General features: G+C 68.6%; 56 protein-coding genes (2 of these 56 cut by a window edge). 34 read left to right on the forward strand and 22 right to left on the reverse strand.

Translation table 11 applies throughout. From position 1 onward, the window contains the following. Positions 1-1273, forward strand: the 3' portion of a protein-coding gene (locus NBT82_RS12420) for a CRTAC1 family protein (RefSeq protein ID WP_251328432.1). Its footprint begins 80 nt before the window's first position; only the last 1273 of its 1353 coding nucleotides appear in the window; its start codon lies beyond the left edge, outside the window; the stop codon is at positions 1271-1273. Between the two features lie 58 nt (positions 1274-1331). Then, positions 1332-1529, forward strand: a complete 198-nt coding sequence (locus tag NBT82_RS12425) for a DUF7576 family protein (protein ID WP_251328433.1) — start codon at positions 1332-1334, stop codon at positions 1527-1529. 104 nt (positions 1530-1633) lie between these two features. Here NBT82_RS12425 and NBT82_RS12430 read toward each other — a convergent pair whose 3' ends face one another. The 5 genes from NBT82_RS12430 to NBT82_RS12450 all read right to left on the reverse strand — a co-directional run bounded on the left by NBT82_RS12430 (position 1634) and on the right by NBT82_RS12450 (position 7936). Next, positions 1634-3976: an ATP-dependent DNA helicase gene (locus NBT82_RS12430; protein WP_251328434.1), complete on the reverse strand. Its 2343-nt coding sequence runs from the start codon at positions 3974-3976 to the stop codon at positions 1634-1636. A 49-nt stretch (positions 3977-4025) separates the two neighbouring features. Next, entirely contained in the window at positions 4026-4406 is a 381-nt protein-coding gene (locus NBT82_RS12435) for a DUF5658 family protein (RefSeq protein WP_251328435.1), read from the reverse strand. A 42-nt stretch (positions 4407-4448) separates the two neighbouring features. Then, on the reverse strand, positions 4449-6086 hold the full coding sequence (locus tag NBT82_RS12440) for a S8 family serine peptidase (RefSeq protein ID WP_251328436.1): 1638 nt from the start codon (positions 6084-6086) through the stop codon (positions 4449-4451). Positions 6087-6092: 6 nt separating this feature from the next. After that, positions 6093-6701 (reverse strand): ArsR/SmtB family transcription factor, encoded by a 609-nt coding sequence (locus tag NBT82_RS12445; protein ID WP_251328437.1) that lies wholly within the window; start codon positions 6699-6701, stop codon positions 6093-6095. A 74-nt stretch (positions 6702-6775) separates the two neighbouring features. Beyond that, positions 6776-7936 (reverse strand): MFS transporter, encoded by a 1161-nt coding sequence (locus tag NBT82_RS12450; RefSeq protein ID WP_251328438.1) that lies wholly within the window; start codon positions 7934-7936, stop codon positions 6776-6778. A gap of 95 nt (positions 7937-8031) precedes the next feature. Here NBT82_RS12450 and NBT82_RS12455 point away from each other — a divergent pair, with 95 nt between their 5' ends. Further along, on the forward strand, positions 8032-9465 hold the full coding sequence (locus NBT82_RS12455) for an NAD(P)H-hydrate dehydratase (protein WP_251328439.1): 1434 nt from the start codon (positions 8032-8034) through the stop codon (positions 9463-9465). Continuing rightward, positions 9458-9952, forward strand: a complete 495-nt coding sequence (gene moaC / locus NBT82_RS12460) for a cyclic pyranopterin monophosphate synthase MoaC (protein WP_251328440.1) — start codon at positions 9458-9460, stop codon at positions 9950-9952. The genes NBT82_RS12455 and moaC overlap by 8 nt, the downstream gene beginning before the upstream one ends. On the opposite strand, the gene hflX is transcribed toward moaC, so the two are convergent. Further along, positions 9944-11239, reverse strand: coding sequence for a GTPase HflX (hflX, locus tag NBT82_RS12465; protein ID WP_251328441.1), 1296 nt, complete (start codon positions 11237-11239; stop codon positions 9944-9946). The two genes, moaC and hflX, sit on opposite strands and share 9 nt — an antisense overlap. Positions 11240-11391: 152 nt before the next feature. Between hflX and NBT82_RS12470 the strand changes: the two genes are divergently transcribed. Continuing rightward, a complete protein-coding gene (locus tag NBT82_RS12470) occupies positions 11392-11718 on the forward strand; it encodes an FUN14 domain-containing protein (protein WP_251331285.1) in 327 nt (108 codons plus the stop codon). Here NBT82_RS12470 and NBT82_RS12475 read toward each other — a convergent pair whose 3' ends face one another. The 4 genes from NBT82_RS12475 to NBT82_RS12490 all read right to left on the reverse strand — a co-directional run bounded on the left by NBT82_RS12475 (position 11719) and on the right by NBT82_RS12490 (position 14004). Beyond that, positions 11719-12117, reverse strand: coding sequence for a hypothetical protein (locus NBT82_RS12475; RefSeq protein ID WP_251328442.1), 399 nt, complete (start codon positions 12115-12117; stop codon positions 11719-11721). Beyond that, positions 12117-12842, reverse strand: coding sequence for a ribosome assembly factor SBDS (locus NBT82_RS12480; protein WP_251328443.1), 726 nt, complete (start codon positions 12840-12842; stop codon positions 12117-12119). Before NBT82_RS12480 ends, NBT82_RS12475 begins: the two co-directional genes overlap by 1 nt. A 96-nt stretch (positions 12843-12938) precedes the next feature. Beyond that, a complete protein-coding gene (gene trxA, locus NBT82_RS12485) occupies positions 12939-13277 on the reverse strand; it encodes a thioredoxin (protein WP_251328444.1) in 339 nt (112 codons plus the stop codon). Positions 13278-13341: 64 nt separating this feature from the next. Beyond that, positions 13342-14004: a 2,5-diamino-6-(ribosylamino)-4(3H)-pyrimidinone 5'-phosphate reductase gene (locus NBT82_RS12490; protein WP_251328445.1), complete on the reverse strand. Its 663-nt coding sequence runs from the start codon at positions 14002-14004 to the stop codon at positions 13342-13344. A gap of 107 nt (positions 14005-14111) precedes the next feature. Between NBT82_RS12490 and NBT82_RS12495 the strand changes: the two genes are divergently transcribed. The 3 genes from NBT82_RS12495 to NBT82_RS12505 are packed head-to-tail and all read left to right on the forward strand — an operon-like array spanning position 14112 to position 17634. Further along, a complete protein-coding gene (locus tag NBT82_RS12495) occupies positions 14112-15380 on the forward strand; it encodes a Single-stranded DNA binding protein (RefSeq protein ID WP_251328446.1) in 1269 nt (422 codons plus the stop codon). Further along, positions 15377-16867 (forward strand): RPA family protein, encoded by a 1491-nt coding sequence (locus NBT82_RS12500; RefSeq protein WP_251328447.1) that lies wholly within the window; start codon positions 15377-15379, stop codon positions 16865-16867. The genes NBT82_RS12495 and NBT82_RS12500 overlap by 4 nt, the downstream gene beginning before the upstream one ends. Continuing rightward, a complete protein-coding gene (locus tag NBT82_RS12505) occupies positions 16867-17634 on the forward strand; it encodes a metallophosphoesterase (protein WP_251328448.1) in 768 nt (255 codons plus the stop codon). The genes NBT82_RS12500 and NBT82_RS12505 overlap by 1 nt, the downstream gene beginning before the upstream one ends. 10 nt (positions 17635-17644) lie before the next feature. Here NBT82_RS12505 and NBT82_RS12510 read toward each other — a convergent pair whose 3' ends face one another. Continuing rightward, complete coding sequence (locus NBT82_RS12510) at positions 17645-18010, reverse strand: hypothetical protein (RefSeq protein ID WP_251328449.1); 366 nt, start codon at positions 18008-18010, stop codon at positions 17645-17647. Between the two features lie 118 nt (positions 18011-18128). On the opposite strand from NBT82_RS12510, the gene NBT82_RS12515 reads away from it, so the two are divergent. Then, positions 18129-20966 (forward strand): DEAD/DEAH box helicase, encoded by a 2838-nt coding sequence (locus NBT82_RS12515; protein ID WP_251328450.1) that lies wholly within the window; start codon positions 18129-18131, stop codon positions 20964-20966. Here NBT82_RS12515 and NBT82_RS12520 read toward each other — a convergent pair. Further along, positions 20963-21409 (reverse strand): GDP-mannose mannosyl hydrolase, encoded by a 447-nt coding sequence (locus tag NBT82_RS12520; protein WP_251328451.1) that lies wholly within the window; start codon positions 21407-21409, stop codon positions 20963-20965. The genes NBT82_RS12515 and NBT82_RS12520 overlap by 4 nt on opposite strands. A gap of 9 nt (positions 21410-21418) precedes the next feature. Then, positions 21419-23632, reverse strand: a complete 2214-nt coding sequence (locus NBT82_RS12525) for an AAA family ATPase (RefSeq protein WP_251328452.1) — start codon at positions 23630-23632, stop codon at positions 21419-21421. A 107-nt stretch (positions 23633-23739) separates the two neighbouring features. Between NBT82_RS12525 and NBT82_RS12530 the strand changes: the two genes are divergently transcribed. Next, on the forward strand, positions 23740-24573 hold the full coding sequence (locus NBT82_RS12530) for an E3 ubiquitin ligase family protein (RefSeq protein WP_251328453.1): 834 nt from the start codon (positions 23740-23742) through the stop codon (positions 24571-24573). Between the two features lie 117 nt (positions 24574-24690). Continuing rightward, positions 24691-25164 (forward strand): NUDIX hydrolase, encoded by a 474-nt coding sequence (locus NBT82_RS12535; RefSeq protein WP_251328454.1) that lies wholly within the window; start codon positions 24691-24693, stop codon positions 25162-25164. Positions 25165-25214: 50 nt separating this feature from the next. On the opposite strand, the gene NBT82_RS12540 is transcribed toward NBT82_RS12535, so the two are convergent. Further along, on the reverse strand, positions 25215-26510 hold the full coding sequence (locus NBT82_RS12540; RefSeq protein ID WP_251328455.1) for a nickel pincer cofactor-dependent isomerase, group 22: 1296 nt from the start codon (positions 26508-26510) through the stop codon (positions 25215-25217). A gap of 184 nt (positions 26511-26694) precedes the next feature. Between NBT82_RS12540 and NBT82_RS12545 the strand changes: the two genes are divergently transcribed. After that, entirely contained in the window at positions 26695-27912 is a 1218-nt protein-coding gene (locus NBT82_RS12545) for a mandelate racemase/muconate lactonizing enzyme family protein (RefSeq protein WP_251328456.1), read from the forward strand. 16 nt (positions 27913-27928) lie between these two features. Here the strand turns inward: NBT82_RS12545 and NBT82_RS12550 are convergent, their stop codons facing one another. From NBT82_RS12550 to NBT82_RS12560, 3 genes are read right to left on the reverse strand one after another with little or no spacing between them, the layout of a single operon-like run. Continuing rightward, entirely contained in the window at positions 27929-28873 is a 945-nt protein-coding gene (locus NBT82_RS12550) for an NHL repeat-containing protein (RefSeq protein ID WP_251328457.1), read from the reverse strand. Further along, entirely contained in the window at positions 28873-29940 is a 1068-nt protein-coding gene (locus NBT82_RS12555; RefSeq protein ID WP_251328458.1) for a sulfurtransferase, read from the reverse strand. Before NBT82_RS12555 ends, NBT82_RS12550 begins: the two co-directional genes overlap by 1 nt. Next, positions 29941-31248, reverse strand: a complete 1308-nt coding sequence (locus NBT82_RS12560) for a YncE family protein (RefSeq protein ID WP_251328459.1) — start codon at positions 31246-31248, stop codon at positions 29941-29943. Between the two features lie 158 nt (positions 31249-31406). Between NBT82_RS12560 and NBT82_RS12565 the strand changes: the two genes are divergently transcribed. Both NBT82_RS12565 and NBT82_RS12570 read left to right on the forward strand, forming a co-directional pair. Next, entirely contained in the window at positions 31407-32612 is a 1206-nt protein-coding gene (locus tag NBT82_RS12565) for a YeeE/YedE family protein (RefSeq protein ID WP_345780690.1), read from the forward strand. An 84-nt stretch (positions 32613-32696) separates the two neighbouring features. Continuing rightward, entirely contained in the window at positions 32697-33716 is a 1020-nt protein-coding gene (locus NBT82_RS12570) for a PLP-dependent cysteine synthase family protein (protein WP_251328461.1), read from the forward strand. A 9-nt stretch (positions 33717-33725) separates the two neighbouring features. Here NBT82_RS12570 and NBT82_RS12575 read toward each other — a convergent pair whose 3' ends face one another. Then, positions 33726-33992, reverse strand: a complete 267-nt coding sequence (locus NBT82_RS12575; RefSeq protein ID WP_251328462.1) for a MoaD/ThiS family protein — start codon at positions 33990-33992, stop codon at positions 33726-33728. Between the two features lie 112 nt (positions 33993-34104). Here NBT82_RS12575 and ubaA point away from each other — a divergent pair, with 112 nt between their 5' ends. Then, complete coding sequence (gene ubaA, locus NBT82_RS12580; protein WP_251328463.1) at positions 34105-34965, forward strand: SAMP-activating enzyme E1; 861 nt, start codon at positions 34105-34107, stop codon at positions 34963-34965. A 174-nt stretch (positions 34966-35139) separates the two neighbouring features. After that, the gene (locus NBT82_RS12585; protein WP_251328464.1) at positions 35140-36153 is read left to right on the forward strand and encodes a two-component system sensor histidine kinase NtrB; all 1014 of its coding nucleotides are present in this window, start codon (positions 35140-35142) and stop codon (positions 36151-36153) included. Between the two features lie 37 nt (positions 36154-36190). Here the strand turns inward: NBT82_RS12585 and NBT82_RS20045 are convergent, their stop codons facing one another. The 4 genes from NBT82_RS20045 to NBT82_RS12600 form a co-directional block, all read right to left on the reverse strand. Then, the gene (locus NBT82_RS20045) at positions 36191-36325 is read right to left on the reverse strand and encodes a hypothetical protein (RefSeq protein WP_256476572.1); all 135 of its coding nucleotides are present in this window, start codon (positions 36323-36325) and stop codon (positions 36191-36193) included. A 623-nt stretch (positions 36326-36948) separates the two neighbouring features. Next, positions 36949-37359: a desampylase gene (locus NBT82_RS12590; RefSeq protein WP_251331286.1), complete on the reverse strand. Its 411-nt coding sequence runs from the start codon at positions 37357-37359 to the stop codon at positions 36949-36951. 13 nt (positions 37360-37372) lie between these two features. After that, positions 37373-37696, reverse strand: coding sequence for a rhodanese-like domain-containing protein (locus tag NBT82_RS12595; RefSeq protein WP_251328465.1), 324 nt, complete (start codon positions 37694-37696; stop codon positions 37373-37375). A 2-nt stretch (positions 37697-37698) separates the two neighbouring features. After that, complete coding sequence (locus NBT82_RS12600) at positions 37699-37998, reverse strand: sulfurtransferase TusA family protein (protein WP_251328466.1); 300 nt, start codon at positions 37996-37998, stop codon at positions 37699-37701. Positions 37999-38173: 175 nt separating this feature from the next. Between NBT82_RS12600 and NBT82_RS12605 the strand changes: the two genes are divergently transcribed. The 18 genes from NBT82_RS12605 to NBT82_RS12690 all read left to right on the forward strand — a co-directional run. Continuing rightward, positions 38174-39184, forward strand: a complete 1011-nt coding sequence (locus NBT82_RS12605) for an NADP-dependent oxidoreductase (RefSeq protein ID WP_251328467.1) — start codon at positions 38174-38176, stop codon at positions 39182-39184. Positions 39185-39430: 246 nt separating this feature from the next. After that, on the forward strand, positions 39431-39754 hold the full coding sequence (sugE, locus tag NBT82_RS12610; protein WP_251328468.1) for a quaternary ammonium compound efflux SMR transporter SugE: 324 nt from the start codon (positions 39431-39433) through the stop codon (positions 39752-39754). A gap of 708 nt (positions 39755-40462) precedes the next feature. Beyond that, positions 40463-41917, forward strand: a complete 1455-nt coding sequence (locus tag NBT82_RS12615) for an aldehyde dehydrogenase family protein (RefSeq protein ID WP_251328469.1) — start codon at positions 40463-40465, stop codon at positions 41915-41917. A 91-nt stretch (positions 41918-42008) separates the two neighbouring features. Further along, on the forward strand, positions 42009-42794 hold the full coding sequence (locus NBT82_RS12620) for a VOC family protein (protein WP_251328470.1): 786 nt from the start codon (positions 42009-42011) through the stop codon (positions 42792-42794). 164 nt (positions 42795-42958) lie between these two features. Then, complete coding sequence (locus NBT82_RS12625; protein WP_251328471.1) at positions 42959-43366, forward strand: universal stress protein; 408 nt, start codon at positions 42959-42961, stop codon at positions 43364-43366. 97 nt (positions 43367-43463) lie between these two features. Beyond that, a complete protein-coding gene (locus NBT82_RS12630; RefSeq protein ID WP_251328472.1) occupies positions 43464-44378 on the forward strand; it encodes a branched-chain amino acid ABC transporter permease in 915 nt (304 codons plus the stop codon). A gap of 1 nt (position 44379) precedes the next feature. Further along, positions 44380-45417: a branched-chain amino acid ABC transporter permease gene (locus NBT82_RS12635; RefSeq protein WP_251328473.1), complete on the forward strand. Its 1038-nt coding sequence runs from the start codon at positions 44380-44382 to the stop codon at positions 45415-45417. 28 nt (positions 45418-45445) lie between these two features. Then, positions 45446-46108 carry an ABC transporter ATP-binding protein gene (locus tag NBT82_RS12640; RefSeq protein ID WP_251328474.1) on the forward strand — a complete coding sequence of 221 codons (663 nt, stop codon included), beginning with the start codon at positions 45446-45448 and terminating at the stop codon, positions 46106-46108. Positions 46109-46111: 3 nt separating this feature from the next. Then, positions 46112-46831: an ABC transporter ATP-binding protein gene (locus NBT82_RS12645; protein WP_251328475.1), complete on the forward strand. Its 720-nt coding sequence runs from the start codon at positions 46112-46114 to the stop codon at positions 46829-46831. Positions 46832-46902: 71 nt separating this feature from the next. Beyond that, the gene (locus NBT82_RS12650) at positions 46903-47901 is read left to right on the forward strand and encodes an ornithine cyclodeaminase family protein (RefSeq protein ID WP_251328476.1); all 999 of its coding nucleotides are present in this window, start codon (positions 46903-46905) and stop codon (positions 47899-47901) included. Positions 47902-47953: 52 nt separating this feature from the next. Next, positions 47954-48916 carry an NAD-dependent epimerase/dehydratase family protein gene (locus NBT82_RS12655; protein ID WP_251328477.1) on the forward strand — a complete coding sequence of 321 codons (963 nt, stop codon included), beginning with the start codon at positions 47954-47956 and terminating at the stop codon, positions 48914-48916. Positions 48917-48926: 10 nt separating this feature from the next. After that, positions 48927-49976 carry a zinc-dependent alcohol dehydrogenase gene (locus NBT82_RS12660; protein WP_251328478.1) on the forward strand — a complete coding sequence of 350 codons (1050 nt, stop codon included), beginning with the start codon at positions 48927-48929 and terminating at the stop codon, positions 49974-49976. A 108-nt stretch (positions 49977-50084) separates the two neighbouring features. Further along, positions 50085-51536, forward strand: a complete 1452-nt coding sequence (locus tag NBT82_RS12665) for an ABC transporter substrate-binding protein (RefSeq protein WP_251328479.1) — start codon at positions 50085-50087, stop codon at positions 51534-51536. A gap of 167 nt (positions 51537-51703) precedes the next feature. Further along, positions 51704-52840, forward strand: coding sequence for a zinc-dependent alcohol dehydrogenase (locus NBT82_RS12670; RefSeq protein WP_251328480.1), 1137 nt, complete (start codon positions 51704-51706; stop codon positions 52838-52840). Next, on the forward strand, positions 52837-53913 hold the full coding sequence (locus tag NBT82_RS12675; RefSeq protein WP_251328481.1) for a glycerol dehydrogenase: 1077 nt from the start codon (positions 52837-52839) through the stop codon (positions 53911-53913). The genes NBT82_RS12670 and NBT82_RS12675 overlap by 4 nt, the downstream gene beginning before the upstream one ends. A 69-nt stretch (positions 53914-53982) precedes the next feature. Next, positions 53983-54966: a thiamine pyrophosphate-dependent dehydrogenase E1 component subunit alpha gene (locus NBT82_RS12680; protein ID WP_251328482.1), complete on the forward strand. Its 984-nt coding sequence runs from the start codon at positions 53983-53985 to the stop codon at positions 54964-54966. Further along, entirely contained in the window at positions 54963-55940 is a 978-nt protein-coding gene (locus NBT82_RS12685; protein WP_251328483.1) for an alpha-ketoacid dehydrogenase subunit beta, read from the forward strand. Before NBT82_RS12680 ends, NBT82_RS12685 begins: the two co-directional genes overlap by 4 nt. 4 nt (positions 55941-55944) lie before the next feature. Continuing rightward, positions 55945-56629, forward strand: partial view of a dihydrolipoamide acetyltransferase family protein gene (locus NBT82_RS12690; RefSeq protein WP_251328484.1) — the 5' portion only. The gene runs 824 nt beyond the window's last position; 685 of the gene's 1509 nt are visible here — the first part of the coding sequence; the start codon lies at positions 55945-55947; its stop codon lies beyond the right edge, outside the window.

Here is a 56629-nt window from a genome sequence, read left to right on the forward strand (position 1 = left end):
GGGTCCGCTGGCGTTCGTCGCCGGCTTTGGCACCGCCAACCGCGTCCTCCGATTCGAGGAGGGCGCCGTCGCCGACGCGGCCTGTGGCGTCCTCGCCGACGACGGCAGACACGCCATCGGCGTCGCCGCGGCGGACCTCGACGCCGACGGCCGCGAGGAGGTGTACGTCCACAACGTCGCCGCCTTCGGCGGCACGTCCGCCGAGGCCGACCTGCTTCTCGATCCGGAGCGCGGCGGGGCGCGGTGGCGTGACCTCTTCGCCGACCCGGTGAACCGGGGACGAGGGAACCACCGTGTCGGCCGTTCGGTCGCCGCCGTCGACCGCCTCGGTACCGGTCGCTACGGTCTGTTCGTCACCGGATACGGCGCGCCTGCACGGTTCTACGAGGTCGGCGACGACGGCGGCATCACCGACCTCGCCGACGCGGTCGGCCTCGACGTGGTCACCGGCGGCCGGTCGATCGCCGCCGGCCCCATCCTCTCCGACCGGACGGACCTGTTCGTCGGTGCCGAGCGCGGGCCGAACCTCCTGCTCAGAAACGTGGGGGGGAAGTACGTCGACGTCGCCCGGGAGTACGGCGTCGCCGATCCCGAGGAGAACGCCCGTGGCGCGGCGCTCGTGGCCCCCGAGGGGTCGCGAACGCCCGACATCGTCTGTGGCAACTGGAACGGCGCGAACCGGCTGTTCGCCCGCGAGGGGGATACGTTTCGCGACGTGGCACCGGCCGAGCTCTCCCGTCCGGCACGCGTCCGGACCGTCGTCGCCGCCGATTTCGACAACGACGGCCGCGGGGAACTGTTCGTCAACTGCCTGGGCGCGCCCAACCGCCTGCTCACGTACGACGACGGGTGGACACAGACGGGGATCGGCGCCGCCCTCGAACCCGAGGGGATGGGCACCGGCGCCGTGGCCGCCGACTTCGACGGCGACGGCACGCTGGAACTCCTCGTGGTCCACGGGGAGGCCGAGGCTCAGCCCCTCTCGCTCTATCGCGTACCCAACGACGGCGACTGGCTCCGCGTGCGACCGCTCACGCCCGCCGGGGCGCCCGCCCGCGGCGCCCGGGTGACGCTCCACACCGACGCGGGCCGACAGGTCCGGATCGTCGACGCTGGGAGCGGCTACCTCTGCCAGATGGAACCGGTCGCCCACTTCGGCCTCGGTTCGGCGGTTCCACGCGAGGTCACCGTCTGCTGGCCCGACGGCCGCGAGCGGACGATCGACGAGCCACCGTCGAGGGCGACGATCCGCCCGTCTCACCCCGGCGGCTGATCGACCGTCGGCCGAGGTAGCGGGATTTAAGGCGGGGTCCCCGCTACTGACTGGAAACATGATCGACCCCACATCCGATATCGGTGAGGACGTCGACGAGAGTACCGCACCCACCTGTCACACCTGCGGGAAGAAAATCGTCGCGGAGCCGGAGCATCGCGTCGTCTCGTGGGTCGAGGACGGCGAGGTCGAACATCTCCACTTCTGTGACGACGAGTGCCACGAGGCCTGGAGCGGCCGGCGACCGAGTCGCTGATCGGCGGCCGATCGGTGTGGGGTCGATTCATATATTGTACGTCAGTACCGGCGGTTCGTCGAGACGGTCCCGCGAACACGGGTGAACGGTTACAGTAATCCGTATCAGCCGTCGGTCGTCTCGAACCGGTCCAGTCCCAGCGACAGCATGTCCGGACTCACCGGCCGGAACTCCTCGCGCTCCCACGCCGGGAAATACCCCCGGACGCCGTTCCATCGGTCACGGGCGTAGCGTGCGTCGACGAGTACGCGGACGCCTCGCTCGTCGGGACCGCGGATGACCCGCCCGACGGCCTGTCTGGCCTTCCGGACCGCCGGCGCCGTCAACGCCGTCTCGAACCCGCTCCGGCCGCCGCCGTGCTCGCCGTCGGCTCCGAACGCCCGGTCGTACGCCGTCACGACGGCCTGTGTCCGGGGGCGTGTCGTGTCGACCAGCGGCACGCCACACACCACCGCCGCGTGCAGGCGGTCGCCGCGGTAGTCGACCCCCTCGGTCAGCGTCCCCCGGAGGCTGGTGACGAGCGTCTTCGATCCGCCCGAGAAGAAGTCCGTCTTCAGTGCCTCCGTCGCGCCGTCGTCGCTCGACTCGTCGAGCAGGACCGGCGAGTCGAGACGCTCGTCGAGGCGCCCGGCCATCCACTCCGCCTCGGCGTAGTTCGGCATTCCCACCAGGACGTTCCCGTCCCGGCCGGCCACCTCGGCGACGGCGTCGACGTACACCCGACGGGCGTCGGTGTCCGCGCCAACCTCGCCCCGGTTCTCGTAGGTGTAGGCCGGCGCGTCGACTGCGAAACTCGCGCGGTTCTCCGCCGGGAAGCCGAGGCCGTACGTCCGCTCGACGACCGGTCTGCCGTCGTCGGCGAGCGTGTTCAGCCCCGTCACCGTCCGGAACACGTCGAGAGGTTCGAGCGTCGCCGACATCAACACCCCGCCGCCGAAGTCGTCGAGGCGGTCGGCGATGGCGTCGCCGGGGACGCAGTTGTGGAGGGCGAGTCGTGCGTTGTAGGCCCGCCGCCACGAGTCGCCGGGTTCGGCCTCGTTCCACGTCCGCGAGAGGTCGATCGTACGGAAGTAGCGGGTGTGGTCCGCACGGTACCACGCGCCGAGCACCCGGCCGACCGTCGGCGTCGCCCGCTCCCGGTCGGCCTCCTCCAGTTCGTTCAGGACGCGCGCGACGACGGCGCCGACCGCCTCGGCGCGCACCCAGACGTCGTCGCCGTACCGTCCGTCCGCCCACTCCGTGATGGCGTCGGGTTCCGGTCGGTCCGGGTCGCGGAGGGGAATCTCGTCGTCTTCAAGGCCGTCCAGCGACGCCCGCCACCCAGGCCGTTCCCGGTCCAGGTGGGCACGCACCCGCCGGTCGAGTTCCTCGCGCAGGTCGCGGACGAACGCCCGCGTCGCCTTCACCTCCGCGAGGCTCACGTCCGACTCCGCGAGTTCGCCGCGGATCAGGTCGGCGTCCCGTGAGTCGTCGTCCATCGCCACTGGCTGGATCACGCGCGTGAGTTCGGACTCGGCGTCTCGGAGGGTGGCGTCGCCCACCCCGTCGCTCACCAGGTCGCGCACCCGCGGTTCGAGCATGTGTGCCTCGTCGCAGACGACGAACGTCGAGTCGTCGAGGAGCGCGCCGGTGAACGAGCCGACCGTCTGCGGATCGAACGCGTGGTAGTAGTTGCCGATGGTCACCTCGACGTGGGGGATGAGCGCCCCGAGGATCGAATGTGGGCAGGCGCCGTGGCTCGCCGCGAGGCCGACGAGGTCGTCGGTGTCGAGTAGGCCGCGATCCGTGACGTCGAAGGGGACGGCCTCGGCCGGATCGCCGTCCTCGGGCAGGTCGTCGAGATACTGCGCGTAGAAAGGGCAGTACTCGACGCCCTCGTACTCGGCGGTGTCGGGCGGGTAGGGCGTCGGTTCGCCGGCCGTCTCCAGAAACTCCGCCGCCGCCCCGCTCCCGGTGTCGAGCAGGCCGGTCTGGGTCCGCCGGGCGTCGTCGGCGAGCGCCGCGGCCGTCGTCGGTCCGTCGCTTCCCGTCAGGTTTCGTGTCCGCTCGCGGAGCCCGTCACACCGGTCGTAGACGGTCGTCTCGTCGACGTCGGCGACGCGTTCCCGGCTGTACGGGCAGACGTCCGCCTTGCCGACGAGCGTCAGCGCCGAGACGGGACGCCAGTCCTCGGGCAGTTCCTGGTTGATCGTCTCCACGTCCGCCTCGAACTGGCGGAGTTGCTGTTTGACGCTCGTGAGGACGGCCACCCGTTCGAACGGCGAGTCCGGATCGCGCACTCGGTCGATGCCGGCGGTCAGCGCGAGCATCGTCTTGCCCGTGCCGCAGGCGCCCTCGATCACGGCGAACCCGCCCCGGTCGGCCACTTCGACTGCCGTCTCGATGCCGTCTGCCTGATCCGGGTACGGCTCGTCGTGGCCGAACACCGTCCGCCACGTCTCGCCCATTACCCACAGGCTGGCGACGTCCTCTGATAAAAAGCTCGGCTCACGCCCGTTACAGCAGGCTTCGTCCCAGGACGATCACCGAGAGGTTGTTGGCGAAGACGCCGAGACCGACGGCGACGAGGACGCCCAGCCACCCCTCGATCAGGAGTGCGAAGTAGTACTCGGTCGGCGACGGCGTTCGGCGGAGACGGCCGACGAGAAGGCGAAAGAAGCCGGTGACGATCACCACGACCGCGAGGTGAGCGCCGATCACGACGAGGACCGTCCGGCCGAGCAGCCACCGCATCAGCGGGTTGCTCTCGGCGCCGGCCCCGACCGTTCGGGCCGCCCCGAGCGTCGTCAGCAGATCCACCGCCAGCAGGAGAAAGAGCGCGACTGCGATCCAGTCCCAGTACTCCTCGATCCGAGTCTCGGTGACGCGGCGGCTCACGGCCACGGTCCGGTGTGCCGAGCGGCCGACCGGGTCAGGGCGCTACGGGCGGTCCTGGCGACTCGGCCCTTCGTCGCCGGTCGGGGTTCGGTCGTCGCCGGTTCGATCGCGGTCGTCGTCCTGTCCATCGGTCCGTTCGGCCGTTCGGTCCCGACCGTCGTCATCGTTCCGATCGGTTCCGCCGCCGCCCGAGCGACCGCGCTCGTCCTCGGGGCGGTCGTCGTCGCCGGAACCGGTCGGCTGCGTGCCGTCGTCACGCCCGCCGGACCTGGTGGCGTTGCGATCCCCATCGGTCGTCGCGCCCTCCCGTGTCGCCGTGGCGTGGTCGGCCCTCCCGTCGTCACGGCCGCTCGTCGACGGATCCCCGGCGGCCGTCCCGGCGCCCACCGTGTCGTCACTCCCCGACGTGGCCTCGACGGCCGCGAGGGCGTCGAGGGAGTCGCCGTCACCGTCGGCGGTGCGTTCGAGGATCGTCTCGACGCGCGTCGGCGAGGGATCGCGGCCGCCGGACTCCATGAGCGCTGCCGTCCCGGCGACGTAGGGCGCGGCCGCCGACGTGCCCGCGAGGTCGGCCGCGGCGGGCGTGTCGGCACCCGCCGGCGCGATCAGATCCACGGTGCCGTTCGCGGAGAGCGAACTGTATCCGGTCGGGTCGCCGTCCGTGGCCGCCCCGACCGCCACGACCCGGTCGCTCGTCGCCGGCGCGACCATGCTCCCGTGGGCGGTGGCGTGTTCGAGTTCGTGATGGGCGGCGAACACCTGCACCCGTCCCGGTGCGAGCGCCGGATCGTCGGCGTAGACGGCGAGGTAGTACCGGCCGCGCGGGACGGCGACGTCGATGCCTTCGACGGTCGGTCCCGGACCGCTCTCGTCGGCCGCGGACTTGGCGACGACGCGGTCGGGCGCGTTCGGGAGTCGTCGATAGAGGTAGAGGTCGTAGTCGGCGTCGGACTGCCAGCGCAGGCGGGCGATGACCCGGCCACGGATGCGGTCGCCGTCGGCGAGGTGGTTCGCGGCGTCGTCCTCGGCGAAGGTGACCCACCCGTCGCGGGTCCCCTCGCCCGCCCAGTGGCGGTTGGCGTAGTTCCCCGCGGAGGTGACGAAGACCACGCCCTCGGCGGCCGCCCGTTCCGCGGCGGCGGTGATCCGGTCTCCGTCGCCCGCGACGCTCGGGAAGTAGCTCCCGGAGTCGACGATGACGTCCACTCCGCGGTCGGTCAGCCACTCGACCGCCGTCGCGTACTCCTCGGGCGTCGGCGTGCGTCCCACACCCGCGAGGTAGAGGTCGGCCGACGGCGCCGTCTCCGAGACGACCGCCGCGACGGCGGTGTCGTGAGCCGTCCGCCCCGCCGGGTCGCCGACCTGTCGGCGTGCGACCACGTGAGGAGCGACGACCGTATCACCCGCGTCGAAGCCGCGCCCGATGACGCCCACGTCGACGCCGGTGCCCGTGAGACCCTGGTCGTGGACCGCGTCCGCCCGGACCGAGCGGAGCGCTTCGGCGGTCGCTCCGGCGCCCGACGGGTGGCGCTGTACCGCCGACCCGACGGTCGAGCCGACGTCGCCGTCAACGGCCGTGGCCGCCGCGTCGGGACTACCGCCGGCCGGTACCGGCTGGATCGCAGCCAGAACGACGACGACGGTCAGGAGGGCGATACGGGAACGGGGAGCGCCGAGCATGGCTGATCAGCGGTCGTACTGGTTCCAGACGGCCAGGACGGCGACAACCAGGAGGCCGCCGGCGAGGAAGGCGAGACCAGGGGGCACGAGGCCGAGGAGGGGGCCGGCCGCACTCCCGACGCCGTCGCCGACCCGAGGCGTCGTCCCGGGGCCCCCGAGGTCGACGACGCCCGCGCCGAACGCTCGCTGGATCGCGACTGCACCCACCGCAAGGAGCCCGAGAACGCCGACGAACCGCTCTAGCGAGTCGAGAAACCGCTCTTTGTTCGCGTCCGATCCGACGCAGACGACGAGCGAGTCCTCGGTCGGCGCGTACACCTTCATCTCGCGTCCCTTCACGGAGTAGCGTGTGTCCGCGACCTCGACGAGGCCGACCTCCTCGAGGTTGCCGAGGTGGTGGCGGACGTTCTGGAGGGAGGTCGATACGTTTTCGGCGAGTTCCGACGCCGTCGCGGGGCTCTCTTCCAAGGCGGCCAGGATCGAACGGGCCGTCTCCGACGAGATTGAGCCGATGAGGTCGTCGGCGTCGTCGTCGGTCAGGGACAGCACGCGGAGTTCCCCGTCTCCCTCCGCGCTCACGTCCCCTTCCAACTGTGACGGTAACAGCCCCGACATCACGCCGTGAGTTACCAATACTAACTAAAAACCCTTCGCCAGAATCTCATTCAGTAACTCGGATGACAGTTACGTCAGTCGGTGGCGGTCGGGAGGACGCCGCGCAGATACAGGGCCGCGAGGCAGGCAACGAGCGCAAGGAGGGCGAGGGCGAAGCCGCGGAAGATAGCGTCGAACGGGTAGGTCTCACCGAGGAAGCCGACGGCGCTGCTCCCGGTTGCCTGGACGGCGAGCGCGAGGCCCCCGTAGACGGCGTAGGCGCTGCCGCGGTTGTCGGGGACCGTCCCCAGAACGTACGCGTCGAGGGCCGGAAAGAGACTGTGTGCGACGAGGCCGAGGCCGACGCTCACTGCCACCAAGGCGACGAGCGACCGGACGACGGTCAGGGCCGCGACGCCCGACGCGACGCCCACCCCCAGCGTCAGGATGTAGGGGACGTGGGGGAGGCGGTCGGCGAGCCCACCACCCAGCCAGAACGCCGGCAGGCCGGCGGCGAACGCCACCGTCAGGAGCGTCCCCGCCCGGCCGGCGACCAGTCCCTTGGTCGTGATCAGGTACGTGACATAGAAGTTGAACACGCCCTGCCAGACGAAGCCCGCGCCGCCGACCATCACGACGGCCGCGAGGATGATCCGCCAGTGGGAGAGCGCCGCGACGAAGTCGTGGTCGCCACCCCGGGGAACCCCGCCGTCCAGTCGCCGGGCCACGAGGAACACGAGGAGCGTCAGCGTCGCCCCGAGTGCCGCCAGCAGCCAGAAGACGGCGCGCCACGACTCGACGGCCACGAGGGTGACCGTGAGCGTCGGTGCGACGACCGCCGCCGCCTGTGCGGCCGTCCCGTGGATGCCGACCGCCTGTCCCACGCGGTCGGGATAGAGGTCGCCGATGAGGGGCACCGCCGCCGCGTAGTACGCCCCGGAGGCGACGCCGATGGCGAACGCGCCGGCCTGCAAAAGCGGGAGCGCCCCCGCCGTGGCGGTCAGCGCCGACGCCACCGTGAGGAGGACGCCCGCTCCGAGCACGATCCGCCCCCGCGAGACCCGCGTCACCAGGTAGCCCACGGGGATGCGCGGGACCGCCGTGCCGACCCAGACGAGCGTCGCCACGAGTCCGACCGCTCCCGTGCCCACCTGGAACGTGGTCCGGAACGTCTCGAGCAAGGGGGCAAACGCCACCCGCCCGAAGTTGACACAGAACACCAGCCCACAGAGCGTGCCGAACAGCCGACGTGTCACAGTCGGGGTTCGAGGGGGTCGGTCACAAGGGTTGTGTTCCATCGGGTCTCCCCCCGTGGCGAATAGTATAACGGCCGCCGGGGCGAAGCCGGGATATGATCACCGCAGACCGGATGGCGGCCGTCGACGAGAACGCGGCCGCTCTCGGTGTCCCGCGCAAGCAGTTGATGGAGTCGAGCGGCAACGCCGTCGCGGGGGCGGTGCGGCGGGTCGCCGACCCCGGCGCCGCCGTCGCCCTCGTCTGTGGCCGCGGCAACAACGGCGGCGACGCCTTCGTCGCCGCCCGCTTTCTCGACGACTACGACCCGACGATCCACCTGCTCGGTCGCCCCGAGACAATCGGAACCGACATCGCCCGCGAGAACTGGGCGGCGCTTACGGCCGCCGACTACGACACCCGGATCGTCCGCGACTCGCGGGTCCTCGACCTCGGCGATCCGGACGTCGTGGTCGACGCCATGCTCGGCACGGGCGTGACGGGGGCGCTCCGACAGCCGGAACGATCGGCCGCCGCGGCGATCAACGACTCCGCCGCGACGGTCGTCGCCGTCGACGTCCCCACTGGCGTCGACGCCGACACGGGCCAGGCCGCGGGCGTCGCCGTCGACGCCGACCGCGTCGTCACCTTCCACGACGCCAAGCCCGGCTTGGACGACTACGAGGTGACCGTCGCGGACATCGGCATCCCCGCGGCGGCCGAACTGTTCGTCGGACCGGGGGACCGTCGACTGCTCTCCCGTCCGGGCGACGCTCACAAGGGCGACTTCGGCGAAGTCCTCGTCGTCGGGGGCGGCCCCTACACCGGCGCGCCGGCCCTCGCCGCTCAGGCGGCGATGCGGGCCGGCGCCGACCTCGTCCGCGTGGCCTGTCCTCGCGCTGTCGCCCGCGAGGTCCAGGGGTTCGAGGCGGGGTTGATCCTCCGCCCCTTCGACGGCGACAAACTCACCGTCGAGGAACTGCCACACGTCCGGGACCTCGCGGCCGCCCACGACGCCGTCGTCTTCGGCCCCGGCCTCGGCGACCACGAGGCGACGCTCGCGGCGGTCCGGGCGTTCCTCGCCGACTACGACGGGCGGGCGGTGATCGACGCCGACGCCCTCGCCGTCGTCCCCGAGGTCGACACCGACGCGACGCTCCTCTGTACGCCACACCAGGGCGAACTCCGTGCGATGGGGGGGCCGAGCGCCGACGACTGGCGCGACCGCCTCGACGCCGTCTCCGACTTCGCCGCCGACCTCGGCCACACGCTGCTCGTGAAAGGCGCCCACGACGTCGTTTCGGACGGCGACCGCTCGCGGGTGAACCGCACGGGCAACCCCGGCATGACCGTCGGCGGAACGGGCGACGTCCTCGCGGGCGCCGCCGGCGCCCTCCTCGCCACGCAGGACCCCGTTGACGCCGGCGCCCTCGCCGCGTACGCCAACGGCCTCGCCGGCGACCGGATCGTCGACCGCCAGGGGTACGGCCTGTTGGCGAGCGACCTCCTGTCTGACCTCCCGCGGTCCCTGTGGGGTGGTGCCGATGAGTGAGGACGACCCCGCGGACGACCTGACCCACACCGACGAGTCCGGGTCGGTCCAGATGGTCGACGTGGGCGACAAACCCGACACGGCTCGCCGGGCGGTCGCCGAGGGGACGATCCACCTCCAGCCGTCGACGGTCGCTGCCATCCGCGCCGACGACGTCGAGAAGGGCGATGTACTGGCGACGGCCCGCGTCGGCGCCGTGCAGGCCGTGAAACACACCTGGGAGACGATTCCGATGTGTCACCAGATCCCGATCACGAACGTCGAGACGACGTTCGAGGTGGGCGACGACCGGGTCCACCTCACCGTCGCCGTCGAGACGACCGGCAAGACCGGCTGCGAGATGGAGGCGCTGGAGGGCGTGACGACCGGGCTGAACGTCGTCTGGGACATGGTGAAGGCGGCCGAAAAGAACGCGGACGGCGAATACCCCGACACGGCCATTCGGGACGTGCGCGTGACCGAGAAGACCAAGCGGGAACTAAACTGACTCGACCGCCGTCAGATTGCCGGCCTTGGCGCGGGCGCGCTCGACGACCGACGGCGGCGCCTCGAACTCCAGTACCATCTGCTCCCCTTCGTACTCCTCGGCCTCGACGTTGGCGTGGTCGTGAACCCACGAGACGAGGCTCATGGTGTCGTCGCCCATCGGCAAGACGAGACGCTCGAACTGCCAGTCCGGCAGTTCCGCCTCGATCCGATCGCGGAGGTCGTCGACTCGCTCCCCGGTCAGCCCGGAGACTGCGACGGGATTCGGGGCGAGCGCCGACAGCGCCTCCCGTTTCTCGGCGAACTCCTCGTCGTCGACGCGGTCCACCTTGTTCAACACGGTGACGATGGGTGCCTCGTTGCGCTCGTACAGCGTGTCGTGACAGGTGACGAGTTTCTCACGCATCTCCTCGACGGGTTCGCTCGCGTCCACCACGAGGAGGACGAGGTCGGCGTGGTACACCGAGCCGAGCGTCGATTCGAAGGACTCGACCAGCCAGTGGGGCAGATCCGAGACGAATCCGACCGTATCGGTCAGGAGGACGTCCCGTCGGCCGGTGTCGGCCCGGCGGGTGGTCGTCCCCAGCGTCGTAAAGAGTCGGTCCTCGCTCTCGGCGGTCGTGTCGAGGTCCGGGTGTCGATCCTCGTTTTCCGTCACGTCGAGGTCCTCGGCCAGACGGCGCATCAGCGTCGACTTGCCGGCGTTGGTGTAGCCCGCGAGCGCCACGAGATCGAAGCCGGATTCGCGGCGCTGTTCCCGGCGGGCTTCCTCTTTTTCCGCGAGGCCCTCTAGCTCCCGCTTGATGTCGGCGATCTGGTTTTTGATGTCGCGCTCGCGACTCTCGTCGTACTCCCCGAGTCCCATGAAGCCGGGGCGCTCGTCCCGCTTGGCGAGGCTGGTCTTGGCCTCGGCCCGCGGGAGTTCGTAGCGGAGTTCCGCGAGTTCGACCTGTAACTGTGCCGTGCGGGTCTGTGCCCGCTGCCCGAAGATGTCGAGGATGAGGGTGAAGCGGTCGACGACCTCGGCCCCGTCGGGGAGTTTGCTGCCGATGTTGTACGTCTGGTAGGGGCCGAGACGGTTGTCGACGATCACCGCGCCGGCGTCGCGCTCGGCCGCCAGCGCGGCGAGTTCCTCGACTTTCCCCTCCCCGAAGCCGTAGGCGGCGTCCTCCTCGCGGGTCTGGGTGAGTTCGCCGACCACTTCGTGGCCCGCGGCGCGCGCGAGGTCCGTGATCTCGTCGAGGTCGGCGTCGCCCCGGTCCACGCGCTTGGCGACGATCGCTCTCATCGGTCCATCACCGCCCCGTCGGGTGCCGTATGCGTTCCCTGCACGTTCTAGCGACGAGGTAGGTGCTCGAACCACTTAAACTCCGCTCGCGGCTCGGTACGCGCCACAAACGACTTACCGACGCACGGCCCACGGGGGGTATGGACGGGTTTCTGTTCGCGTTGCAACTGGGAATCGACCCCCAACAACTGGGGATCGAGTTCGGCAGCGGCGCCGTGATCGGGGGGATCATCGGCTTCGCGGCCAAGAAGATCGCCAAGATCGTCGCGCTGATCGTCGGTCTCGAACTCGCGCTGTTCAAGTTCCTCGAATCCCGGGGCATTCTCACCGTCGACTGGGCGGCGCTGTCGGCGGGCCTCCTGAAGACGGGGGAGGGTGCGGCCGGCGGGCCGCCGGGCTGGGTGTCGACGATCCTCTCGACGCTCTCGGTGTCGGTCGGTTTCACCGGCGGGTTCCTGCTGGGCTTCCGGCGGGGATAGTCAGCCGTCGCGACCGAGGTCGATCGTCAGGGCCAGCGACTCGCAGGTGGCCTCCAGATCCTCGATCGCCTCCTCGAACGCCGCCGCCTCGGCGCTCCGTTCCGCGCCGAGCAGGTGGTCGGCGACGACGGAGCCGACCGACCAGTCCAGTCCCATCGCCCCCTCGCCACCCCCACCGGCCATCACCGCCACCTCGCAGGTCTCGTCGTCGCGGAGTTCCATGACGACCACGACCATCAGATCCGAGTTCGTCCGCCAGGAGTCCCACCGCTCCCACGCGATCACGCCGAAAGTGTCACCGAGATATCGAGTCCGATTCATCGCCCGCTTCGGGCCGGTCATCTCGGCAAGCAGGTCGTCGGCATCCTCGCCACGGACGACGACGGTGCCGAACTCCATTATCGGACGTTGAGGTCGTCCTCGTCCTTGACGATCCGGGTTTCGGCCTCGCCGCTCGTCACTTCGTTCACCAGGTCGTAGAACTCGTTTTGCATCCCGGCGGGGAAGGTGAGGACGCCGATCCAGGAGCCGTCGGCCTGCCACTCCTCGCGGTCGAGGTCACCGAACTCGCGGATCTTCGCCTGGGCGCTCCCCGCCTTGTCCGCGGGCACCTGTACCGCGACGGTCACCTCGGCGAAACGGATGGGAATGACGGGACGGAGGGCGTCGAGCGCCTCGTCGACCTGCGTCTCGACCCGCTCCATGGGGTCGACCCGAAACCCCGCCTCCTCCAGGGCGCGTTCGATGCGCTCCGGCGGGTGTGGGGCGTCGTCCATCTGGGGGTTGACCGCGTTCCGGGCGATCCGGTTGATCAACTGCTTGCGCTTCTGTTCTTGCATCTCGCGGCGCTGCTCGGCGGTGATCTGGATCTCGCCGCGCGTGATGACCTCCGGAATGATCTCCAGGGAATCGGTCGTCCCGAATACCTCCTCCAGGTCGTTCTCGGCGGGGCGGTCGCCGCGGGAGGCGTCCTCGAAGACGTCCTCGGCCGCGATGACGTCCTCCAGGTCGCCCTCGAACTCGCCGCGCTTGATGGCCAGCGCCGCGTCGGGATCGACCAGTACCTCGAAGCGCTCGCCGTGGGATTCGAGGCGCGCGGTGACGGCCTCGTCGAGCGAAATCATACGCCGAGGTAGACCCTCCGGGGGTATATACTCTCGGCTACCCCGGCGTCGCCCCCCTCGGCTACCACAGCGCCGGCGACGACGGACCGACGCCGATCAGGAGAGGTTCTCGACGATCTCGACCAGGTCCGCCTTGTCCTGGACGCCGATCAGTCGTTCGGCCTGCTCGCCGTTCGCGTAGAACTCGAGGGTCGGGACGCTGCGGATGCCACGCTCCTGGGCGAGTTCCTGCAGCGCGTCGATGTCGACTTTCAGGACGACCGCGTCCGTCTCGGCGGCGATCTCCTCGACGGTCGGCTCCAGCATCTTGCAGGGGCCACACCAGTCGGCGTAGTAGTCGACCAGGACGACGGCGTGCTCCGAGAGGAGATCGTCCAGGTGGTCGGCGTCTTCGACGTGGATGGGTTCGGACTGCTCCGCGGTCGACTTGCTCATACTGCCACGTAGCCACGCGAACCCCTTAACGGTTGAGCCGTTCCGGTGAACGGACGCACGACCGTCAGGGTCGGCGGTATCTGAGGACGACCCCGTCGTCGACCCGTTCGACGTCCACGAGATCCAGCGCCGGGAAGTCAGCGACGAACCCCTCGCCGTCGGCGAGGGTCGGCGCCTCGCGGCCGCCGATCACGAGCGACCCCACGAACACGCTGAGTTCGTCCACCAGGTCGGCCTCGAACAGCGAGAAGACGAGTTCGCCGCCGCCCTCGGCGAGCAAGCGATCCATCCCGTCGGCGTCCAGTCGATCGACCGCGGCTGGCAGGTCGACCCGCTCCTCGCCGGCCTCGATCACGGTCGCTCCCGCCGCTCGCAGCGTCTCGCGGCGCGCCGCGGGCGCCGCCGCCGAGACGAGCAGGTAGGTGTCGGCGTCGTCGTCCAGTACCGTCGCGTCGGGCGGCGTCCGGGCCCGGGAGTCGGCGACGACACGGGCCGGGTTGGCCGACCGACCGTTTCGCAGGCGTTCGACCCGTCGATCCTCCGATTTCACCCCGAGGTGGGGGTCGTCCGCGAGGACGGTCCCGACGCCGACGAGGACGGCGTCGGCGGCCGCCCGCAGCCGATCCACGCGGGCGAAATCCGCCTCGCCCGAGATCCGAACCTGCCGACGTTCGCGGGTCGAGAGCTTCCCGTCGACGCTCGTCGCCGCATTGACGACGACTTCCATGCCGGACCCTTCGGTCGGGGGAGCAAACCGCTTTCGGTGGCGGCACGGCCGATGGAGCGCGGCCGGCGGGCGAGGTTTTTATGAGCCGGCGACCAACCCCTCACCCGATGCAACTCGACGATCATGCCGAGGACCTCGCCTCCGACCTCGGCGTAGACAAAGCGGAGGTCAAAGACGATCTGGAGAGCCTGCTGGAGTACAACGTCCCCATCGAGGAAGCGAAAGCGAGCGTCCGCCGGAAACACGGCGGCGACGGCGGGTCGTCGGCGACGCCGACGACGAAGTCCCTCGCCGACGTCTCGCCGGAGGATGGGTCGGTGACGGTCACCGTTCGCGTACTGACCAAGGGGACCCGCTCGATCCGATACCAGGGGGAAGATCAGGTCATCCGAGAGGGAGAGTTCGCCGACGGGAGCGACCGCATCGCCTACACCGCGTGGGAGGCGTTCGACTTCGAACCCGGCGACTCGATCACCGTCGGCAACGCGAACGTCCGCGAATGGGAGGATGATCCCGAACTCAACCTCGGGACGAACACGACCGTCGCGCCGGCCGATCCGGTCGAAACGTCCTACGAGGTGGGTGGCGAGCGCGACCTGATCGACCTCGAACCCGGCGACCGAGGCCGCACCGTCGAGGTGACCGTCCTCGACCTCGAACGACGGACCATCGACGGCCGCGACGGCGAGACGGAGATCCTGTCGGGCGTCCTCGCCGACGAGAGCGCTCGCCTCCCGCTGACGGACTGGGATCCCCACGACGAACTCAGGGAGGGAGCGTCGCTCCGCCTCGCCGACGTGTACGTCCGCGAGTACCGTGGCGTGCCACAGGTGAACGTCACCGAGTTCTCGACGGTCGAGCGCCTCGACCGCGAGATCGAAGCGCCCGACAGCGCCCCGCGGCTTGGGATCGGCGAGGCGGTCGACGCCGGCGGCCTGTTCGACGTGGAACTCGTCGGCAACGTGATCGAGGTGCGCGACGGCTCCGGCCTCATCGAGCGGTGTCCCGACTGCGGCCGGGTCGTCCAGAACGGTCAGTGTCGCGCCCACGGCGACGTGGAGGGCGAGGACGACCTCCGGGTCAAGGCCATCCTCGACGACGGCACGGGCACGGTGACGGTCGTCCTCGATACGGCTCTCACCGCGGAGGTGTACGGCGGCGGGATCGACGACGCGAAGGCCGCGGCCCGAGACGCCATGGACAAGGCGGTGGTGGCCGACGAGATCCGCGACCGGATCGTCGGCCGCGAATATCGCGTTCGCGGCTCGCTCTCGGTCGACGAGTACGGCGCCAACCTCGACGCCGACACGTTCGAGGAGCGGACGGACGATCCGGCCGATCGGGCGCGTGAACTGCTCGCGGGGGTGGCGCGATGAGCGCCGGCGACGACGCCGGCCCCGGGCGCCGCGAGGTGGCCCACCGGCTCTTCGCCGCCGAGTTCGACGACGCCACCGTCTCCTACGCCGAGAGCGACGAGGAGCGCGCACCGAAGTACGTCGTCACACCGACCGGCGCGCGGGTGAACCGTCTCTTCGCCGTCGGCGTCCTCACCGAAGTCGAGTCGGTCAACGAGGACGTCCTCCGCGCCCGCGTGGTCGACCCCACGGGCGCGTTCGTCTCCTACGCCGGCCAGTACCAGCCCGACGCGGCCGCCTTCTTCGAGCGGGCGTCGTCGCCCTCGTTCGTCGCGCTCACGGGGAAGGCCCGGACGTTCGAACCCGACGACGGCGATCGGATCTACACCTCCGTCCGCCCGGAGAGCGTCGCGGAGGTCGACGCCGAAACCCGGGATCGGTGGACGGTGTCGGCCGCCGAGGCGACGCTCCGACGGATCGACGCGATGGCCGACGCCAAGTCCCTCGACGCCGAGGGCGACGCGCTCGAAGCGGCGCTGCTGGACCGCGGGTACGACCCGTCGCTCGCGGCGGGCATCCCCATCGCCCTCGACCGGTACGGGACGACGACCGCCTACCTCGACGCCCTCCGGGAGGTCGCGCTCGACGCGTTGGCGGTCGTCGCCGGCGACCGCGACGCCGTCCGGTCGCTCGACCGCGCGCCGGCCGACGCGGGCACCTCGTCGCTCGGCCCCCTCCCGGCCGCGATGACCGCCGACTCGATCGACGACGAGGCGCAGACCGTCGACGCGACGGCCGCCGGGACCGACGAAGGCGAGCGCACGGCCGGGAGCGAGGCGACCGCGCCGGACGTCGAGGGGACACCGGCGGACGGCGCATCCGCCGGGGACGCCGACGCCGCCGCTGACGAGCCGGACGCGGACGATTCGACGCCGACGGCCGCGGAGTCCGCCGGCGGTGCGCCGGACGATTCGACGCCGACGGCCGCGGAGTCCGCCGGCGGTGCGCCGGGCGATTCGACGGTGGTCGAGGAGTCGGACGAACTCGGCGACTTCGACGACGACGACGACCTCTACGAACTCGACGAGGAGGAGCGCCGGGAGGTCGAGGAGTCCTTCGACGTGGGATTCGAGAGCGCCGCCGAGGTCGACGATCCGGGCGAGGCGGGTATCGACGTCCCCGGTCCGGAGGAGGTCGCGGAGGCCGCGGAGGCGACGGGCGAGAGCGCCGCGGCCGACGACGAGGGCGGAGCGGTTGACGACGGGGCCGAGTCAGAGGCCGAGGAGTCGGACGCCGAGAAGGCAGCGGCCGACGTCGATCTCGAAGCCGCCGCCGTCGACGCCATGGCGGCCCTCGACGACGGCGACGGAGCGGCCCGGGACGACGTCGTCGCGGCGGTCGTCGACGAGTACGGCGCCGATCCCGGCGAGGTGGCCGACGCCATCGAGGACGCCCTGATGAGCGGGAAGTGTTACGAGCCGAGCGAGGACAGCCTGAAAGCGATCTGATGGCGCTCGTCGAACCGGTTCCGGACGCGCCCGCCGCGGTGGCCGACTGCGGCGACGAACGGGCGCTCGTCGTGGCGGACTACCACGCCGGCATCGAGATCGGCCTCCGGTACGAGCGCGGGGTCGAACTCCGGAGCGACGCCGGCGGGCGTCGCCGGCGGTTGCTGGCGCTCGTCGGGCGCACCGACCCGGACCGGGTGCTCGTCATCGGCGACCTGGTCCACCGGATCGGCGACCCGGGCGAGGGGGAACGCGACGAACTCCTCGCCCTCCTCGACGCCCTCGACGTCCCCCTGACGCTCGTCCCCGGCAACCACGACGGCGGCGTCGCGGACGCCTACGGCGACCGGATCGAGGTGACCGACGCCGGCGGCTGTCGGCGCGGCGACGTGGGGTTCGTCCACGGACACACCTGGCCCAACCGGTCGGTGCTGGGGGCGTCGACGGTGTGCATGGGTCACGAACACCCGCAGGTCCGCCTCGAAGACGAGGTGGGCGGCGGCCGCGCGGAGAAGGCGTGGCTCCGTGGCTCGCTGCGGGTCGATCCCTTCGCCGACGAACTCGGCGTGGTGCCCGATGCGCTCGCGTGGACCGATCCGGGCCCGGAACTCGTCGTCTTCCCCGCGTTCAACGACCGATCGGGCGGGACGTGGATCAACGTCGAGGGCCAGGCGTTCCTCGCACCGTTCCTCCCGGACGCCCTCGGCGACGACGCGGAGGCGTACCTGCTCGACGGGACGCGGCTAGGGCCGTACCGACTGATCTGACCCGGTGTGATCAGGCGCCGGGGACGCCGAACGCCCCGATCCCGACGCCGAGTCCGGCGTTCACGACGAAGAGGATGGCCAGCGCCGAGAGCCAGGCGACGACGCCCATCACCGCGGCGGTTCCCCAGCCCCCGGGATACCGCCACTTCAGTACGCCGATCCACACGATCAGCGCGACGACGGGGCCGACGAGCGGGATCCACGACACGAGCGCCCACCCGACGGCGCCGAGGAGGGCGGTGAGGACGGCGCGACCGTAGTCGTCGACGTCCGCGACGAGTCGCCCGCTGACGTAGATGGCGAACCCGCCGACGAGCAGGGCGACGACGAACGCGACGAGACCACCGACGAGCGCACCGACGAACGGAACGGGCATACGTGAGGATGCGGGCCCATCCCGCTAACCCTTGTGGCTCGTGCCGGTGGCCGGGGTCGTCCGGATCGGCCGTCCCCCGAACGGTGATCTTAATCGGCTCGCGCGACTACGGCGGCCGATGGCAGACACGGAGTCGGCGGGGATGGACGCGTTCACCCACCTCGGCGAGCGGGTTCGGGCGGCGCTCTCCGAGCGTGGCTTCTCGACGCCGACGGAGCCACAGCGGCGGGCGATCCCTCCGATCGCGGCCGGCGAGGACGCCCTCGTTCTCGCGCCGACGGGAACGGGCAAGACGGAGACGGCGATGTTGCCGGTGTTCGACGCGATCCACCGCGCCGAGGACCGCTTCGGGATCTCGGCGCTGTACATCACGCCGCTTCGCGCGCTCAACCGCGACATGCGCGAGCGGCTGGACTGGTGGGGCGAGTACCTCGACGTCGAGGTAGACGTCCGCCACGGCGACACGACGCAGTACCGACGGGGGAAGCAGGCCGACGACCCGCCGGACGTGCTGGTGACGACTCCCGAGACGTTGCAGGCGACGCTGACGGGCGAGAAGTTGCGGCGGGCGCTCTCGGACGTGGCCCACGTCGTCGTCGACGAGGTCCACGAACTCGCGTCGTCGAAACGAGGCGCACAGTTGACGGTGGGCCTGGAGCGCCTGCGCGACCTCGCCGGCCCGTTCCAGCGGATCGGCCTCTCGGCGACGGTCGGGTCGCCCGGCGAAGTGGGGCGCTTTCTCACCGGCGACCGCGGCTGTGAACTCGTCGAGGTGGACGCCGGTACGAACGTCGACTTCCGAGTGCGAGAGCCCGAGGTCACCGAGGAGGACGAGGCGCTCGCGGGCACGCTGGCGACGGAGGTGGACATCGCCAGTCACGTGCGGGCGATCCGGGACGTCGTCGCGGCCAACGAGTCGACGCTGATCTTCGTCAACACGCGCCAGACTGCGGAGGCCCTGGGCTCGCGGTTCAAGCGGCTCGACGAACCGATCGGCGTCCACCACGGATCGCTCTCGACGGAGGCCCGGATCGAGGTGGAGGAGGCGTTCAAGTCGGGCGAGATCGACGGTCTGGTCTGTACCTCCTCGATGGAACTCGGCATCGACGTGGGACGGGTAGACCACGTGATCCAGTACGGGAGTCCCCGGGAGGTGGCGCGCCTGCTCCAGCGAGTGGGGCGTGCGGGCCACCGCCGCGATGCCGTCTCCGAGGGGACGATCCTGACGAGCCACCCCGACGACACGATGGAGGCGCTGGCCATCGCCCGCCGGGCGGTCGCCGGCGCCGTCGAACCGGCGACGATCCACCACGGCAGCCTCGACGTGGTGGCCAACCAGACGGTCGGACTCGTGATGGACCACGGCGAGATCGACGCCCGCGAGGCCTACGAGACGCTGATCCGGGCCTACCCGTTTCGGGACCTCTCGGCGTCCCAGTTCCGAGACGTGGTGCGCGAACTCGCCGCGAACCGCCTCCTGTGGCTGGACGAGGACGCCGACCGCCTGGAGAAGTCGGGCGGGACGTGGCGCTACTTCTACGCCAACCTCTCGATGATCCCCGACGAGGAGACCTACGAGGTGTACGACCTCTCCTCGCGTGAGACGATCGGGACGCTCGACGAGAAGTTCGTCCTCAACTTCGCCGGGCCGGGCGAGACGTTCATCCAACGCGGCGAGATGTGGCGGATCACGGAGGTCGACGAGGAGGAGTCACGCGTCGAGGTGACGCCCATCGAGGACCCCGCGGGCGAAGTGCCGTCGTGGACGGGGCAAGAAATTCCGGTGCCCGCGGCCGTCGCCGGCGAGGTCGGCGAGATGCGCGACGTGGCGACGACGCAGTTCGAGGGCGGCGCCGACCGCGCGGCCGTCGCCCGTGAGTTCCTGTCCCGGTATCCGGGCGACGAACACACCGTCTCCGGGGCGCTCGATCCCGTCGAGCGGCAGGTCGAGGTCGGCGCGCCGACGCCCACGACCGAGCGTCTCGTCGTCGAGGGACAGGGCCGTGGCGTCGTCCTCAACGCCCCGTTCGGACACGAGGTGAACGAGACGCTCGGCCGCCTGTGTTCCGCCCTGATCGGCCAGAAGACCGGCTCCTCGGTGGGGATGGAGGTCGACCCCTACCGGATCGAACTCGAAGTCCCGGGCCGCACCGGCCCGTCGGACGTGATCGAGGTGTTGGAGACGACCGATCCCGCTCACGTCGAGGGCCTGCTCGAACTCGCCCTGAAGAACTCCGGGACGCTGAAGTTCACGCTGGCGCAGGTGGCCGCGAAGTTCGGCGCGCTCAAGCGATACCAGGGTCGGGGTCGGTTCGGCGCCGACCGCCTGCTGGCCGCGCTGGAGGACACGCCGATCTACGACGAGGCGGTCCGCGAGGTGTTCCACCGCGACCTCGCCGTCGAGGCGACCGCGGCGGTGTTGGAGCGGATCCAGTCCGGCGGGATCGAACTGGTGACCGCTCGGGAGCATACGCCCATCGGCACGGGTGGACGCTCCAGCGGCCGGGCACTGCTCGTCCCGGAGAACGCGGACGCGAGCGTCGTCGAGACGCTGAAAGAGCGGATCCGGAACGACCGCGTCATTCTCGCCTGCCTCCACTGCACGGAGTGGACGCGGAAGACGAAGGTCAGGCGGGTGCCCGATCAGCCGCGGTGTCCGGAGTGTGAGTCGACGCGGATCGCCTCGCTCAACCCGTGGGCCGACGAGGCGGTGCAGGCGGTCCGTGCCGACACGAAAGACGAGGAGCAGGAACGGTTGACCGAACGCGCCTACCGGTCGGCCAACCTGGTCCAGAGCCACGGCAAGCAGGCGGTGATCGCCATGGCCGCCCGCGGGGTCGGCCCGCACAACGCCGCCCGGATCATCGCCAAACTCCGCGAGGACGAGGCCGACTTCTACCGCGACATCCTCGAACAGGAGCGCCAGTACGCACGGACGCAGTCGTTCTGGGACTAGAGTCCGGCGTCCCGGAGGTACGCCTCGACGTACGGGTGGAGGTCCGGGAAGGGGGCCTCGAAAATCCGGAGTTCGGCGTGTTGGTCGTCCGCGACGAAGGCGTCGCTTCGCGGCCGGACCACGACGCCGACGACGAGGTAATGTTTCGTCGGCACGTCGTCGAACTCGCTGCGCTCCCAGAAATGTTCGTAGACGCCGAGGCGCTCCTCGACGTCGACGGCGACGCCGAGTTCCTCGCGAGCCACCCGGTCGATGGCGTCGTCGATCGCTTCGTCTTTCAGCACGCGGCCGCCGGGGACGAACCACTCGCCGCGTCCGGGCCGGTTCTCCCGCTTGCCGAGGACGACGCCGCCGTCGTGGCGGACGATCAGGTCGACCGAGACGATGGGGACGTTGCGGACGACGGTTCGCCAGGCGTCTTCGGGGATCGGCCGGTCGGTCATCGTCACCGGCTACGTCGCGGGGGGGTTTGAATCCCGTTCCGCGAGCGACGGCGCCACGGCATCGAGCGCCGCCTCGAACTGCGCGGCGTCCAGCCGTACCTCGTCGGCGTGGTCGTTTGCCTCGGCGCCCGGATAGGCGTCGGCCACCGCCCGCACGGCGAGCATGGCTGCTTCCCGGCAGACGGCGGCCAGATCCGCCCCGGAGTAGCCCGCCGTCCGCGTCGCGAGGGCGTCGAGGTCGACGTCCTCGCCCAGCGGTTTCCGGCGCGTGTGGACATCGAGGACGGCCCGCCGGGCGGCTTCGTCGGGCGCGGGAACCTCGACGTGGGATTCGAGGCGGCCGGCCCGGAGGAGGGCCGGATCGAGGACCGCCTTCCGGTTCGTCGCCGCGAGGACGATCAGGTTGGGGTTGTCCGCGACGGCGTCGAACTCGGTCAGGAGTTGGGAGACGACGCGCTCGGTCACCTCGCTGTCCCCCCGGTCCCGATCCGTCGCCACGGCGTCGATCTCGTCGAAGAAGACGATGGCTGGTGCGGTCTGGCGGGCGCGGTCGAACACCTCGCGGACCGCCTTCTCGCTCTCGCCGACGTACCGATCCAACAGTTCCGGCCCCTGGACGCGGACGAAGTTGACGCCGCTCTCCGCGGCGACGGCCCGCGCGAGCAGGGTCTTGCCGGTTCCCGGCGGCCCGTAGAGCAGGACACCTGAAGGCGGGTCGGCGTCCGCCGCCTCGAACAGCGGGCCGTAGGTGAGCGGCCACGTGACCGCCCGCTCCAGCGTTGCCTTCGCCTCGTCGAGGCCGCCGACCGATTCGAACCCCTCGGTCGGTGTCTCGGAGACGTACTCGCGCATGGCGCTCGGATCGACGGCGGCCATCGCCGCCTCGAAGTCCTCGCGCGTGACCGCGATGTGGTCCGTGGCCGTCCCCTCGCGCCGGGCGCGCCGGAGCGCCGACATGGCCGCCTCCGTCACCAGCGATTCGAGGTCGGCACCGACGAATCCGTGGGTGCGGGCGGCGAAGCGGTCCAGATCCACGCCGTCGGTCAGGGGCATCCGGCGCGTGTGGACGTCGAGGATCTCGCGGCGCCCCGCCTCTCCGGGGACCCCGATCTCGATCTCGCGGTCGAAGCGGCCGCCTCGGCGGAGCGCGGGATCGAGGTCGTCGACGCGGTTGGTCGCGCCGATGACGATCACCTCGCCGCGGGCTTCCAGTCCGTCCATCAACGAGAGGAGCTGGCCGACGATCCGGTCTTCCATTCCGCCGCCGTCCTCGCGTTTCGGCGCGAGGGAGTCGATCTCGTCGAAGAAGACGATCGCGGGGGCGTCCTCGCGGGCCCGTTCGAACACCTGCCGGAGCCGTTCCTCGCTGTCGCCCTTGTACTTCGAGACGATCTCCGGCCCCGAGACGGAGATGAAGGTGGCGTCGACCTCGTTCGCGACCGCTTTCGCGATCAGGGTCTTGCCGGTCCCCGGCGGCCCGTAGAGCAGGACGCCCTTCGGCGGGTCGACGCCGAGGCGGGTGAACAGTTCGGGCTCCGACAGTGGGAGTTCGATCATCTCACGCACGAGGTCGAGTTCGTCGTCGAGACCACCGATATCCTCGTACGTGACGCCGGTCGTCGGGCGAGTCGTCGCGGCGCCGCCCCGGTCGTCGGCGGTCCCCGCTCCGTCCTCCTCCGCCGTCAGCCCGTCGTTCTGGACCGTCGCGTCGGGCGTGGCGCCCCTGTCGTCGCCGTGTAGGCGGAGATCCGTCCCCTCGACCACGCGGACGGCGCCGTCGGGGCGCGTCTCCCGCACGACGAACGCGTCCGCATCGAGACTCTCGGCGTGGATCCGGTCGCCGGTGCGGAGCGGACGGCCGTCGAGCGCCCGCCCGAGTTCCCGCCGGGCCGACTCGCGGGCGACGTCGACGCTGTCGGGCGCCGAGAGGACGACCGCCTCGGCGTCGGCGACGTCGGCGGTCCGCACACGGATCGTGTCGCCGACGGCCACACCGGCGTTGGCCCGCGTCCCGGCGTCGACGAGGATGGCGTCGTCGGGGACGCCGGCCCGTGCCGGCCAGAGCTTCGCGACCGTCGTCCGATCGCCCTCCAGCAGCACGGCGTCCCCACTCAGGACGCCGAGGCGTCGCCGGGCGGCCTCCGGGAGCCGAGCGATGCCGCGGCCCGCGTCGCGCTTCTCGGCGCTGTGTACCGTGAGTTCGATCCCGGCGCTCTCGCTCATCGGCCGACCGTAGGGACGGGCGGGCCTTTACCCTTCCCTCCCGGTCCCGTCGCGGTGGCCGACGAGCGCGCCACAACCGTTTTACCATCCGCCGCCGACCGATCGTCGTGGTCCCGGACCTGATCGTCGTCCCCGTACTGTTCGTCTCGCTGGGGATCGCCGGCCTCTACACGGGCTGGAAGCGTCGGCGTATCCACGCCCGGATGACCGCGCTCACGCCGACACCCGTCGAAGCGCTCTCCCCGCCCGGTCCGGTCGAGATCCAGGGGACTGGGACGCCGGTCGACGACCTCGTCACCGCACCGATCACGGGGCGACCCGCCGTCCTCGCCGCCTGGACGATCGAGGAGTGGGACGAACGCGGTGACACGTCCCGATGGCGCGAGGTCGCCCGTGGCATCGAGGCGGCCGCGTTCGGCGTCGACGACGGCTCCGGATCGGTCCCCGTCGGCCCACTCTCGAAACGCGAGACTGCGGGCAGATGGACCCAGACGGCCGGTGTCAGCGCCACGAACGGCGTCCGGATCGACGACGTACTCGCCGAGTTCACGTCGTTCACGGTCGAGGCGGAACTCGGGCCGGCGGAGACGCCACCGGTCGAGATCCGGCGACTCCACCGGGACCACGGTCTCGACGGGGCGCCCGACCCGGTCACGGACGCCGCCGACGTCGACCGGCCACACGGCACGCGGCGCTACACGCAGGGCGTCCTCGCTCCCGGCGACTGGGTGTACGTCCTCGGGCGGGTCGAGGAGCGCGACGGCACGGCCTCGCGACCGGAGTCGGCGATCGTGACCACGCCCCGGGACGGTCCCCTTCTCGTCTCGGATCGGGAGGAGTCGACTCTGGAGTCGACTGTCGCCGCCGCCGCCCGCACCTGGCTCGTCGCGGGCACCGTCTCGTCGCTCGTCGGCCTCGCCGGCCTCGCCGCTCTGCTGTGAGCCGTCCGGGGCGCCCCGTCACCCGTCCGACCGGCTGGTCCGGACGTTCGAACACCTAATATTCCTAGATCGTGGCGTATGCGAACCATTATACAGACGGGCGAAAACGTGGTTGATATGTCACTTCGAGACGTAACGCACGTCAAGAAAGCCTGCGCCTACGTCACCCGAAACGAGTCGGAACTCCTGGTCTTCGAGGGGCCGGGACACGACGGGCTTCAGATCCCCAAAGGAACCGTCGAACCGGGGGAGCGACCCCGCGACGCGATGGTTCGCGAGACGGTCGAGGAGAGCGGGGTGGCGACCTTCGAGGGACTGACTCACCTCGCGACCGACGTCTGGACTCGTCGGGAGTCGCCGCCCAAGCGGTACGTTCGGAGCTTCTATCACGTCCCCGTCCACGAGCCACGCGACGCGTGGACCCACACCGTCACGGGCACGGGACCGGAACGGGGGGCGCAGTTCGAGTTCTCTTGGGTCGACCTCCCGACCGACGCCGCCTTCGCACTCGACCTCGACGACTACCTCCACACGCTGGGCGGGGGGGTCGGCGACCGGGCGGACGCCGACGGCGGCGTCGCGGCCGACTGATCGGTCGGCGGGGGTGGGCGGTGCGGTCGTCGTCACCGACCCGCTTCCTGTCACTCCGCGACCGGCTCGAACACGGGTTCGCCGTCCTCGAAGGATAGCGACAGCCACGCCTCGATCGCGACGTCTTCGGGTGCCTCCCGGGCGAGCGCCTCGGAGACGCGGAACTCGGAGAGGTGGCCGGTGTCGCGGATCCAGGCCACGCGAACCGTCTCGGGGTCGTAGGTACCGATGGTCGAGAGCGCCGCTGCGACCGCGCGCTCGTCGTCCGGGAGCACGACCGGGAGCTTCGCCTTGCGCAGCGAGTTGCTGGTGAGCGCGTTGGTGTACACCTGATCGAGGTCGAGTTCGTCGACGACCCGCCGGGTCGTCAGGTCGGCCACCCCGAGTCCGTTGCCGTTGCCGTGGGTAGCCTCGGTGAGCCCCCGGACGACGATGCGGTCGATGGCCGGCGTCTCGGGATCGTCCGTATTCAGCACTCGATACCGGCCGGTGACGTTGGTGTCCATGCCCGCACCCGAGATGTCTTTGCCGATGCGGTCGACGACCAAGACGTCGATGTCGTCGTACGGGAGCGTCGGCATGTACTCGTCGGCGGCGGCCTTCAGCGGCTCTTCGGCGTCCGGCAGGGCGTCGGCGGGGACGCCCTCGATGGCGGCGGTGCGGTCGTGGAAGTTCTCGACGATGGCGATCCCGCCCACCAGCGGCGCCGCGTCGCGGATCACCTCGAATCCCGCCTCGATGACCGGCACGTACCCCTCGTCGAGCGCGTGTTCGTGGGCCGCCTCCGCGCCGGCCTGTTTTCCGAGGCCGATAGTCGTCATCTTCGTCAGCCCGCTCTCGAAGCGTCCCGTGAAGTTCGTGTGGGCCTTCACGCGGTTGACGACGATGATGCCGTCGGCCTCCAGCGCGGCCGTCGAGAACGGCACCGGCGCCCCGACCGCCGATTCCCCGAGGACGGTCGTATCCATCCGGGCGTCGATCGGACAGCCGAGGGCGTCCTCCGTGAGGCCGATGCCGGCCAGCGTCTCGCGTTGCCCCTCCGCGGTCGCTCCGCCGTGACTCCCCATCGCCGGGACGGCGACCGGTTCGAACCCCCGGTCGCGGAGTCCGTCGACGACGGCCCGTGCGACCGGTACGATGTCGTGGATACCGCGGCTCCCCAGGCCGACGGCGACCGTGGCGCCGTCGGAGAGGTCGCCGAGCGGCAGCGTGTCGAGTTCCGTTCGGGTCGTGCCCGGTACGTCGTCGAGTTCCGGGGTCTCGGGATCGTACCGTACCGCCGCGAACCGCGGCAGCGACGGTGACGGCAGCACCGCGTCGATGACGTCGCCGTCGGGAAAGCGCATGGTCGTACGTGGCGACAGCCCGATGTAAACCCTGTCGGTGCCGGTGCGCGGGCGAGTTCACGTAGACATTTGACACCGGGCGACGAACCCTCGTCCATGGCGATCGAAACCGATACGCGTGTGGCGGCATCGAGCCCGACGGACACACCGGCCGACGACGGCGCGATCCGGGTGGTGACGATCCGTGCGTGACTACAGCAACCGGTCGACCCGGCGGGCCGAGGCCCGCGACGTGCGGATCACCGACGTCGAGACGGCCGTGATCGAGGGGAACTTCGACTGGAACCTCGTGCGAATCCACACCGACGCCGGCGTCACCGGCCTCGGCGAATCCTACCGTGGCGGCGCGGTGACGGACATCATGGACTACATGGCCGACTTCCTCGTGGGCGAGAACCCGCTGGACGTCGAACGGCTCTTCCGTCGGATGGTACAGGAGACCTCCGGACACGGCGGCACGACGGGGAAGGTGGTGACCGCGGCCTCGGGGGTCGAGATCGCGCTCTGGGATCTCGCGGGGAAGCTTCTCGACGTCCCGACCTATCAACTGCTTGGGGGGAAGTACCGCGACGAGGTGCGCATCTACTGTGATCTCCACGCGGGGGAGGCATACGCCGTCGACACCGGCTACACCGAGTACGGCGAGTCGAAATCCTACCGCCCTGCAGCGTACGCCGAGACGGCCGAAGAGGCCGTCGAGATGGGCTTCGACGCGATCAAGTTCGACCTCGATACGCCATCAGACAACGATCCGGATCCGTTCAACGGCCGGCTTTCAGCGGCCGACGTCGCGGAGAAAGGCGAGATCGTCGCGGCGGTCCACGAGGCCGTCGGCGACGACGCCGAAGTCGCCTTCGACTGTCACTGGGACTACTCGATCGACAGCGCGAAGCGCCTCGCCCGCGCGCTGGAGCCCTACGATCTACTGTGGCTCGAAGACGTCGTGCCGCCCGAGAACGTCGACGCCCAACGGGAGGTCGCCCGCTCGACATCGACGCCGCTCGCGACCGGCGAGAACCGCTTTCGCGTCCACGAGTTCTCTGACCTCCTCTATGAGTTCGCCGTCGACGTGGTGACGCCCGACCCCACAACGTGTGGCGGCCTCGCGGAGTCACGGGCCATCGCCAGTCGGGCCGAGGAGAACTACATCACGTTCTCGCCGCACAACGTCTGCAGCCCCGTGGGGACGATGGCCTGTGTCCACCTCGGGGCATCGGTCGCCAACTTCGGCTACCTGGAGTACCACGCCCTGGAGGTCGACTGGTGGGACGACCTGCTCGTTCGGTCGGACCCACTCATCCGTGACGGCCGGATCGCCGTGCCCGAGACGCCGGGACTCGGCGTCGAACTCGACGAGGACGTCGCCGCCGAGCACGCCAAAGGCGACGGCCTCTGGTCGTAGCCGCCCCGCGCGGTCGTCAGACCAGCGACGGATCGAACGGCTCCGCAGGGGTCTCGACCGTCCACACCGTCCCCGACCCGTCCGGATCGATCAGGCTCACTCGGTCGTGGTCGTAGTGGGCGACGACCAGTCGACCCGTCTCCGGAATCGCGGCCCCGGCGAACGCGGGCGCCGGGAGGTCGACGCGTTGGTCGTCGGCGAGGGAGTGCAGGACGGCCCGCTCCCGGTCGAGCACCCACGGGGTACCGTCCGCCGCCACGACCGCCCAGGGCCGTCCACCGACGTCGTGGCGCGTTCGGTCCGAGAGTCTCGGATCGAGTTCGGTCACCGTTCCGTCGTCCCGACCCGGGACGAACAGCCGTCCGGTGGCGACCGTCGCCTCGTAGGGGTTCGTGCCGACCGGTGCCACCGCCGAGCGGCCGGACTCGGTGACCCTGGCGATTCGCCCGCCAGCCTGATCAACGGCGTAGACAGCGCCGGCACCCGCGTCGACGCCCTGGATCCGCGCCTCGGTGCCGAGGTCGACCGTCCGTCGGAGACGGCCGGCGGCGGGGTCGACCACCGAGACGGTCCCCTCGGCTCGACTTCCGACGAACGCCAGTCCGTCGCGGACGGCGACGTCGTGAGGCTCCGCGCCGACGCCGACCCGATCGACCAGCCGCAGCGCCTCGCAGTCGACGACCGCCAGCGCGTCGCCGCCGGTGCAGGGGACGAGCAGGCGGCCGTCGTCGGTGACCGCGAAGTGTGACGGGCCGAGGACCCCGAGGTCGATCCGGGCCACCCCGCCGTCCCTGATCGCGGCGACGGCGCGCTCGCCCATCGTCGCCACGAAGACGGTTCCGTCGACCGTCGCGAGGTGAACCGGATGCGAGCCGACCGGAATCCGCCCGCGTTCGCTCCCGTCCCCCCCGTCGAGCAGGAGTACGCAGTCCGCGCCGGCACAGGGGACGGCGACGAGCATCAGCCGGTACAGGAGAAGCCGCCGTCGTCGTCGCCGCCGACGGAGCCGGTGGTTTCGACGACCGTCGTCGTCTTCGTCTCGACCGGATAGCGCCCGCGGAGCGTCTCGGGGACGTTCGCCCACTCCCCGAACCCGCCGTCGTACAACCGGACGTCTTCGGCCTGGAGCGCACGCAGGACGAGCCAGGTGTTCGTCGGGTTGACGTTCCCCTGTCCGTACACGACGGTCGGACCGTCCATGTCGACGCCGGCCGACTCGAAGTACAGCCCGGCGAGCGTTCCCGGTTCGGCGAGTTGCTGGCCGTTCACGTTACCGGTCCAGTGGACGTCGACGGCCCCGGGAAGGTGGCCGTGACGAGCGTTCGAGTCGACCAGTTTGGCGGCGTTTCGCGCACCGAGATACGCCTCGGGCGGTCGAACGTCGATCAACCCAGGCCCGTCGGCGTTGAACGAGCCGACCCGATCGGCGATCCAGTCGCGCGTCACGATCAGGTCGTCGTTCGGAGACGCCTCGTACCTCGTCTCGACTGGGACCCGCGATCCGACGCCGACTCGTCCGTTCCAGGCCTCGTAGCCGCCATTGAGCACCGTGATCTCGCCCTCGTGACCGAGATATTCGAGGGCGAAGACGACCCGAGAGACACGGGCGCCGACGCTACTCCCGTAGACGACGACGTCCCGGTCGGGGGTCAGGCCGACCGATCCGAGCGTCGACGCGATGGCGTCCGCGTCGGGGACGAGTCCCGACTCGCGCTCGGCCCGTGCGGTCACCGATTCGACGGGGACGCGACGCGCCCCGTAGACGTGCTCCCGACGGAACCGTTCGCGACTCCGGGCGTCGAGGAAGACGGCCGACTCCGCGGTCAGTTGGTCCGGACCGCGGAAGTACGCGACGTTGCCGCGAATCGACGCGGCGCTGGCCACGTCGGCGGGCGTACTGATGCCCGCACACCCCGCGGTGCTCGCGACGCCGGCCCCCGCCGCGGCCGCCAGCAACGAGCGGCGAGTGACGTCGCCGTCGGCACCGGCATCGTCGTCGCTCGTGTCCTCCGAGTGATCGTCGCCCATCTACAGTTCGTGCCCGCAGGCACAGTTGCCGATACAGTACGTGGTGCCCGTGCCCTTCGCGGCGATGTCGATGCCGAGCGTCGCCATCGTCCCCAGCATGTCGGCCGCCGTGTCGGTCTGGGGTCGCACGCGCCCGGCCGTCGCCCCGTAGGGCTTCGAGCCGACGGAGATCGTCTCGACGATTTCGCCGGCCGCGTGGTCGAGCACTTTCACCTCGTCGGCGGTCTGGACCGGAACGTAGAGTTTCTCCTGGTTCGGCCCCCACGTCCCGACGAAGGCCGACCCGCCGAGATCGATCCGGTCGGTCACTTCGGCGGACGCGAGGTCGACGACCGTCACGTCGTTCGTATCCGCGGTGAAGACGTATCCGACCGCAGAGTCCGGGCCGATCTCGCTCGTCAACGGCAGTTCGCCGAGGCCGTCCTCGCTCGTCAGGCGGGCGACCTCCTCGGGGTTCGCCGGATCGCTGATATCCCAGACGCTCTCCGTGCCCGTCTCCCCCTCGTTGTTCTCGACGAGCATCGTCTCGCCGTCCCAGGCCGCGGTGTCCATCCACGGGCGGACGGCGTCGGCGCCGGCCGTGGGTTCGACGGCCACCTGGTTCGCGATCTCGAACGACTCGACGTCGATGATCGAGAGCGTGTCGCCGAAGATGTCGGGGACGTAGGCGTACTGCCCGTTCGGGTGGATCGTCACGTCACAGGGGCCCGGTCCCTGGTTCTCGCCACGGCCGCCCTCGGGCTTGCGGTCGATCTCGGCCGTCACCTCGCCGAACGTCCCCGACGTCGGATCGGCGTCGAGTCGGTACTGCATGTGGGTCGGCTCCCTGGCGCTGACGACCAGATGCGAGCCATCCGGGGTGACCTCCTGCCAGTTCGCCCCGGAGCCGGTCTCGAACGACATCTCCTCCGAGAGCGAGGCGGCGGTGAACGCCCGGACCCCGTCTTCGACGTTGAGCCACATGACCGACTCCTCGGTCGCGAGTTGGTCGACGACGTACTGGTTCGAGGGGAACGACGACGTGGCGCCCAGATAGGCGGTCGTCACCAGTTCGTCGGCCGCGGCGTCGATGACGCTCACGGTCCGGTCGCCGGTGTTGAACACGAACACCGTCGGCGGGCCGCCGTCGCCCGAACCGCCTCCCGTGCCGTCGTCGGACGATCCTGCACAGCCGGCCGTCGCGGCCATCCCTGCCGCGGCCGAACCGGCGAGGAGCCGGCGGCGGGAGACGCGCCCCGATTCGTCCCCCGACGCGCGCTCGCCCCCTCGGTTCGGATAGAGTGCTTCGCTTCCGGACGTATCGCTCATTACCGGAACTACCGGCCCGACGGGGATAGGTACACCGGAGCGATGAGCCATTGCCCTTTATCCGAGTATGAAGAAAATATTGCCGGCTTCGGGGTCAAGGGGCAAGGCTGCACCGTACCGTCAGAGCGAGACGCCGGGAGGTACTCGGTTCCACCATGCTGACACTCTCGCCACTGGGGTATATTGCCCTGTCCATCGGCGTCGGGCTGGCGTTCGGCGTCCTGCTGCAGAAAGCACGATTCTGCTTCGTCAGTGCCTTCCGTGACTTCGTCGCGTTTAAAGATACGCGGGTGTTGAAAGGCGTCCTCGCGGGCGTCGTGGTGATGACGCTGTTCTGGAGCCTCCAGGCGACCCTGGGCTATTTCCGCGGGTTCTGGACGCCGCCGTGGGGGCTCGCGTCGCTGTTCGGCGGGTTCGTCTTCGGCGTCGGGATGACGATGGCCGGCGGGTGTGCGTCCGGCACCCTCTATCGGGCCGGCCAGGGCTACGTCCAGTTCTGGATCACCCTGCTGTTCATGGGCATCGGATACGTCCTGTTCGCCTTCGCCTTCCCGACGCTCCGGTCGGTCTACTTCGAACCGCTCCGGTTCGGCGAGGGGGCGACGCTCTACCTGGCGCTGCCCTGGCCGCCCGCGGTCACCGGCGTATTGGTCGCGGCGGCCATCGTCCTGCTGTACGCCTTCGTCCGGGGCCGTGCGCGCCTCCCCGAGGAGCCGCGGGGCGGGACGGACGTCGCCGCCGACACCCGGGCTCAGGCGGCCGCTCCCGGACGCTCGATCACGGCGCTGTCCCTCGGGCTCCGGGAACTCGCCCACGGTACGCGAGACTACGTCGAGGCCGTCCGGTCGGACGATCGCCCCGTTTCGGCCCGTCTGCGCGACTCCTGGGACGCCCGGGCCGCGGGCGTCGGCCTGGCGCTGGTCGCCAGTCTGTGGTTCTGGGTCTACGGTGCCTGGGCCATCACCGGGAGCGAAGCCAAGTGGGCCGGCTGGCTGCTCTCCCGGGCCGGTGTCGACGTCGGGAACGTCGAATACTGGGGCTCCGTCCTCTTTCGTGGCGGCGGCATCTCCGTCACGGTGGACATGCTGATGGTGCTCTCGGTCGTCGTCGGCTCGTTTCTCGCGGCGCGGGCGTCGGGCGACTTCCGGATTCGGTGGCCCAAGCGCGAGCGTCTCGCGAACCCCATCGTCGGCGGCCTGCTCATGGGCGTCGGCTCCCGGCTGGCACCGGGGTGTAACATCGCCAATCTCTTCAGCGGCGTCGCCTTGCTCTCCGTACACTCGATCCTCGCCGGCGCCGGTATCGTCCTCGGGACGTACGTGATGACTCACTGGCTCTACCGGGAGGTGGGCTGTGCGATCTGATCGCCCGGCGTCGCCGGAGCGACGCTATCACTGGATCGTGCCGGAGGCGTCACACCCTTCCTCGTCGGCCGCGGTGGCTACGGTATGAGCGAGTCCCTCGCGTTCGACGAGTCACACATCGGCGAGACGCCCCTGATCGAACTCGCCGTCGACGTCCCCGCAACGGTCTACGCCAAGGTCGAGTGGCTGAACCTCTACGACGCGCCGTACGGCGGCGGGTCGATCAAGTCACGCATCGCCAAGGGGATGCTCGACGGCGCCGAGAAGCGGGGTGACCTCACGCCCGGAACGACGGTCATCGAGCCCACCAGCGGAAACACCGGTAGCGAGGTGGCACGTCTCGCGACCGCCCGCGGCTACGACGTGGAGATCGTCATGCCCGACAACGCCAGCGGGGGGAAGATCGGCGCCGTCGAGGACGCGGGCGCGACGATCCACTTCGTCGACGCCGACCTCGGCTACGACGCCGTCATCGACCGCTGCGAGGAACTCATCGCGGAGGACCCCGACCGGTACTACCGTCCCAACCAGTACGAGAACCCCGACAACCCCGGCACGCACGAGCGGACGACCGCCCCCGAAATTCGATCGCAGACCGACGGCGACGTGACACATTTCGTCGCCGGTGTGGGCACGGGCGGGACGGTCACCGGCACCGGTCGGGGACTGCACGACGCGGGCGACGTGACCGTCGTCGGCTTCGAACCCGCCGAGGTGCTGCACGCCATCGACGGCCTGAAATATCTCCGGACGGGCGACCACTACCACCCCGAGACGTACGACGAGTCGGTGCTGGACGAGAAGGTCTACGTGAACACGAGCGACGCGTACGACCGGGCACGGGAACTCCGCGAGGTCTACGCCGACGCCGAGATTCCGGTGGTCGATACGGGTCAGTACGACGAGTCGACGGTTCGTGAACGGCTCCGCGTGGACGGGCAGTTCGTCGTCGGGACGTCGTCCGGCGCCGGCGTCCAGGCCGTCCACGAACTCCACGAGACGGCGCCGCTGTCCGCGGACGACGTCGTCGTGATGGTGCTCTGTGACCGCGGCGACAAGTACGCCGACATCCCGCTCTGGGAGGCGTATCTGGACGAGGGATGACGACCGTGATCAGACCCGGCCGCCGCTGGCCGCCGGAATGACGCGGATCCGGCTCCCGGAGTCGACCGGGGTGTCGAGCCCGGACACCTCCGACCCGTCAACGTAGACGTTGATGAACTCCTTGATATCGCCGTCCTCGACGACGCTGTCCCGGAGTTCGGGACCGTGTTCGGCCGCGTGATTCTCGAACAGTTCGGCCAAGGTGTCCCCGTCGACCTCCACCGACGACGAACCGCCACCGCCGCTGAGTACCGCAGGCACCTTAATCTCGGGCATGGATCGAGGTTGGACGGTTGGCCGTATAAACGGCACGTCGCCGGCAACCGCGATAGCGGCAGCCGTGCATCTCTCCGTCGGCCTTATCCGCCGGTAGACCGGACGTGGCTGCATGAGCGACCCCGACCTCGACCTCGATCCCACGCAGCTAGATCGCTACTCTCGCCACATCATCATGGACGACGTCGGCCCGGAGGGACAGCGGGACCTACTCGACGCGAGGGTGCTGGTGCTGGGTGCCGGGGGACTCGGCGCGCCGATCATCCAGTATCTCGCCGCGGCGGGCGTCGGCACGCTGGGTATCGCCGACGACGACGAGGTGGAACTGTCGAATCTCCAGCGACAGGTGATCCACGGCGACGACGACGTGGGACGCAAGAAAGTCGAGAGCGCCGCCGAGTTCGTGGCCGACCTCAACCCGGACGTCGACGTCGAGCGACACGACCTCCGGGTAACGGCCGACAACGTCGAGGACCTCATCGACGGCTACGACTTCGTCGTCGACGGCACCGACAACTTCCAGACCCGATACCTCGTCAACGACGCCTGCACTCTCGCCGGCATCCCCTTCTCGCACGGCTCCATCTTCAAGTTCGAAGGACAGGTCACCACCTTCGCGGGCGAGGCCGACTCGCCGTGCTATCGGTGTATGTTCCCCGAGGCGCCGCCGGCGGGGATGGTGCCGAACTGCGCGACGGCGGGCGTCCTCGGTGTCCTCCCGGGGACGGTCGGCTGCATCCAGGCCACGGAGACGGTCAAGGCCCTCATCGGCAAAGGGAATCTCCTCGACGGCCGGATGGTGTTCTACGACGCCCTGGAGATGGAGTTCGACACGGTCGAGATCACGAAAAAGGACGACTGCCCGGTCTGTGGCGACGACCCGGCCATCGACTCCGTCCACGACGTCGAGTACACGGCGTCCTGTGCGATCGACGCGGGGTCGGCGGCGGAGCCGGAGATGTCGGTCGACTGACTGTGTATCGTAAGGAGGCACGTACAGACGCCCCCGTGAATTGCCTACGAACCGATCCGTGAGCCCCCCCAACCGCGCGACCGTCTCCACCATAGAAATGTATCTCAGTTAATCAAAACCACGCAAACGTGTGACGTGGCGGCGTTTCTTATAGTAGTATGACTAACACTTTGTATGGACGCCGCCATGGAGGAAGGCGCATATCAGCAACTACTCGAGGGGGTGGCCGATCACGCGCTGTTCATGCTCGACACGGAGGGGTGTCTCTCCATGTGGCCCGAAACGGCCCAGCAGTTCTACGGCTACGACCCCGGGAACGCAGTCGGTCGCCGACTGGACGTACTCTTCGCCGAGGAACGGGGAGAGCCGCCTTCCGTCGAAGATCTGCTTGCGGAGGCGAAGGACGGACCGGTCGAGATCGACAACTGGCACGAGCGAGCCGACGGGTCGGTGTTCTGGGGAAGTTGCACGCTCTCACCCCTGTCGAACGGGGCGGACGACGGCTACGCGGTCATCGTTCAGGACACGACCACGCGCAAACAGCACGAGCGGATGCTCGAACGCCAGAACGACCGGCTGAAGGAGTTCACGGACATCCTCTCACACGATCTGCGGACGCCGCTGGGGATCATCGACGGCCGTCTGGAGTTGTTCCGAGAGTCGGGCGAGGGCGAACACCTCACCGCTATCGAGGAGACGACCGACCGGATGGAACGACTCGTCGAGGACCTACTCCGTGTCGCCCGACAGGGGCAAGTGGTCGACAATCCCGAACCGACCGATATCGGCAGTCTGCTCGAAATCGCCAGGGAAGGGGCGCTTCCCGCGACCGCCACGCTCCGGTACGACTCGGTTCCGCGGATGATGGCCGACCCCGATCGACTGGTGCAAGTGTTCGAGAACCTCCTGCGGAACAGCGTGGAACACGGCGGTGACAGCGTCACCGTCCGGGTTGGGCCGCTCCGCGACGGCTTCTACGTCGAAGACGACGGCCCCGGCATTCCCGAGGGGGACCGTGAGCGGGTGTTCGATCACGGGCATACGACCCGCGAAGACGGCACGGGGTACGGTCTCTCGGTCGTTCGTTCCATCGTCGGCGCGCACGGCTGGGACGTCTCCGTCGTTGCCGCGGACCACGGTGGCGCCCGGTTCGAGATCACGGGCATCGAGTTCGTCACCGGCGAGTAACAACGGCCCTCGCAGTTCGCGTGACGGTCCGTATTCGCTACGTTTCCGGGGAGGAGAGGATCCAGCAGTCACTGGAGAGGGTCGCCTCGTCGGGGTACGTGAGCAACTCCCGTACCATCCGGTCTCCCGCTACCCGATACCGGACCTTGTGGACGTACGCATCGATCGGCATCGGCGTCGGTGTGCTCCCGTCGGGGCCCCGTCGTCGTCGCCGGCGCCCCCTCGACTTCGAGTAGGAGACGATACCTCTCGCCCAGGGTCTCGCTTTCGATCACCCGCAGGTTCGCAATCCCGCCATACTCGGACCGCGTCGCCACGGCGTAGACGCGTTCGAACTCGGTGACGTACGAGCGGATGCTCTCCGCCGTCAACTCGGTTGGGCGTGCAGGCAGTCCGTCGACGTCGGGAAGCGGCTGGCAGGCGTCCGGAAACGGGACGGGTGTGCGCGTCGGCGTTCCACCTCCGTCCGTCGACGTCGATGGCGCCCGTGTCGGGGTCGCACTCGGCGCCGACCGCGTCGGTGTCCCCCCATCGTCGGCTGTGGAGTCGCTGCCAAGACACCCCGCAACGCCGATCATCCCGAGCGAGGCCGCTGCCATGGCGAGGAGGTCACGACGATACATACTCGGTGATGGTAGCAGTAATCAAAGTCTTTTGTGGAGACTCACACCGCCGGTTCAGTTTGTGACCGAAGGAGCCGCGTCGGGAGACTGGGGCCGATCCGCCGAATGCGCGCTCTGCATCTCGGGAGCCGCTACCGAGTGCGCGGTTCGACGGGCCGACGATTCGAACGAGTCATTCCACAAGCGCGACCGTCTCCCGCTCGAACCGCTCGCCGGTCCACCGCCACGATCCCAGATAGGGATAGCCGTCGAACGCACAGATGGCGTAGGAGTATCCCGGCCACGTCGCTCGGGCGGCGTCCGTCTCGCTCGGTTCGACCGGCCCGGCGGGGTGACTGTGATAGAAGCCGACGACCTCGAGGCCGGCGTCCTCGACTCGCTCGGTGATCTCGAACTGCTCTTCCGGGTCCATCGCGTACCGGACCTGGGGCCTGTCGGCGACGTTTTCGGCCCGGTGTATCTCGCGAACGACGCTCTGGGTCTCGCCGTACTCGCCGGCGAGGACGCCACAGATCTCCTCGTCGCCGCCATCGTAGCCCTGGTAGACGATATCGTCGTAGGCATCACGCGACAGGCGGAGCACGGACCCGTTCCCGTCAGTCGTCACGTTCGAGGTCGTACTCCCAGGCGTCGTAGCCGCCCTGCATGCTACGGACCGAGCCGGCGTCCTCGACACCCTCGTAGCTCCCGATGAGACGTGCGGCCTGGATCGACGACTGGCCGATTGGACAGGCGACGACGACCTCCTCTTCCCACTCGATCTCGTCGATCCGGCTCGGGAGTTCGCCCATCGGCACGTTGAGCGCGCCGGGAATGTGTCCGGTGGCGAAGTCGTCGGGATCGCGGATGTCGATGATCTGCGGTCCGTCCCCGGACTCCAGTCGCTCGTGGATCTCCTCGGGGGTGACTTCCTCGACCATGGTTATCGCTTCCGGAGGAAGATTTGGTAGCGACCGTCCCCGCTCTTCCAGACGTTGGCCTCCGCGAGGTCTTCGACGGCCTTGGGGACGTTCTCCGTGCTCGGGACGTGATCGGTCTCCTGTACCAAGAGATCGCCCGCTTCCAGGCTCTGGATCGCCTTTTTGGCCTCGACCTGCGGATACGGACAGACCTCACCCGTCATGTCCTGTACCTCGTCGGCTCGATCGTAGAGATCCTGTGCCGTCTCGTCGTCGAGTTCGTCCGGGAGGTCGACGACGTCCTCCCAGTTGGCGTCTGCCATGCTCCGAAGGAGGGGTTCTGCGGGCATACCCGTTACGAACCTCGCAGACCTCTCCCCTATCTCCGACGCTCCCGGCCCAAACCCTCTCGGGCGACCCCGGCGGGAGGCTTCTGGCGCGGCACACGACGCGTCCCCAGGCCGGAAGACATCTCCGTGTCGATGCCGACAAACGCGTATGCAAGCGTCGAACCAGGAGTGGTACTTCGTCGAGCGGCCGGCGGGGGAGCCGACACTAGATTGCTTCGAACTCCGAGACGGTGACGTGCCGACGCCACGCCACGGGGAACTTCTCGTCCGCGTCCGCTATCTTTCGGTCGATCCGTACATGCGGGGGCGGATGCGTGATTCGGCGTCCTACGCCGAGCCGTGGGCAGTCGGGGACGTCCTTCGGGGGGGAGTCGTCGGCGAAGTCGTCACGAGCGAGAGTCCACAGTACGAGGCCGGCGACCTGGTCACCGGCCGAGCGACGTGGTCCGAGTACGCGCTCCTCGACGCGGACGACGCCGTGCCCGTCGATCCGGCGGTCGCCGACCTCCCGGCGTATCTCGGCGTGCTCGGGATGCCGGGACGGACGGCGTATTTCGGATTGCTCGACGTCGCCGAGCCGCGTCCCGGTGACACGGTCGTCGTCTCGGGGGCGGCCGGCGCCGTCGGCTCGACCGTCGGCCAGATCGCGAAACTGAACGGCTGTCGTGTCGTCGGGTTCGCCGGCACGGACGAGAAGACCGCGTGGCTCACCGACGACCTCGGCTTCGACGCCGCGATCAACTACCGGACGACCGACGCGTATCGCTCCGCACTCGACGACGTTGCACCGGACGGCGTCGACGTCTACTTCGATAACGTCGGGGGACCGATCACCGACGCGGTGTTCACGAGGCTGAACGTGGACGCCCGCGTCGCCGTCTGCGGACAGATCGCCCACTACAACGCCGAGGAGACCCCGACGGGACCGCGCAAACTCCCCCTCCTCATCGCGCCACGAGCGAGAGTGGAGGGACTTCTCGTCACCGATCACGCACCTCGATTCGACGACGCTCGCGAGCAACTGGAGACGTGGGTGGCCAACGGCGATATCGACCACCGCGAGACGATCGTCGAAGGGTTGGAGAACGCCCCGGACGCGTTTCTCGGACTCTTTTCGGGGGATAACGTCGGAAAACAGGTCGTCGAAGTCTCCGAGTAGTTCGATCGCAGGGGAAAGACGCGTACGGAATCCGACGGCGGTCCCGCGTCACCCTCCCGTCGCCGTGGTCGTCCCGCATCGTGTGTCCGAACCGTTCGGGTCCGTACCGGCCCCGATCGACGGCCGTCGACGCACAGATGGGTTGAGGGCCCGGCCGAGGCACAACGGCACGTCGCGACCGTCGGGCGCCGTCTCCGCTTCCCGTACCGAAACGCATAGCCCGATCAGGGTCCGAGAACCGGGAGAATGTCGTGGTTCGTTCTGTTCGTTGCGGGCCTGTTCGAGGTCGCCTGGGCGATCGGTCTGGAGTACTCCGACGGGCTATCGAAGCCGATCCCGACGGGGGGGACGATCCTCGCGCTCGTCATCAGCATGGTGTTGCTCGCGAAAGCGATCCGGGATCTGCCGATCGGCACCGCCTACGCCGTCTGGACGGGTATCGGCGCCGTGGGCACCGCGACGCTGGGGATCGTCCTGTTCGACGAACCCGCGACGGGCGCTCGCCTCCTTTTTATCTCCGTGATCGTCTTCGGCATCGTCGGTCTCCATCTCGTCTCCGGCGGGCACTGACGGGCCCGTGCCGACCCCGACCCGCCGGCGGTACACGACGGGCGTACGCACCGGTGAATCGTCGCCGTCCGTCCGAGGTCGCGTCCCGGCGTCGCCGGATCGACGCGGAGGCGAACACGAGCGGATTCGACGGCGGTTGATCCGACGAGATTGATATGACAGATACTTTTTATTCTGACGATACAACATTAGATATACATTTCGAGCGTGCCGTTCCGGACGGTACGCAGTCGACGCGACGTTCCGGATGGGCTCCCGTGACGACGGTGGGTCGCAGACGGGGGACCTCGCTTCCGTCGACCGGGCATCGCCGGGCGACAAGAACGGCTCTCCGATCCGAGCCGTTTCCTCGTCGATTCGTGGCCTCTGACGGTCAGTCTCGACCGGGGGTGGTACGCCGCCACTACCGCTCGTCGACGGGTTGAACCCCGTGGTTCCGTCGATCGAACCGTACCTCGACGCGGCGACGGTGACGGCCGCACGTCGGCGTCCCGTCCCGACCGCCCGCGATGGCTGGAAATGGCACAAATACCAATATAAATATTATTATTTGAAATTGGTAGAAATCTCGAAAGACGGTCACCGATGTCGCCGCCGGATCGGATCTCTCTCCGACTCGACGGTCCCGGTCCGGGGGAGTCGCTATTTGACCGTTTCGGGCCTACCCATATGTGTAGATTTATTCCATGGAGGAACGAACGGAACCGCATGGCCTCAGATTTCCCCCAGCGGACGGGGCTGTACGTCGACGGCGAGTGGATCGAATCGACCGATGAAACGATAACGGTCACCGACCCCCGGGCGCCGGACGAAGTGGTCGCGGAGTTCGCGGCCGGCACCCGCGAGGACGCAGGACTGGCGGTAGACGCCGCCGTGGCGGCACAGGACGAGTGGGCGTCGCTGACGAGCCACGAGCGCGGTGCCTACCTGCACGATGCGGCCGACGCGCTGGAGAGCCGCTTCGACGAACTGGCGGAACTGATGGTTCGGGAGATGGGCAAGTGTCTCGGCGCCGCCGAGGGCGAGACCCAGCGAGCTATCGACCTCCTGAACTACTACGCCGAAGTGGCCCGGGATTACGGCGGCGACGCGCCGCCGAGCGCGAGCGACGCTACCAGCATCCGCACCCGTCGGGAGCCGCTGGGTACGGCCGCGCTGATCACGCCGTGGAACTACCCCATCGCCATCCCCGCGTGGAAGATGGGCCCGGCGCTGGTGGCGGGCAACACCGTCGTCCTCAAGCCTGCCTCCCTGACTCCCGCCATCGGTGCCGAGTTGGTCCGGGCGTTCGACGAGGCCGGCATCCCGGACGGCGTCGTCAACTTCGTCCCCGGGTCGGGGAGCACCGTCGGCGACGAGTTCGTCACCAGCGAGGGAACCGACGTCGTCTCCTTCACCGGCAGCTACGCGGTGGGAAAGCACGTCCAGCGCGACGCGGCCGAGATGGGCAAGCGCGTCCAGTGTGAGATGGGCGGCAAGAACCCGCTCGTCGTCGACGCCTCCGCGGACCTCGACCGCGCGGTCGATCTGACCATCGCCGGCGGCGTGTCGGGGCTCGCGGGGCAGGCCTGTACCGCGACGAGCCGCGTCGTCGTCTTCGAGGAAGTCGCCGAGGAGTTCACCGAGCGGCTGGTGTCGGCCGTCGAGGACCTGACCATCGGCGACCCGCTCGACCCCGAGACGGACGTCGGGCCGAAGGCCTCCGGGTCGAACCTGGAGAAGGACCTCGAATACGTCGAGATCGGGGATTCGGAGGGCGCGACGCTCCTGACGGGCGGCGAACGCCTCGACCGCGAGGGACATTACGTCTCACCGGCGATCTTCGGCGACGTGGATCCGGACATGCGCCTCGCCCAGGAGGAAGTGTTCGGCCCGGTCATCTCGGTCATCTCGGTCGAGGACTTCGACGAGGCCGTCGACGTGGCCAACGACGTCGAGTACGGCCTCTCAGCCGGCATCTGCACGAACCGGCTCGACCACGCCGAGGCGTTCATCGACCGCGCCGAGACAGGCGTCGTGAAGGTCAACCAGACCACGGGCGGCGTCGAGATGCAGATGCCCTTCGGCGGGCGCAAACACTCCAGTTCCGAGACCTACAAGGAGCAGGGCCGACAGGCCATCGACTTCTACAGCCACGAGAAAGCGGTCTACGTGACTCGATAGCGAGGGCCACGACCGTCCCTCGACGGACGACTGGGCTTCCGGTCGGCCCGTTTCCCCCACGCTCTTGAGGGGGCCGGTCCATGAGGCGTATATGTCCGGCGTACTCGATCACGTCATGTTGCGCGTTGCGGATCTGGAGGCGGCCATCGACTGGTACGGAACCCACCTCGACTACGAGGAGAAGGACCGCTGGGCGGCCGACGAGTTCACCATCGTCTACCTCGGGCCCGAGGGGATGGGTGAAGACGCGGCGATGCTCGAGTTGACTTACAATCACGACGGCCGGTCCTACGAGATGGGCGACGCGTGGGGACACATCGCGGTGCGCGTCGAGGACGTCGACGACGCCTACGAGGAGTTGATGGACGGGGGAGTCGAAGACTACCGCGACCCCGACTCCTGTGGCGGGGACTACGCGTTCGTGAAAGACCCCGACGGCCACGAGGTCGAACTCGTCGAGCGCGACCAGGGAGCCCGGTGGAGCCTCGATCATACCATGATCCGCGTCGAGGACGCCGACGCGGCGCTTGGCTGGTTCGTCCGGAAACTGGGTTACGAACCGGCGGGCCGGTGGGAGGCGGGCACGTTCGCCAACTACTACGTGCGCCCCCAGGGCGCCGGCGAGGAGGCGATGGCCGTCGAACTCACGTACAACTACGACGGACGGAGTTACGAGATGGGCGACGCGTGGGGTCACCTCGCCGTTCGGGCCGACGACCTCCACGAGTACTGGGATCGGCTCGTGGAACGCGAGGCCGAGGAGTATCGCGACCCGTCGTCGTGTGACGATCGGTACGCGTTCACCACGGATCCCGACGGCCACGAAATCGAGATCGTGACGCGTGATCCCGAGTCGGAGTCGCTGTTCTCGGCGTAGGAACGCGTCCGCGGGCCGGGCGACCGTGTGTTTGTCGTCACGCACGCGCACGTAGGGCGACGCCGATCGCCGGCTCGACGGTGCCGTGCGATCGAAAACCGGGGGATTCGGCTCGGTGAGGTGCTGAATTTAAGTGGGTGAACGAAATAGAGCCGATACCGCCAATGTACAAGATCCTGGTTCCGGTCGGTAAGAACGATGACCAAGCGCGCAAGCAGGCCTCGTACGTCGCCTCACTCCCCTGTGCCGCCGAAGAGATCGCCGTGACGCTCGTCCACGCACTGACTGGCTCCGAGAAGGACGTGGACGTGACCATGCAACAGCCGGACCGCGTCAAGTCGGTTCGGGCTGCGAGGGAGGTCTTGGAAGAGGCGGACGTGGACGTCGAAACGCAGGGGCTGACCTCTCCGCCGGCGGAGGGCATCGTCACGCTCGCCGAGGACGGCGGTTTCGACGAGATCGTCCTTGCCGGCCGCAAGCGGAGCCCGGCGAAGAAGGCGATCCTCGGGAGCGTCACCCAGTCCGTCGTGCTGAACGCCACCCAGCCAGTGACGGTCGTCGATCGGGCGTAACTCCCGGGGGTTTCGGACGGCGTTGTCCTCGATCTGCTCCGGTTTCTCGGAATCGGAATAGAATAATATTTAATGACCAGCGAATATGCTATCCCGTATGGTACAGGCAGACCTCTTGGTACAGATCGTCATATTCGGGATACTGACTGGTGGGGTGTACGCTCTCATCGCGATGGGCCTCTCCCTCATCTTCGGCGTAATGGACGTGGTCAACTTCGCACACGGGGCGTACCTCATGCTCGCCATGTACTCCTCGTACTTCGCGTGGAGCATCCTCGGGATCGATCCGTTCCTGTCGATTCTGCTGGTCGCCCCGACCTTCTTCGTGTTCGGCGTGATCAGCGAACGGTTGGTCATCCACCCGATCATCGACGAACCGGACTTCGCACAGATCTTCGCGACGGTCGGGCTGATCTGGGTGTTCGAGAACACTGCCCACTACTTTTGGGGGGCCGACCCCCGGGGTATCAGCTCCGGCTACGGTGGGGTCACCGTGCTTGGCGTTACCGTCCAGGAGGTGCGCGTCTACGGGTTCGTGATCGCGGTGCTCGCGGCGGTGGGGATGTACTTCCTGCTGGAGAAGACCAAGATCGGCCTCGCGATCCGGGCGACCGCTCAGGACAAGGACGCGGCGAAGCTGATGGGGATGAGCAGCGAGAAGGTGTACATGATCACCTTCGGGCTGGGGATCGGTCTCGTCGGCATTGCGGGGCCGGTCGTCGCGACCATCTTCTCGACCACGCCCACGGTGGGCGCGAACTACGTCCTCTTGGCGTTCGTCGTCGTCGTCCTCGGTGGTCTGGGGAACGTCTTCGGCGTCCTGTGGGCGGGGATCCTCATCGGGATCGTCGACGCCATGGTCGCCTTCTACTACGAACCGACGCTGAGTGCCCCGGTGTACTACGTCATCTTCATCGCGGTGCTCGTCTTCAGGGCGATGGGATACATCGGTGAAGACGGATCGATCATCACGCGAATCAAGAGCGCTGCCACGGGCAGCGGGGAGGCCTAATATGAGCACGCAAGTCGATGACTCGACAGGACTGGTGTCTCGGATCGTCCGAACAGTCGGTACGCCGAAGGTGTATCTTTCCCTCGTCGTTCTCCTCCTCTCGCTGGCCATCCCGGTCACCTTCAGTTCGTACATCTCACACATCTTCATCCTCGTGTTCATCACGGGCATCGGGGCCGTCGCGTGGAACATCATCGGCGGCTTCGGCGGTCAGTTCTCGCTGGGGAACGCCGTCTTCTACGGCCTCGGTGCGTACTCGACGGCGATCCTCGTCACCGACTACGGCACCGGCGTCATCGTCGCCACGGCGGTCGGTGTCTTCCTGTCGGTGCTCGCCGCCGTCATCATCGGCTTCCCGACGTTCAAACTCTCGGGACACTACTTCGCGCTGGCGACCATCGCCGTCGTCGAGGGGCTGTTCTACCTCGCTCGCTTCTTCGGCGACCTCACCGGTGGATCACAGGGGTTCACGTTCATCGCGCCCCCATGGCTGTCGTCGCTGATGCTCGACAAGGTGGCGGCGTTCTACATCTTCCTCTCGTTTTTCGTCCTCGCGATCCTCATCTCGGTGTGGGTGCGGTACTCGAGGCTCGGCTACTACCTGCTGGCGATCCGTGAGGACCAGGACGCCGCGTCGGCGCTCGGAGTCAACACGACCCGATACAAGATCTACGGGTTCGTGCTCTCGGCCGCCATGACGGCGTTCGCGGGGAGCATGCACGCCGCGTACACCACCTTCCTCTCTCCCGGCGCCGCGTTCTCGCTCGACCTGTCGATCCTCTATGCCCTCATCGCGTTGGTCGGTGGGCTGGGGACCATCGCCGGCCCGATCGTCGGGACGCTGTTCATGGTTCCGATCCAGCAGTACGTCACCACCGTGCTCGGCGGCAACCTCGGATCGCTGGCCTACGTCGGCTACGGGCTGTTGCTGATCCTGGTCATCATCTACGCCCCGGAGGGAATCGTGAACCGACTGTCCGCCGTCGGCGGCTGGATCACCGACGTCTTCCCGGAAGTGAGTCCTGATGCTGAAGACTGAACACATCACGAAACGGTTCGGAAGCGTAGTGGCGGTAGACGACGTCAGCATGGAGGTCTCCGACGGAGAGATCGTCGGGCTCATCGGTCCGAACGGGGCCGGGAAGACGACGCTGTTCAACGTCGTCACCGGCTTTCACACTCCGAACGACGGGACGGTGACGTACAACGGCGAGGAGATCAACGGACTCCCGCCCCACCAGATCAGCAAGAAGGGCATCGCGAGAACGTTCCAGGTTCCGAAGCCGCTCAACCAGCTGAGCGTCGTCGAGAACGTCATCGTCGGTGCCTTCGGCGACGGCCGGAGCCGGGACGAAGCGCTGGAGAAGGCCTACGAGACGCTCGAACGGGTGAATTTCCAGGGCGATTACTCGATGACCGCAGACAGCCTGAACGTCGCACAGCTCAAGCGCCTCGAGATCGCGAAGGCGGTCGCGACCGATCCCGACCTCCTGATGCTCGACGAGGCCGTCGCCGGCCTCAATCCCGACGAGCGGCGCGGGCTGGTCGAGACCATCGAGAAACTGAACGATCAGGGAATAACCATCTTCATGGTCGAACACGTCATGGACGTGGTGATGCGGCTCTCGGATCGGGTCATCGTTCTCAACGAGGGGAGCGTCCTCGCCGAGGGAACGCCGGAAGAGATACAGAACGACGAAGAAGTCATCAACGTCTACCTGGGAACGTAAACAATGAACGACGAACCACTCCTGGCGGTCGACGACATCGAGGTGTTCTACGGAGAGACGCAGGCCCTCTTCGGGGTCTCGCTCGACGTGTACGAAGGCGAACTCGTGACGATGGTGGGCGGAAACGGGGCGGGCAAGACCACCACCCTGCGAACGATCTCGGGGCTGCTCTCGCCCCGGTCCGGTACCATCACCTTCGACGGAACGGTCATCTCCGATAAGCCATCGGACGAAATCGTGAAGATGGGGATCGCACAGTCCCCGGAGGGACGGATGCTGTTCCCGGAACTGTCCGTCGAGGAGAACCTCCGGGCCGGCGCCTACCACCGGAGCGACGAGAGCGAGATCGAGGCGGACTTAGAGGAAGTGTTCGAGTACTTCCCGCAGCTCCCCGACCTCCTCGATCACGACGCCAACGACCTGAGCGGCGGTCAACAGCAGATGCTGACGATCGGCCGGGCGTTGATGTCCGATCCCGATCTGTTGTTGCTCGACGAACCGTCGCTGGGGCTCGCGCCGCAGTTGGTTCAGACCATCGGTGGCATCGTCGAGGACCTCCGTGATGCCGGACAGACCATCCTCCTCGTCGAGCAGAACGCCGAACTGGCGCTCGACATCGCCGACCGGGGATACGTGCTGCAGACCGGCGAAGTCGTCGCCTCCGGGGCGACCGACGAACTTCGGGAGACCGACGCCGTTCGCTCCGCGTACCTGGGACAGTAACACCGACCGTCGCGGTCTCCAGAGACTACCGCAAGCACAACCGTTTTCGCCCTGTCCCCGAATTGGTACCCATGGCAGAGGTTAGATACCTGAGCAGCGAGGACGTAGCAGAGCTAGCAACGACCGAAGAGTACGTCGAGGCCGTTCGCGGCGCCTACGCCGAGCGGGGCCGGGGCGCGGACGCCCAACCGCGGACGAAACTGGGTCGCGACGACGTCGGCGGCATGATGACTGGCTATCTCGCGGTGCTCCCCGAGAAGGGATACATGGGCGGATACATGTACGCGGCCGGCTTCGGTGGCAACGACGCGTGGTTCGTCACTCCGGTCTTCGACGCTGCGGAGGGTGACCTACTCGCAATCATCGACGGCGCGAGCATGAACCCCTACAAGACGGGGTCGACGGGCGCCGTCGCGACGGACGTCCTCGCCAGGGACGACGCGACGGAACTGGCCATCATCGGGGCCGGTTCACAGGCACGCGGCCAACTCATCACGACCGCGACGGTTCGCGACTTCGAGGAGGTACGGGTGTTCTCGCCGACGGAGGAGAGCCGCGAGTCCTTTGCCGCCGACTTCGACGAGCAACTGGACGCCACCGTCGAGGCGGTCCCGAGCACCACGGCTGCGGTGACGGACGCGGACGTGATCATCACGGCGACGACGGCCTCCGAGCCGGTTCTGGCGGACGAGGACGTCGAACCCGGCACACACGTGACGGCGATGGGGCAGTACGATCCCGAGAAGCGCGAACTGGAGGCGGAGACGGTGGCGCGGGCGACGTACGTCCCCGACCTACGGGAGCGAGCGTTCCAGGACGCCGGCTCGTTCCTTCAGGCGCTCGAATCGGGGGCCATCGACGACGACCACATCCACGCGGAACTGGGCGAGGTCGTCGCCGGCGAGGCGCCGGGACGCACCTCGGACGAGGAGATCACCGTCTTCGACAGCGGCGGTACCGGTGTCGAGACCATCGGCGCGGCCAGCATGCTCCTCGAGAACGCCCGGGACGCGGACGTCGGGACGTTCATCGACGTCTTCCCGGCCAGCGAAGCGATGATCGGTAACTAGGCGCGCCGTCCAGTCGCCCGGTTTTAAGTGGACCCCTCGCGCAGGTGCGACCATGAGTGAGCGAGTCGTCCTCATCACCGGCGGAACGGGGTTCATCGGAGCGTATACGGCGGCTGAAGTCGTCGAACGCGGCGACGCAGCCGTCGCCTTCGATATCGACACCGACACCACGATTTTGCGGAAGCTCGGCGTTGCGGACGACGTCGAGGTGATCGAGGGGGACATCACGGACCCGACCAGCGTCTTCGACGCGGTCAAGAGGTCCGGTGCGTCACACGTCATCCATCTCGCGTCGCTCCTGACGAACCTCTCGAACGAGTACCCCCGACGTGCGATCGACGTGAACGTCAAGGGAACGAACACGGTGTTCGAGGCGGCGCGGACGTTCGACGACCAGATCGAGCGCGTCGCCTGGGCGTCGAGTTCGGCGGTTTATGCGCCCGAGGACCGATACGAGGATCCCGAGGTGGACGAAGACGACCTCGTCTACCCCGAGACGCTGTACGGGGCGGCCAAGGAGTACAACGAACATCAGGCGGAGATCTACCGGGACAACTACGACCTCTCCATCGTCGGGGTCCGACCGACGCTGGTCTACGGCCCGTACCGCGAGTCGGGGAGCGCCTCCGCGTACGCGCAGGTCATCGAGGGGCCGGCACGGGGCGAGGCGGTGACCGTCGGTCCGAAGGACCACGTCTTCGACTGGCAGTACGCCCCGGACGCCGCCCAGGCGTTCTACCGGGCGGCGACCGTTCCGGAGGCCGATCTCTCGCGGACGGTCTACAACGCGTGTGGCGAGCGGGCGACGCTGGCGGAGGTCGCCGACGTGGTCCGCGAGTACGTACCGGACGCCGATATCACGCTAGCGGAGGGCGAGTCGGCCCCGTGGAACCACCACATGGTGATGGACGCCGCCCGGTCCGACCTCGACTACGAACCGGCGTACGACCTCGAGTCGGGCGTCCGGGCGTACGTCGACGTCGTCAGGGCGGAAGCCGGCCTCGAACCACTGTAACGAGGTATCCATGAACGACAGTATGAAAACGGTCACGGTGATCGACGACGGCACCGAGCGGCGGCTAGCGACGGGAGAGGCGCCGATTCCGGACCCCGGACACGGCGAGGTCCGCCTGTCGGTTCGCGCGGCCGGCGTCTGCGGGAGCGACGTCGGGGCCTGGAAGGGGAAGTCGGTGTACGACTTCGTCGAGACGCCGCGGGTACTCGGCCACGAGTACGTGGGTGTCGTCGACGCGGTCGGCGACGGCGTCGCGAGCGTCGACCCCGGAGATCGCGTCGTCGAGCGGCCGCTCTACGCCTGTGGCGTCTGTCGGGCCTGCCGGCACGGCGACGAGCACGTCTGTGAGAACGTCGAGATAGCCGGGTTCCACTTCGACGGGGGGTTCGCCCCGTTCCGTGTGGTCTCCGCCAACGCCCTCCATCCCGTGCCCGACGGGGTATCCGACCGACGCGCCGCCGCCACGGAACCGATGGCCGTATCGGCCCGGGCCATCTTCGACCGGGCGTCGGTCACGCCCGGGGACGACGTACTCGTCCTCGGTGCCGGACCGATGGGCGCCTTCAGCGCCCTCATGGCCGACCACGGCAACGCCAACGTCGTCGTCGGTGGCCTCGCGGCCGACCGGGAGCGGTTCGACGTCCTCGAACGCGTCGGCGTCGCGACGGTCAACCTCGAACCGACCTCGCTGTCGGCCGTCGCCGCCGAGGTGGCCGACGGTGCCTTCGACCTCCTGATCGATGCGACCGGATCGGCGAGCGCCCTCGAAGGGGGACTCGACGTCGTTCGTCCCGCCGGCGAAGCGGTCGTCATCGGCATTCCCGGCGACGCGATGGGCGTGCCCTCTCCTTCCTTCGTCCGCGGCGAGAAGCGAGTGAGTGGCTCTTACGGGGCAACGGCGGCTGACTTCGAGCGCGCGCTCGACCTCATCGGGGGCCTCGACGCCCGGCTTGACCCCCTCCTCGTCGGGTACGACCCGAACGACCCGGCGGCGGCGTTCCACGACTTCGCCGAGGGTGCGGTCGTCAAGCCCGTCTTCGACATCCCGGAACTTCGGTAGTACCGGACCCGCCGGCCCCGATTCGACGCCGGCGACACGAACCGGGACGGCGCGAGCGGTTTTACGAAAATATTTATGCATGAACGAGAAAAAGGACTTCTGTCGAACATGGTGGACGATAATCAATCAAGTCGGATTGGAGAGCAGAACCGTCGCCGTTTCATCAAGGCAGTCACCGGGTCCAGCGTCGCGCTGGCCACGGGACTTGCCGGGTGTTCGGGCGGCGGAAGTGGTGGCGACGGCGGCGACGGCGGCGACGGCGGCGACGGCGGCGACATGGGCGACGGCGGCACCCAGACGACCAACCAGGCGAACGGCGACACCAACGGCGGCGAGACGACCGTCAAGATCGGCGCGCTCTACCCGCTGAGCGGTAACCTCGCACAGCTGGGCGAGGAGAGTTTCCGCGGCGTCGAACTGGCGGTCGAGGAGCGAAACGCCAACGGCGGCGTGAACGGCGCGCAGATCGAACTGGTCCAGAAGGACGCACCGGACGCCAACTCCGGTGTGAGTGCGGTCGAGAGCCTCACGAACGTCGAGAACGTCGACGTCATCGCCGGGAGCTACTCGAGCACCATCTCGCGGGCGTCGACCCAGCGTGCGGCCGGCTTCAACATGCCGTACTGGGAGCTCGGCGCCGTCGCGGACGTGATCACCCAGGAGAACCCCGGGAACACGTTCCGGACGAACCCGATGGCCTCCTTCTTCGGCGAATCCGGAGTCGCGACGACCGAGGAGGTCATCGCCCCCGCGCTGGAGAAGTCCGTCGAAGACATGAACGTCGCCGTGATGTACGAGAGCGGAGCGTACGGGAACTCCGTCGGTGGGACGGTGAAGTCCCTCTCCGAGGAGGCCGGCATGAACGTCGTCGCGGACATCGAGTACGACGCCGGCACGAGTGACCTCTCCTCGTCGATCCAGAAGCTCAAAAGCGCCGATGTCGACGTCATCAACCACACCGGCTACTCGTCGGACATCTACCTCCTCTGGAACCAGAGCGAGGACCTGGACAACTACATTCCGGCGGCCGTCGGCAACGGCGGCGGCTACTCGCTCCAGGCGTTCGTCGAGAACATCGGGACTCAGACGGCACTCGGCGTCTTCAACGAGGACTTCACGCAGTACAACACGAACCCCGAGTACGCGCCGGGCATCGAGGAGTTCGTCGGGACGTACAGCGAGGCGTACGGCGACCCGCCGCTGTCGGGCCACTCGCTGGCCAACTACTTCGGCATGAACGTCCTCCTCGACACGCTCGCGCAGATGGACTCCCCGAGCGACTTCACGCTCAGCGAGATGAAGGACGCGGCCCTCTCCCTCGACAGGGAAGTCGGCACGAGCGCGACGTCGTGGGGTGTCAGCTTCGAGGAAGGCACGTTGCAGAACACCCGTACCACGGTCACCGGTCACCAGTGGCAGGCCGACACCTACTCGGACGACATCTGGCACCCGGACCGGACGGACGGCACGGCGGACCTGTACACCCTCTACCCGGACGAGGGCCGCCTCGACTTCGCGGAGGTCAAGAACGTCCCCCGGCCCGAGTACCACCAGCAGTAACGACCCGCAGTCGACCGCGGCTCGGTATTTTTTCGACGACCGGCGCTTCCGACGGTGAGCCGCGACTGTCGCTCGCTCCGGCGCCCGAGAGACGACCCATCCTCGTCCCGTCATTCGGAGAAAAGAGGAAAAGACCAAGTAAGATACCGTCCAAGGTGTGAATCAGTATGCCAGACAAGACAGAGGCACTCGTGATGGAAGAGCCGGGCGAGTTGGCCGTCCACCAACTTGACGTCCCCGCGCTGGAACCGACGGATCTACTCGTCGACGTAGAACTCAGTGGCATCTGTGGCTCCGACGTTCACATGTTCGAAGGCGGGATGGACCTCGACTTCCCCATCCTACCGGGACACGAGTTCTCGGGCGTGATCGAGGAGATGGGCGAGGCGGTCGAGACCGACGCGAAAGGCGAACCGGTCGAAGTCGGCGACAAGGTCACGGTCGTGCCCGGTATCGTCTGTGGCGAATGCTGGTACTGTAACAACGTTCCCGCACGGCCGACGACCTGTGAGAACCGCGACGTGTACGGCTTCCTGAACACCGAGTACCGACAGGAGATCCACGGCGGGTTCAGCGAGTATATGATCGCCGACGGTCGGTCGAGTTTCTACAAGCTCCCCGACGACATGGACGTCGAACTCGGCGCGCTCGCCGAACCGCTCGCCGTCGCTACGCGTGCCTTCGAGCGCAGCTACGGTCCGGGTATCCCTGACGCCCGCGAAGGGTTCGGCGTCGGGAAGTCCGTCGCCGTGCAGGGTGCCGGTCCCGTCGGCCTGCTCGTCATGAGCGCCGCGGCCGCGGCCGGTGCCGGGCAGATCATCGCCGTCGACGCCATCGAGGATCGGCTGGATCTGGCCGCGGAGTTCGGCGCGACCGATCTCGTGGACATCACCGACTTCGACGGCGACGAGGACCTCATCCGGGGCGTCAAGGAGCGCACCCCGGGTAACGTGGGGCCGGACGTGGCAGTCGAGGCGGCGGGGATCCCCGACGCGTTCCAGCAGGGGATCGAACTCCCGCGCGACGGAGGGACGCTCGTCGAGGTCGGTCACTACGCCTACAGCGGCGAGACGGAGGTCAACCCGACCCGGGTCGTCCAGAAGGACATCAACATCCGCGGGAGCCTGGCGTACCCGCCGAACCAGTTCGAGACCGCCATCTCGCTGCTCGATCAACTCAAAGACGAGGTGCCGTTCAGGAAACTGTTCAACCACAAGGTCGGATTCGACGAGGCCGAGTCCGCCTACGAGAAACAGCAAAGTGGCGAGGCGTTCCGGGCGACGATTCACCCGTCCGGCGTATGAGGCGGCAACTCCTCGCGCCCGCGTCGTACGTCCAGGGGGACGGCGTCCTCTCGACGGGAGCCCCGTTCGAGGACCTCGCGGGCACGACCGCCTTCGTCCTCGGTGGGAACACGGCGCTCTCGACGACCGAAGACCGGATTCGAGCGGGGCTAGAAGCCGCCGGTATCTCCGTCGCGGCGGTCGAATCCGGCGTCGACAGCTGTACGTTCTCCCTCATCGACGACATGACGGCTGCGGCGTCGGCGGTCGACGCGGACGTCGTCGTGGGCGTGGGTGGCGGTGTCGCCCTCGATACGAGCAAGGGCGTCGCCGAGGCCATCGACGCGTCGCTGGTGACGGTGCCGACCATCGCCAGCACGGACGCCCCCTGTAGCTCCGTGGCCGTCGTGTACGACGAGCAGGGCAACTTCGACGGCTACGTTCATCGGGGTCACGACCCCGAACTCGTCGTCGTCGACACGGGCGTCATCGCCGCTGCTCCCTCCCGCTTTCTCCGGTACGGCATGGGCGACGCGTTCGCGACCCGCTTCGAAGCCGAGGCCGTCGCTCGCTCCGGCGCCCGGACACACGCGGGCGGACAGCCCACCGGAGCGGCGACGACGCTGGCCGGCCTGACGTTCCAGAACCTGGCCGACTACGGCGAACGAGCCCTCGCGGCCAACGACCGAAACGCCGTCACCCCGGCGCTCGAATCCATCGTAGAGACGAACACGCTGCTCTCCGGGATGGGGTTCGAATCCGGCGGCCTCGCCGCGGCCCACGCGTTCGGCAAGGGCTTCTCGAAGGCGGACGTCGACGCGCCACACGGGCTCCTCATCGCGTTCAGCACCATCGCCCAACTGGTCTTGGAGGATCGCGATCCCGATCTCCTGTCCGAGGCCCTCGGCGTCTATCACGACCTCGGCCTGGACAGGCGCCTCGATGACTTCGGCATCGACGACGACGCGGTCACCCGTGTCGCGGAGAACGCCTGCGGCGAGGACACGACGATGTCCAACGAACCGGTCGAGGTGACCCCCCGCGCGGCGGCGGACGCGCTACGCACGGCGGACGAACTCGTCGCCCGGTACTGACCGCATTCCTCCACTCCGTCGGCGGACTGTAGTGGAAAGCTATTAGGGACCGCCCACGGACCAACTACTATGCCCGACGATAGCGAGCGCACAGAGATCCACGAGTATCTGCTGTTGAACCGAGTCTTCGAAGAGACGGTCCTCGAAGTGTACGAGGACGAGGGGATCCCCGAACTCCCTCACCTCAGCATGGGACAGGAGGCGGTCGGCGTCGGCGCGACGTACGCCCTCGAAGACGACGACTGGCTCGCGCCGTCGCTGCGGACCCGCGCGGTGATGCTGATGCGCCTGTCGATCCGGGACGTCGTGACCGGGATGTACGGGACGGCATCCAGCCCCACCGAGGGTCGGGTAACCGAACACCATCTGGGCACCTCCGAGAATCACATCCTCGGCACGACCGGACTGGTCGGCAGCCACCTGAACGTCGCGGCCGGCGCCGCCCTCAGTGCCCGACAACTCGACGAGGACCGCGTCACTGCCGTGTTCTTCGGCGATGGGGGTGCCACGCGCGGCGAGTTCCACACCGCGATCAACTACGCCGCCGTCGAGGATCTCCCGGTCGTGTTCATCATCGAGAACAACCAGTGGATCGAGGAGACGCCGGCGTCGGAGGTCATCGCCGTCGAGGAAGACATCAGCGAGATGGCCGGCCACGACCTTCCGAAGGAAGTCATCGACGGACAGGACGTGGACGAGGTCATCGAGACCGTCTCGGCGGCGGCGGATCGCGCGCGGCGCGGCGGCGGTCCCACGCTGATCGAGGCCAAGACCTATCGCTACCGCCCCCACGCCGAGGTCATCCCCGAACGGCGCGACGAGGCCGAAATCGAGGAGTGGAAGGAACGCGATCCCGTCGAGGTCCACCGCGAACGACTGCTCGACGCGGGCGTGGCCGACGAGGAGTGGATCGAGGAGACGCGTGCGGAACTCATCGAGGAGATAGAGGCGGCCTTCGAGTTCGCGAAGGACGATCCGATGCCGGAGGCAGACGTGATGGACAAAGTCTACAAAGACATGGACGTCGACGAGGACGGAGGTGTCGTTCGATGACCGAGCAAACGGTCAGGGAGAGCATCAACGAGGCGCTCGCCGAAGAACTCGAACGCGACGAGCGCGTCTTCCTCTACGGCGAGGACGTGGGGGATTACGGCGGCCTCTATCAGGTCACCGCCGGCCTGCAAGAGCGGTTCGGCGAGGACCGCGTGTTCGACACGCCGCTCTCGGAGACGACCCTCGGCGGGACCGCCGTCGGCGCGGCGCTCACGGGGACGCGGCCGATCATGGAGATCATGTTCGGTGACTTCCTCTCCGTCATCGCCGACCATCTCATCAACTACGCCGCGAAGATGCATTTCAACTACACGGACGACACCAGCGTGCCGATGGTCGTCCGGACCACCTACGGGGGCGGCGACCAGTTCGGCCTCCACCACAGCCAGGACCCCATCCCGTGGTTCCAGAACGTCCCCGGGCTGAAGATGGTCGCTCCCTCGACGCCGTCCGACTACAAGGGCCTCCTCAAGTCGGCGGTTCGGGACGACGACCCGGTCATCTTCTTCGAGAACAAGCAGCGCTACGAGGTCACCGGCGACGTGCCCGACGAGGAGTACACCGTTCCCCTGGGCGAGGCCGACGTGAAACGCTCCGGCGAGGACATGACGGTCGTCGCCGTCGGCGGCATGGTAGACGTCGCTCTCGAGGCGGCGGAGTCGCTCGCGGACCGCGGCTACGACTGTGAGGTCATCGACCCGCGCACGGTCGTCCCTCTGGACAAGGAGACGATCCTCGATTCGGTGAAGAAGACACACGCACTGACCGTCGTCCACGAATCGGCCACGTTCGGCGGTATCGGGGGCGAAATCGCCGCGACAGCCGCCGACGAGGCGCTCTTCTACCTCGACGCCCCGGTCAAGCGCGTCGGGGCCCCGTTCACGCCCGTCCCGTTCGCGGAGAACCTCGAACAGGAGTACCTCCCCGACGAGGAGGACGTGGAGACGGCCGTCGTCGAAGCACTCGAGGTGTAGCCCGATGCAGAAACTCACGCTCCCGAAAAGTGGGCAGTCGATGACGGAAGGGACGCTCCTCGAGTGGCACGCCGACGTCGGCGACCCGGTCTCGGAGGGCGACCCCGTCCTCGATTTCGAGACCGACAAGATGGTCAGCGAAATCGTCGCCAACCAGGACGGCGTGCTCCTCGAAAGGGAGGTCGAGGCCGGCGAGACGATCCCAGTCGGAACGGTGCTCGGGTACGTCGGATCGGAGGGGGAGACGCCTTCCGACGGCGACGCCACCGAAGCAGACGCGACCGACGCCGGCGCCGACGAGAGTGACGGATCGGCAGCCGACGCGGGGACACCCGCGGAGCCGACCCCCGAACCGACGCCGGAGATGGCGGCGCTGTCGACCGACGAACCGGCGGCCGAGACGCCGGAGGGCGTCGTCCGAGCCACGCCCACCGCGCGCCGTGAGGCGAGGGAGGCGGGCGTCGAGATCGACGCCGTGGCGGCCGCGTTCGACACGAATCAGGTCACGCCCTCACACGTCGAGCAGCATCTCCGACGTGGATCCGCGAACGACCCGACGACACGCCCCGACACGGACCGGACGGACGAGGACATCCTCGGATCGCCCTGGGCGCGCGTCGTCGCGAGCGAGAACGACGTCACGGTCCAGCGCGTCGGCGAGTATCTCGGCAAGGATCGTATCCGCGAGC

Source organism: Haloplanus sp. HW8-1 (assembly GCF_023703795.1).
Lineage (GTDB): Archaea > Halobacteriota > Halobacteria > Halobacteriales > Haloferacaceae > Haloplanus > Haloplanus pelagicus.

What these genes read in the sequence shown, in the direction of transcription:
- NBT82_RS12425 (WP_251328433.1), top strand. Translation starts at nt 1,332, where the DNA reads ATGATCGACCCCACATCCGATATCGGTGAGGACGTCGACGAGAGTACC.
- NBT82_RS12430 (WP_251328434.1), bottom strand. Translation starts at nt 3,976, where the DNA reads ATGGGCGAGACGTGGCGGACGGTGTTCGGCCACGACGAGCCGTACCCG.
- NBT82_RS12440 (WP_251328436.1), bottom strand. Translation starts at nt 6,086, where the DNA reads ATGCTCGGCGCTCCCCGTTCCCGTATCGCCCTCCTGACCGTCGTCGTC.
- NBT82_RS12445 (WP_251328437.1), bottom strand. Translation starts at nt 6,701, where the DNA reads ATGTCGGGGCTGTTACCGTCACAGTTGGAAGGGGACGTGAGCGCGGAG.
- NBT82_RS12455 (WP_251328439.1), top strand. Translation starts at nt 8,032, where the DNA reads ATGATCACCGCAGACCGGATGGCGGCCGTCGACGAGAACGCGGCCGCT.
- moaC (WP_251328440.1), top strand. Translation starts at nt 9,458, where the DNA reads ATGAGTGAGGACGACCCCGCGGACGACCTGACCCACACCGACGAGTCC.
- hflX (WP_251328441.1), bottom strand. Translation starts at nt 11,239, where the DNA reads ATGAGAGCGATCGTCGCCAAGCGCGTGGACCGGGGCGACGCCGACCTC.
- NBT82_RS12475 (WP_251328442.1), bottom strand. Translation starts at nt 12,117, where the DNA reads ATGGAGTTCGGCACCGTCGTCGTCCGTGGCGAGGATGCCGACGACCTG.
- NBT82_RS12480 (WP_251328443.1), bottom strand. Translation starts at nt 12,842, where the DNA reads ATGATTTCGCTCGACGAGGCCGTCACCGCGCGCCTCGAATCCCACGGC.
- trxA (WP_251328444.1), bottom strand. Translation starts at nt 13,277, where the DNA reads ATGAGCAAGTCGACCGCGGAGCAGTCCGAACCCATCCACGTCGAAGAC.
- NBT82_RS12490 (WP_251328445.1), bottom strand. Translation starts at nt 14,004, where the DNA reads ATGGAAGTCGTCGTCAATGCGGCGACGAGCGTCGACGGGAAGCTCTCG.
- NBT82_RS12495 (WP_251328446.1), top strand. Translation starts at nt 14,112, where the DNA reads ATGCAACTCGACGATCATGCCGAGGACCTCGCCTCCGACCTCGGCGTA.
- NBT82_RS12500 (WP_251328447.1), top strand. Translation starts at nt 15,377, where the DNA reads ATGAGCGCCGGCGACGACGCCGGCCCCGGGCGCCGCGAGGTGGCCCAC.
- NBT82_RS12505 (WP_251328448.1), top strand. Translation starts at nt 16,867, where the DNA reads ATGGCGCTCGTCGAACCGGTTCCGGACGCGCCCGCCGCGGTGGCCGAC.
- NBT82_RS12510 (WP_251328449.1), bottom strand. Translation starts at nt 18,010, where the DNA reads ATGCCCGTTCCGTTCGTCGGTGCGCTCGTCGGTGGTCTCGTCGCGTTC.
- NBT82_RS12515 (WP_251328450.1), top strand. Translation starts at nt 18,129, where the DNA reads ATGGCAGACACGGAGTCGGCGGGGATGGACGCGTTCACCCACCTCGGC.
- NBT82_RS12520 (WP_251328451.1), bottom strand. Translation starts at nt 21,409, where the DNA reads ATGACCGACCGGCCGATCCCCGAAGACGCCTGGCGAACCGTCGTCCGC.
- NBT82_RS12525 (WP_251328452.1), bottom strand. Translation starts at nt 23,632, where the DNA reads ATGAGCGAGAGCGCCGGGATCGAACTCACGGTACACAGCGCCGAGAAG.
- NBT82_RS12535 (WP_251328454.1), top strand. Translation starts at nt 24,691, where the DNA reads ATGTCACTTCGAGACGTAACGCACGTCAAGAAAGCCTGCGCCTACGTC.
- NBT82_RS12540 (WP_251328455.1), bottom strand. Translation starts at nt 26,510, where the DNA reads ATGCGCTTTCCCGACGGCGACGTCATCGACGCGGTGCTGCCGTCACCG.
- NBT82_RS12550 (WP_251328457.1), bottom strand. Translation starts at nt 28,873, where the DNA reads ATGCTCGTCGCCGTCCCCTGTGCCGGCGCGGACTGCGTACTCCTGCTC.
- NBT82_RS12555 (WP_251328458.1), bottom strand. Translation starts at nt 29,940, where the DNA reads ATGGGCGACGATCACTCGGAGGACACGAGCGACGACGATGCCGGTGCC.
- NBT82_RS12560 (WP_251328459.1), bottom strand. Translation starts at nt 31,248, where the DNA reads ATGAGCGATACGTCCGGAAGCGAAGCACTCTATCCGAACCGAGGGGGC.
- NBT82_RS12570 (WP_251328461.1), top strand. Translation starts at nt 32,697, where the DNA reads ATGAGCGAGTCCCTCGCGTTCGACGAGTCACACATCGGCGAGACGCCC.
- NBT82_RS12575 (WP_251328462.1), bottom strand. Translation starts at nt 33,992, where the DNA reads ATGCCCGAGATTAAGGTGCCTGCGGTACTCAGCGGCGGTGGCGGTTCG.
- ubaA (WP_251328463.1), top strand. Translation starts at nt 34,105, where the DNA reads ATGAGCGACCCCGACCTCGACCTCGATCCCACGCAGCTAGATCGCTAC.
- NBT82_RS12585 (WP_251328464.1), top strand. Translation starts at nt 35,140, where the DNA reads ATGGACGCCGCCATGGAGGAAGGCGCATATCAGCAACTACTCGAGGGG.
- NBT82_RS20045 (WP_256476572.1), bottom strand. Translation starts at nt 36,325, where the DNA reads ATGCCGATCGATGCGTACGTCCACAAGGTCCGGTATCGGGTAGCGGGA.
- NBT82_RS12595 (WP_251328465.1), bottom strand. Translation starts at nt 37,696, where the DNA reads ATGGTCGAGGAAGTCACCCCCGAGGAGATCCACGAGCGACTGGAGTCC.
- NBT82_RS12600 (WP_251328466.1), bottom strand. Translation starts at nt 37,998, where the DNA reads ATGGCAGACGCCAACTGGGAGGACGTCGTCGACCTCCCGGACGAACTC.
- NBT82_RS12605 (WP_251328467.1), top strand. Translation starts at nt 38,174, where the DNA reads ATGCAAGCGTCGAACCAGGAGTGGTACTTCGTCGAGCGGCCGGCGGGG.
- sugE (WP_251328468.1), top strand. Translation starts at nt 39,431, where the DNA reads ATGTCGTGGTTCGTTCTGTTCGTTGCGGGCCTGTTCGAGGTCGCCTGG.
- NBT82_RS12615 (WP_251328469.1), top strand. Translation starts at nt 40,463, where the DNA reads ATGGCCTCAGATTTCCCCCAGCGGACGGGGCTGTACGTCGACGGCGAG.
- NBT82_RS12620 (WP_251328470.1), top strand. Translation starts at nt 42,009, where the DNA reads ATGTCCGGCGTACTCGATCACGTCATGTTGCGCGTTGCGGATCTGGAG.
- NBT82_RS12625 (WP_251328471.1), top strand. Translation starts at nt 42,959, where the DNA reads ATGTACAAGATCCTGGTTCCGGTCGGTAAGAACGATGACCAAGCGCGC.
- NBT82_RS12630 (WP_251328472.1), top strand. Translation starts at nt 43,464, where the DNA reads ATGGTACAGGCAGACCTCTTGGTACAGATCGTCATATTCGGGATACTG.
- NBT82_RS12635 (WP_251328473.1), top strand. Translation starts at nt 44,380, where the DNA reads ATGAGCACGCAAGTCGATGACTCGACAGGACTGGTGTCTCGGATCGTC.
- NBT82_RS12645 (WP_251328475.1), top strand. Translation starts at nt 46,112, where the DNA reads ATGAACGACGAACCACTCCTGGCGGTCGACGACATCGAGGTGTTCTAC.
- NBT82_RS12650 (WP_251328476.1), top strand. Translation starts at nt 46,903, where the DNA reads ATGGCAGAGGTTAGATACCTGAGCAGCGAGGACGTAGCAGAGCTAGCA.
- NBT82_RS12655 (WP_251328477.1), top strand. Translation starts at nt 47,954, where the DNA reads ATGAGTGAGCGAGTCGTCCTCATCACCGGCGGAACGGGGTTCATCGGA.
- NBT82_RS12660 (WP_251328478.1), top strand. Translation starts at nt 48,927, where the DNA reads ATGAACGACAGTATGAAAACGGTCACGGTGATCGACGACGGCACCGAG.
- NBT82_RS12665 (WP_251328479.1), top strand. Translation starts at nt 50,085, where the DNA reads ATGGTGGACGATAATCAATCAAGTCGGATTGGAGAGCAGAACCGTCGC.
- NBT82_RS12670 (WP_251328480.1), top strand. Translation starts at nt 51,704, where the DNA reads ATGCCAGACAAGACAGAGGCACTCGTGATGGAAGAGCCGGGCGAGTTG.
- NBT82_RS12675 (WP_251328481.1), top strand. Translation starts at nt 52,837, where the DNA reads ATGAGGCGGCAACTCCTCGCGCCCGCGTCGTACGTCCAGGGGGACGGC.
- NBT82_RS12680 (WP_251328482.1), top strand. Translation starts at nt 53,983, where the DNA reads ATGCCCGACGATAGCGAGCGCACAGAGATCCACGAGTATCTGCTGTTG.
- NBT82_RS12685 (WP_251328483.1), top strand. Translation starts at nt 54,963, where the DNA reads ATGACCGAGCAAACGGTCAGGGAGAGCATCAACGAGGCGCTCGCCGAA.